Annotated in this window: 54 protein-coding genes and 1 tRNA gene (2 of these 55 only partly in view); 33 read left to right on the forward strand and 22 right to left on the reverse strand. The window is 68.7% G+C overall.

Annotated elements, in window-relative coordinates:
* From ABD289_RS04455 to ABD289_RS04475, 5 genes are all read right to left on the reverse strand, one after another.
* Window positions 1-152: the 5' end (the start) of a DUF190 domain-containing protein gene (locus tag ABD289_RS04455; RefSeq protein ID WP_344126791.1), read on the reverse strand. Its footprint begins 190 nt before the window's first position; the window shows 152 of its 342 coding nt (coding positions 1-152); its start codon is at window positions 150-152; its stop codon lies beyond the left edge, outside the window.
* Window positions 152-586, reverse strand: coding sequence for a fluoride efflux transporter FluC (locus ABD289_RS04460; protein ID WP_344126793.1), 435 nt, complete (start codon window positions 584-586; stop codon window positions 152-154). Before ABD289_RS04460 ends, ABD289_RS04455 begins: the two co-directional genes overlap by 1 nt.
* A 106-nt stretch (window positions 587-692) precedes the next feature.
* Window positions 693-1262, reverse strand: coding sequence for an OmpA family protein (locus tag ABD289_RS04465; RefSeq protein WP_344126795.1), 570 nt, complete (start codon window positions 1260-1262; stop codon window positions 693-695).
* A gap of 150 nt (window positions 1263-1412) precedes the next feature.
* Complete coding sequence (locus ABD289_RS04470; protein WP_344126797.1) at window positions 1413-2213, reverse strand: ABC transporter permease; 801 nt, start codon at window positions 2211-2213, stop codon at window positions 1413-1415.
* A complete protein-coding gene (locus tag ABD289_RS04475) occupies window positions 2213-3160 on the reverse strand; it encodes an ATP-binding cassette domain-containing protein (RefSeq protein WP_344126799.1) in 948 nt (315 codons plus the stop codon). Before ABD289_RS04475 ends, ABD289_RS04470 begins: the two co-directional genes overlap by 1 nt.
* Window positions 3161-3409: 249 nt before the next feature.
* On the opposite strand from ABD289_RS04475, the gene ABD289_RS04480 reads away from it, so the two are divergent.
* On the forward strand, window positions 3410-5254 hold the full coding sequence (locus ABD289_RS04480; protein WP_344126801.1) for an acyl-CoA dehydrogenase: 1845 nt from the start codon (window positions 3410-3412) through the stop codon (window positions 5252-5254).
* A 275-nt stretch (window positions 5255-5529) separates the two neighbouring features.
* Here ABD289_RS04480 and ABD289_RS04485 read toward each other — a convergent pair whose 3' ends face one another.
* Both ABD289_RS04485 and ABD289_RS04490 read right to left on the reverse strand, forming a co-directional pair.
* Window positions 5530-6831 (reverse strand): glycosyltransferase family 87 protein, encoded by a 1302-nt coding sequence (locus ABD289_RS04485; RefSeq protein ID WP_344126803.1) that lies wholly within the window; start codon window positions 6829-6831, stop codon window positions 5530-5532.
* A gap of 59 nt (window positions 6832-6890) precedes the next feature.
* Window positions 6891-7655 carry a deoxyribonuclease IV gene (locus ABD289_RS04490; protein ID WP_344126805.1) on the reverse strand — a complete coding sequence of 255 codons (765 nt, stop codon included), beginning with the start codon at window positions 7653-7655 and terminating at the stop codon, window positions 6891-6893.
* Window positions 7656-7824: 169 nt separating this feature from the next.
* Between ABD289_RS04490 and ABD289_RS04495 the strand changes: the two genes are divergently transcribed.
* From ABD289_RS04495 to dnaB, 6 genes are all read left to right on the forward strand, one after another.
* The gene (locus ABD289_RS04495; RefSeq protein ID WP_344126808.1) at window positions 7825-8760 is read left to right on the forward strand and encodes a hypothetical protein; all 936 of its coding nucleotides are present in this window, start codon (window positions 7825-7827) and stop codon (window positions 8758-8760) included.
* Window positions 8761-8941: 181 nt separating this feature from the next.
* Entirely contained in the window at window positions 8942-9307 is a 366-nt protein-coding gene (gene rpsF / locus ABD289_RS04500) for a 30S ribosomal protein S6 (RefSeq protein ID WP_344126811.1), read from the forward strand.
* A 47-nt stretch (window positions 9308-9354) separates the two neighbouring features.
* On the forward strand, window positions 9355-9849 hold the full coding sequence (locus ABD289_RS04505; RefSeq protein ID WP_344126813.1) for a single-stranded DNA-binding protein: 495 nt from the start codon (window positions 9355-9357) through the stop codon (window positions 9847-9849).
* 44 nt (window positions 9850-9893) lie between these two features.
* Window positions 9894-10130, forward strand: a complete 237-nt coding sequence (gene rpsR, locus ABD289_RS04510; RefSeq protein WP_093151213.1) for a 30S ribosomal protein S18 — start codon at window positions 9894-9896, stop codon at window positions 10128-10130.
* Window positions 10131-10149: 19 nt separating this feature from the next.
* Window positions 10150-10605: a 50S ribosomal protein L9 gene (gene rplI / locus ABD289_RS04515; protein ID WP_344126824.1), complete on the forward strand. Its 456-nt coding sequence runs from the start codon at window positions 10150-10152 to the stop codon at window positions 10603-10605.
* A 510-nt stretch (window positions 10606-11115) separates the two neighbouring features.
* Window positions 11116-13719 (forward strand): replicative DNA helicase, encoded by a 2604-nt coding sequence (dnaB, locus tag ABD289_RS04520; RefSeq protein WP_344127147.1) that lies wholly within the window; start codon window positions 11116-11118, stop codon window positions 13717-13719.
* Window positions 13720-13729: 10 nt separating this feature from the next.
* Here dnaB and ABD289_RS04525 read toward each other — a convergent pair whose 3' ends face one another.
* Window positions 13730-14299 (reverse strand): DinB family protein, encoded by a 570-nt coding sequence (locus tag ABD289_RS04525; RefSeq protein ID WP_344126826.1) that lies wholly within the window; start codon window positions 14297-14299, stop codon window positions 13730-13732.
* 203 nt (window positions 14300-14502) lie between these two features.
* Between ABD289_RS04525 and ABD289_RS04530 the strand changes: the two genes are divergently transcribed.
* Window positions 14503-14874: a mycothiol transferase gene (locus ABD289_RS04530; RefSeq protein ID WP_425564556.1), complete on the forward strand. Its 372-nt coding sequence runs from the start codon at window positions 14503-14505 to the stop codon at window positions 14872-14874.
* 338 nt (window positions 14875-15212) lie between these two features.
* Complete coding sequence (locus ABD289_RS04535; protein ID WP_344126828.1) at window positions 15213-15611, forward strand: SSI family serine proteinase inhibitor; 399 nt, start codon at window positions 15213-15215, stop codon at window positions 15609-15611.
* A gap of 9 nt (window positions 15612-15620) precedes the next feature.
* Here ABD289_RS04535 and ABD289_RS04540 read toward each other — a convergent pair whose 3' ends face one another.
* The 4 genes from ABD289_RS04540 to ABD289_RS04555 all read right to left on the reverse strand — a co-directional run bounded on the left by ABD289_RS04540 (window position 15621) and on the right by ABD289_RS04555 (window position 18544).
* A complete protein-coding gene (locus ABD289_RS04540; protein WP_344126830.1) occupies window positions 15621-16076 on the reverse strand; it encodes an SRPBCC family protein in 456 nt (151 codons plus the stop codon).
* Window positions 16077-16126: 50 nt separating this feature from the next.
* A complete protein-coding gene (locus tag ABD289_RS04545; protein WP_344126832.1) occupies window positions 16127-16747 on the reverse strand; it encodes a class I SAM-dependent DNA methyltransferase in 621 nt (206 codons plus the stop codon).
* Between the two features lie 174 nt (window positions 16748-16921).
* Window positions 16922-17728, reverse strand: coding sequence for a class I SAM-dependent methyltransferase (locus tag ABD289_RS04550; protein WP_344126834.1), 807 nt, complete (start codon window positions 17726-17728; stop codon window positions 16922-16924).
* Window positions 17729-17890: 162 nt separating this feature from the next.
* On the reverse strand, window positions 17891-18544 hold the full coding sequence (locus tag ABD289_RS04555; protein WP_344126836.1) for a class I SAM-dependent methyltransferase: 654 nt from the start codon (window positions 18542-18544) through the stop codon (window positions 17891-17893).
* 264 nt (window positions 18545-18808) lie between these two features.
* Here ABD289_RS04555 and ABD289_RS04560 point away from each other — a divergent pair, with 264 nt between their 5' ends.
* Window positions 18809-19639: an alpha/beta fold hydrolase gene (locus ABD289_RS04560; protein ID WP_344126838.1), complete on the forward strand. Its 831-nt coding sequence runs from the start codon at window positions 18809-18811 to the stop codon at window positions 19637-19639.
* Window positions 19640-19697: 58 nt separating this feature from the next.
* On the opposite strand, the gene ABD289_RS04565 is transcribed toward ABD289_RS04560, so the two are convergent.
* A complete protein-coding gene (locus ABD289_RS04565; protein WP_344126840.1) occupies window positions 19698-20861 on the reverse strand; it encodes a beta-ketoacyl synthase N-terminal-like domain-containing protein in 1164 nt (387 codons plus the stop codon).
* A 275-nt stretch (window positions 20862-21136) separates the two neighbouring features.
* Between ABD289_RS04565 and ABD289_RS04570 the strand changes: the two genes are divergently transcribed.
* Window positions 21137-23197, forward strand: coding sequence for a putative bifunctional diguanylate cyclase/phosphodiesterase (locus ABD289_RS04570; protein WP_344126842.1), 2061 nt, complete (start codon window positions 21137-21139; stop codon window positions 23195-23197).
* Window positions 23198-23769: 572 nt separating this feature from the next.
* On the opposite strand, the gene ABD289_RS04575 is transcribed toward ABD289_RS04570, so the two are convergent.
* Window positions 23770-23840: transfer RNA gene (locus ABD289_RS04575), tRNA-Gly, on the reverse strand.
* 87 nt (window positions 23841-23927) lie between these two features.
* On the opposite strand from ABD289_RS04575, the gene dcd reads away from it, so the two are divergent.
* Window positions 23928-24509 carry a dCTP deaminase gene (dcd, locus tag ABD289_RS04580; RefSeq protein WP_344126844.1) on the forward strand — a complete coding sequence of 194 codons (582 nt, stop codon included), beginning with the start codon at window positions 23928-23930 and terminating at the stop codon, window positions 24507-24509.
* A gap of 252 nt (window positions 24510-24761) precedes the next feature.
* The gene (locus ABD289_RS04585; protein WP_344126846.1) at window positions 24762-26168 is read left to right on the forward strand and encodes a sugar porter family MFS transporter; all 1407 of its coding nucleotides are present in this window, start codon (window positions 24762-24764) and stop codon (window positions 26166-26168) included.
* 542 nt (window positions 26169-26710) lie between these two features.
* On the opposite strand, the gene ABD289_RS04590 is transcribed toward ABD289_RS04585, so the two are convergent.
* Window positions 26711-28939: a (Fe-S)-binding protein gene (locus tag ABD289_RS04590; RefSeq protein WP_344126849.1), complete on the reverse strand. Its 2229-nt coding sequence runs from the start codon at window positions 28937-28939 to the stop codon at window positions 26711-26713.
* A 361-nt stretch (window positions 28940-29300) separates the two neighbouring features.
* Here ABD289_RS04590 and ABD289_RS04595 point away from each other — a divergent pair, with 361 nt between their 5' ends.
* From ABD289_RS04595 to ABD289_RS04630, 8 genes are all read left to right on the forward strand, one after another.
* Window positions 29301-29729 (forward strand): DUF1707 domain-containing protein, encoded by a 429-nt coding sequence (locus tag ABD289_RS04595; protein ID WP_344126851.1) that lies wholly within the window; start codon window positions 29301-29303, stop codon window positions 29727-29729.
* 75 nt (window positions 29730-29804) lie between these two features.
* Window positions 29805-30131, forward strand: coding sequence for a DMT family transporter (locus ABD289_RS04600; RefSeq protein WP_344127151.1), 327 nt, complete (start codon window positions 29805-29807; stop codon window positions 30129-30131).
* Window positions 30128-30724, forward strand: a complete 597-nt coding sequence (locus ABD289_RS04605; RefSeq protein ID WP_344126853.1) for a TetR/AcrR family transcriptional regulator — start codon at window positions 30128-30130, stop codon at window positions 30722-30724. Before ABD289_RS04600 ends, ABD289_RS04605 begins: the two co-directional genes overlap by 4 nt.
* A 124-nt stretch (window positions 30725-30848) precedes the next feature.
* A complete protein-coding gene (locus tag ABD289_RS04610) occupies window positions 30849-31679 on the forward strand; it encodes a DUF4097 family beta strand repeat-containing protein (protein ID WP_344126855.1) in 831 nt (276 codons plus the stop codon).
* 284 nt (window positions 31680-31963) lie between these two features.
* Window positions 31964-33856 (forward strand): molecular chaperone DnaK, encoded by a 1893-nt coding sequence (gene dnaK, locus ABD289_RS04615; protein WP_344126858.1) that lies wholly within the window; start codon window positions 31964-31966, stop codon window positions 33854-33856.
* Window positions 33853-34584: a nucleotide exchange factor GrpE gene (grpE, locus tag ABD289_RS04620; RefSeq protein ID WP_344126860.1), complete on the forward strand. Its 732-nt coding sequence runs from the start codon at window positions 33853-33855 to the stop codon at window positions 34582-34584. The genes dnaK and grpE overlap by 4 nt, the downstream gene beginning before the upstream one ends.
* Window positions 34585-34609: 25 nt before the next feature.
* Complete coding sequence (gene dnaJ, locus ABD289_RS04625) at window positions 34610-35797, forward strand: molecular chaperone DnaJ (RefSeq protein WP_344126862.1); 1188 nt, start codon at window positions 34610-34612, stop codon at window positions 35795-35797.
* Between the two features lie 29 nt (window positions 35798-35826).
* Window positions 35827-36255 carry a heat shock protein transcriptional repressor HspR gene (locus ABD289_RS04630; protein ID WP_344127153.1) on the forward strand — a complete coding sequence of 143 codons (429 nt, stop codon included), beginning with the start codon at window positions 35827-35829 and terminating at the stop codon, window positions 36253-36255.
* 92 nt (window positions 36256-36347) lie between these two features.
* Here the strand turns inward: ABD289_RS04630 and ABD289_RS04635 are convergent, their stop codons facing one another.
* Window positions 36348-37451: an FAD-binding oxidoreductase gene (locus ABD289_RS04635; protein WP_344127155.1), complete on the reverse strand. Its 1104-nt coding sequence runs from the start codon at window positions 37449-37451 to the stop codon at window positions 36348-36350.
* Window positions 37452-37803: 352 nt separating this feature from the next.
* On the opposite strand from ABD289_RS04635, the gene ABD289_RS04640 reads away from it, so the two are divergent.
* The 5 genes from ABD289_RS04640 to ABD289_RS04660 all read left to right on the forward strand — a co-directional run bounded on the left by ABD289_RS04640 (window position 37804) and on the right by ABD289_RS04660 (window position 43334).
* A complete protein-coding gene (locus ABD289_RS04640) occupies window positions 37804-38556 on the forward strand; it encodes a pyridoxamine 5'-phosphate oxidase family protein (protein WP_425564557.1) in 753 nt (250 codons plus the stop codon).
* 245 nt (window positions 38557-38801) lie between these two features.
* The gene (locus ABD289_RS04645) at window positions 38802-39281 is read left to right on the forward strand and encodes a MarR family winged helix-turn-helix transcriptional regulator (protein WP_344126866.1); all 480 of its coding nucleotides are present in this window, start codon (window positions 38802-38804) and stop codon (window positions 39279-39281) included.
* A 159-nt stretch (window positions 39282-39440) separates the two neighbouring features.
* The gene (locus ABD289_RS04650) at window positions 39441-39926 is read left to right on the forward strand and encodes a MarR family winged helix-turn-helix transcriptional regulator (RefSeq protein ID WP_344126868.1); all 486 of its coding nucleotides are present in this window, start codon (window positions 39441-39443) and stop codon (window positions 39924-39926) included.
* Between the two features lie 74 nt (window positions 39927-40000).
* Window positions 40001-42430, forward strand: coding sequence for a DHA2 family efflux MFS transporter permease subunit (locus ABD289_RS04655; RefSeq protein WP_344127157.1), 2430 nt, complete (start codon window positions 40001-40003; stop codon window positions 42428-42430).
* Window positions 42431-42497: 67 nt separating this feature from the next.
* Window positions 42498-43334, forward strand: coding sequence for a YceI family protein (locus ABD289_RS04660; protein WP_344126870.1), 837 nt, complete (start codon window positions 42498-42500; stop codon window positions 43332-43334).
* A gap of 161 nt (window positions 43335-43495) precedes the next feature.
* On the opposite strand, the gene ABD289_RS04665 is transcribed toward ABD289_RS04660, so the two are convergent.
* Window positions 43496-45064: an alanine/glycine:cation symporter family protein gene (locus ABD289_RS04665; protein ID WP_344126873.1), complete on the reverse strand. Its 1569-nt coding sequence runs from the start codon at window positions 45062-45064 to the stop codon at window positions 43496-43498.
* Window positions 45065-45290: 226 nt separating this feature from the next.
* On the opposite strand from ABD289_RS04665, the gene clpB reads away from it, so the two are divergent.
* Window positions 45291-47873 carry an ATP-dependent chaperone ClpB gene (gene clpB, locus ABD289_RS04670; RefSeq protein ID WP_344126875.1) on the forward strand — a complete coding sequence of 861 codons (2583 nt, stop codon included), beginning with the start codon at window positions 45291-45293 and terminating at the stop codon, window positions 47871-47873.
* A gap of 149 nt (window positions 47874-48022) precedes the next feature.
* Here the strand turns inward: clpB and ABD289_RS04675 are convergent, their stop codons facing one another.
* Window positions 48023-49234, reverse strand: a complete 1212-nt coding sequence (locus ABD289_RS04675; RefSeq protein ID WP_344126877.1) for an MFS transporter — start codon at window positions 49232-49234, stop codon at window positions 48023-48025.
* Window positions 49235-49478: 244 nt separating this feature from the next.
* On the opposite strand from ABD289_RS04675, the gene ABD289_RS04680 reads away from it, so the two are divergent.
* The 4 genes from ABD289_RS04680 (at window position 49479) to ABD289_RS04695 (ending at window position 52425) form a co-directional block, all read left to right on the forward strand.
* Complete coding sequence (locus tag ABD289_RS04680) at window positions 49479-50207, forward strand: type III secretion system chaperone family protein (RefSeq protein ID WP_344126879.1); 729 nt, start codon at window positions 49479-49481, stop codon at window positions 50205-50207.
* A 20-nt stretch (window positions 50208-50227) separates the two neighbouring features.
* Window positions 50228-51001 (forward strand): SDR family NAD(P)-dependent oxidoreductase, encoded by a 774-nt coding sequence (locus ABD289_RS04685; protein WP_344126881.1) that lies wholly within the window; start codon window positions 50228-50230, stop codon window positions 50999-51001.
* A 36-nt stretch (window positions 51002-51037) separates the two neighbouring features.
* Complete coding sequence (pyrE, locus tag ABD289_RS04690; protein WP_344126883.1) at window positions 51038-51577, forward strand: orotate phosphoribosyltransferase; 540 nt, start codon at window positions 51038-51040, stop codon at window positions 51575-51577.
* Window positions 51578-51753: 176 nt separating this feature from the next.
* The gene (locus ABD289_RS04695) at window positions 51754-52425 is read left to right on the forward strand and encodes a TrmH family RNA methyltransferase (RefSeq protein ID WP_344127159.1); all 672 of its coding nucleotides are present in this window, start codon (window positions 51754-51756) and stop codon (window positions 52423-52425) included.
* Window positions 52426-52546: 121 nt separating this feature from the next.
* On the opposite strand, the gene ABD289_RS04700 is transcribed toward ABD289_RS04695, so the two are convergent.
* The 4 genes from ABD289_RS04700 to ABD289_RS04715 form a co-directional block, all read right to left on the reverse strand.
* A complete protein-coding gene (locus ABD289_RS04700) occupies window positions 52547-53206 on the reverse strand; it encodes a DedA family protein (RefSeq protein WP_425564567.1) in 660 nt (219 codons plus the stop codon).
* 163 nt (window positions 53207-53369) lie between these two features.
* Complete coding sequence (locus tag ABD289_RS04705) at window positions 53370-53558, reverse strand: hypothetical protein (RefSeq protein ID WP_344126888.1); 189 nt, start codon at window positions 53556-53558, stop codon at window positions 53370-53372.
* A gap of 137 nt (window positions 53559-53695) precedes the next feature.
* Window positions 53696-54835: an N-acetylglucosamine-6-phosphate deacetylase gene (gene nagA, locus ABD289_RS04710; RefSeq protein ID WP_344126890.1), complete on the reverse strand. Its 1140-nt coding sequence runs from the start codon at window positions 54833-54835 to the stop codon at window positions 53696-53698.
* A gap of 111 nt (window positions 54836-54946) precedes the next feature.
* Complete coding sequence (locus tag ABD289_RS04715) at window positions 54947-55516, reverse strand: SigE family RNA polymerase sigma factor (RefSeq protein ID WP_344127162.1); 570 nt, start codon at window positions 55514-55516, stop codon at window positions 54947-54949.
* Between the two features lie 95 nt (window positions 55517-55611).
* Between ABD289_RS04715 and ABD289_RS04720 the strand changes: the two genes are divergently transcribed.
* Both ABD289_RS04720 and fbaA read left to right on the forward strand, forming a co-directional pair.
* The gene (locus ABD289_RS04720) at window positions 55612-55890 is read left to right on the forward strand and encodes a YciI family protein (RefSeq protein ID WP_344126892.1); all 279 of its coding nucleotides are present in this window, start codon (window positions 55612-55614) and stop codon (window positions 55888-55890) included.
* A 202-nt stretch (window positions 55891-56092) separates the two neighbouring features.
* Window positions 56093-56296, forward strand: the 5' end (the start) of a protein-coding gene (gene fbaA / locus ABD289_RS04725) for a class II fructose-bisphosphate aldolase (protein ID WP_344126894.1). Its footprint extends 825 nt past the window's final position; 204 of the gene's 1029 nt are visible here — the first part of the coding sequence; the start codon lies at window positions 56093-56095; its stop codon lies off the right edge, out of view.

Below are 56296 nucleotides of genomic sequence, written 5' to 3' on the forward strand. Positions count from 1 at the left end.
CCGAACCCCTCGATGCCGCGGAAGACCGACGCCCCCGCCAGCCCGGCCTGGCGCGCCCGCAGCACGATCTCGTGGTACAGCGGTCTGTGCTGGTAGGTGTCGTCCTCGCCGACGATCGCGGTGAGCCGAACGGCGTTGCCCTGCACACGCATCAGCGAACTCCCTTCAGCGCGCGGACGATCAGCCGGGTGGCCACCACCCCGGCGAACACCGCGAGCAGGCAGCTCACCGCGGTCCCGGCCAGGTAGGCCAGCGCGAGGGCCGGGTGCGCCTGCCGCGCGAGCTCGAACGCGTCGGTGACGTAGGTGGAGAACGTGGTGAACCCGCCGAGCAGTCCGACGCCGAGGAACGGGCGCAGCAGCCGGTGCGGGGTGACCACCTCGGTGATGGTGTACATCAGCACGCCGATACCCAGGCAGCCGAGCACGTTGACCAGCAACGTCGCGCCCGGTCCCGGCCAGGTCAGCGCCGCGCCGTGGCGCAGCAGCGACCCGATCGCGCCGCCCGCGGCGACCACCCCGAGCACGTCCAGCGGTGCGCGGACCGGGGGCTTGCGCGTCGCGCGCAGCTCGGGAGGAAACGCCATGCCTGCGCACGCTACTCGCTCGGAGCGCGCCGGCCGCGACAGGTCAGCGGCGCCCGACCGCCTGGCCGGACCGGCCGGTGGCGCCCCTGACCTGCGGTAGTTCCGGTCACATCACCGTGATCTCGGCCCGCCGCGCGGACTCCGGGTCCCCGCTGGCGTCGCCCTTGCCGGTGGTCTCCAGGCGATCGGCGGAGATGCCCGCCTGGGTGAGCTGATCGGCGACGGTCTGCGCCCGCTGCATGGACAGCTGCTGGCTGTCCATGCTGGACCCGCTGACCGAGGCCGTGTACCCGGCGATCTCGAAGCGCATGTCCTGCGGCGCCTGCTTGAGCATCTCGGCGGCCTGGCTGACGCTCTGGCTGCCCTGCTCGCTCAGCTCCGCGGAGTCGGGGTTGAAGGTGATCGGCGCGCTCTGCTGGAGTTCGTCGATCTTGCCCTGCAGCTCCGCCTTGGCGGCCTCGGCGTCGCCCGCCTGGCCCTGCCCCTCTTGGCCCTGGCCTTCCTGCCCCTGACCTTCCCCGCCTTGGCCGGTGCCCATGCCGCCCGGCGTGGTGGCTGGTGCCTGCGGGGCTCCCTGCCCCTGCTGATCGCCCTGTTCACCGGTACCGCAACCGGCGAGGAGCGCTGCGGCGCTGGCGATCACAACGACGGAGTACTTGATGCTGGTTCGGCGCATGGCCACCTCGCTGTGCGAATCGGCTGAGTTGGCCAGATGGTGCTCCCCGAACTGTCCACAACGGATGTTGGAACACGCGGGGCCATGCGAACGGGTGAGGTTTTAACGCCGATGGGGTGTGAATTCGATGAGCGAGGCTGCACGTCCCGGTCAGCGGCTGGCCACTCGGCGATATCGCGCCACGGCCAGCGGGATGAAGATCGCCAAGATGACCAGCGAAGCGCCGATCGAGTACAGCACCGCGTGCTGCGAGGGCCAGCTGTCCGGCGGTGGACCCGTCACCCGCAGCGGATTGCCGTAGAGCTCGCGCAGCGCGTCGGCGGTCACCGTGATCGGATTCCACTCCGCGAAGGCGCGCAGCGGACCCGGCATCGCCTCGGCGGGCACGAACGCCGAGGACACGAAGGTCACCGGGAACAACCACAGCAGCCCGGCGCTCTGGGCCACCTCGACGCTGCGCGCGACCAGCCCGATGAAGGCTCCCACCCAGGACATCGCGAAGGAGAACAGCAGCAGGATCGCGAAGGCCAGCAGCGCGTCGACCAGGCTGCCCCGGATCCGCCAGCCCACGATCAACCCGCACAACGACATGATCACCACGGTCAGCACGCTGACCGCCAGGTCCGACGAGGTGCGGCCGAGCAGCACCGCGACCCGCGACATCGGCAGCGATCGGAAGCGGTCGACCATTCCCTTGGTCTGGTCGCTGGCCAGGCCGATGACGGTGAACGCGCTGTTGAACGCCACGGTCTGCACGAAGATCCCACCGATCAGGAACTCCCGGTAGGCCTCGCCGCCCAGGCTGCCGCCGAAGACGTAGGCGAACATCAGCACGAACATGATCGGCTGCGCGGTGCTGGACAGCAGCAGGTCCGGGTTGCGCCGGATGTTCATCAGGTTGCGCCAGGCGACGACGCTGCTGTCGCGCAGGCTCGCGGTCAGCGCGGTCATCACTGCTCCTCCTCGGCGTGCCGTCCGGTCAACCCCAGGAACACGTCGTCCAGGCTGGGCCGGTGCAGCCCGACGTCCTGCACCGCGATGCTGTCGGCATCGAGCCTGCGCAGCGCCTCGATCAGGGCCTTCGGTCCGGTGTCGACCGAGACCGAGACCCGCCGGAGCTGCTCCTCGGTCTGCGGGGCGCCGACGCCGACCTCGCCGAGCACCCGGGCGACCACAGGGAGGTCGACGGCGTCCTGGGCGACCAGCTCCAGGCGTTCCCCGCCGACCTGGGCCTTGAGCTGGTCGGCGGTGCCGCCCGCGATCACCCGGCCGCGGTCGATCACCGCGATCGAGTCGGCCAGCTGATCGGCCTCCTCCAGGTACTGGGTGGTCAGCAGCACCGTGGTGCCGTCGGTGACCAGCTCGCCGATGACCTCCCAGGTGTCCATCCGGCCGCGCGGGTCCAGCCCGGTGGTGGGTTCGTCGAGCACCGCGACCGCGGGCCGGGCCACCAGCGCTCCGGCAAGGTCGAGCCTGCGGCGCATCCCGCCGGAGTAGCCCTTCGACGGGCGATTGGCGGCCTCCTCCAGCCGGAAGCGCTCGATCAGCTCGCGGGCCCGTTTCGCCGCGCTCTTGCGGGACATCCCGTAGAGCCTGCCGACCATGTGGAGGTTCTCGTAGCCGGTGAGGTGCTCGTCGACCGCCGCGTACTGCCCGGACAGCCCGATCACCCGGCGCGCGGCGTGCGGTTCGGCGAGCACGTCGTGACCGGCCACCCAGGCCCGCCCGGAGTCCGGGCGCAGCAGGGTGGTCAGGATGCGGACGGTGGTGGTCTTGCCCGCCCCGTTGGGGCCGAGCAGCCCCAGTACCTGCCCGGCGGGCACGTCCAGGTCCACCCCGTCCAGGGCGCGCGTGGAACCGAAGCTCTTGACCAGGGCCTCCGCCCGGATGGCACTCATCGAAGACCGCCCCCACCAGTGGAATGCACGATGTCCGGTCACTGTAGGAGCGGATGCCGACACTCCGCCTCCGAATTTTTCCGCCCGCGGAGGTTCTTGCGGACGGGAACGCAGGTCGGATGTGACGTGGCGCGGTGCGCAGCAAGGTCGACTCGACAGAAGTTACCACCAGGTAATACCCTCTTGTTACCGACGAGTAAGGGCCGAGCCGGGCCCGCCGCAGAGCAGCGCGCAAGAGGGAGCCTTCCGATGGGCCACTACAAGAGCAACGTCCGAGACCTCGAATTCAACCTGTTCGAGGTGCTCAACGTGCAGGATCGACTGGGCAAGGGCGCCTTCGAACAGTCCGACCAGGACACCGTCAGGGGCGTGCTTTCCGAACTCAACGACTTGGCCAACGGCCCCCTCGCAGACGGCTTCGTCACGGGTGACCGCAACCCGGCGCAGTTCGACCCGGCGACCCACTCGGTCACGCTGGACGAGACCTTCAAGAAGTCCTACAAGGCCGTGCAGGACGGCGAGTGGTGGCGCCTCGGGCTCCCGGACGAGCTCGGCGGCTACGGGATCCCGCCGACGGTCAACTGGGCCGCCGGCGAGCTGATCCTCGGTTCCAACCCGGCCGTGTACATGTACATGGCCGGCCCGAACTTCGCGACCATCCTCTGGAACAACGGCACCGAGGAGCAGCGCAAGTGGGCCGAGCTCATGATCGAGCGCGGCTGGGGCGCCACCATGGTCCTCACCGAGCCGGACGCCGGTTCCGACGTCGGCGCCGGTCGCACCAAGGCGGTCAAGCAGGAGGACGGCACCTGGCACCTGGACGGCGTCAAGCGCTTCATCACCTCCGGTGACCAGGACATGACCGAGAACATCATGCACCTGGTGCTGGCCCGCCCCGAGGGGCCGGACGTGGAGAGCAAGCCGGGCACCAAGGGCCTGAGCCTGTTCCTGGTCCCCAAGTTCCACTTCGACGGCCAGACCGGTGAGCCCGGCGAGCGCAACGGCGCCTTCGTCACCAACGTCGAGCACAAGATGGGCCTGAACGCCTCCGCCACCTGCGAGGTCACCTTCGGCCAGAACGGCACCCCGGCCAAGGGCTGGCTGCTCGGCGAGGTGCACGACGGCATCGCGCAGATGTTCCAGGTCATCGAGTACGCCCGGATGATGGTCGGCACCAAGGCCATCGCCACCATGTCCACCGGCTACCTCAACTCGCTGGAGTACGCCAAGGAGCGCGTGCAGGGCGCCGACCTGACCCGCGCCTCGGACAAGACCGCCCCGCGCGTGCCGATCACCCGCCACCCGGACGTGCGCCGCAGCCTGATGCTGCAGAAGGCCTACACCGAGGGCCTGCGCGCGATCTACCTCTACACCGCGGACTTCCAGGACCAGATCCAGCAGGGCAAGGCCGACGGCTCGGACGTCGAGCTCGCCGAGCAGATCAACGACCTGCTGCTGCCGATCGTCAAGGGCGTCGGCTCCGAGCGGGCCTACGAGATGCTGACCATCGCGCTGCAGACGCTGGGCGGTTCGGGTTACCTGCAGGACTACCCGGTCGAGCAGTACATCCGCGACGCCAAGATCGACAGCCTCTACGAGGGCACCACCGCGATCCAGGCGCAGGACTTCCTGTTCCGCAAGATCGTGCGCAACCAGGGCGTCGCCATCGGCCACGTCGCCGCCAAGATCCAGGAGACCCTGGAGGCCGCCGACGCCGACGACCGCCTCAAGGAGGAGCGCGCCGCGCTCGGCAAGGCGCTGCAGGACACCCAGGGCATGCTGGGCACCCTGTTCGAGTTCCTGACCGCCTCCCAGGAGGAGGTCACCAACATCTACAAGGTCGGCCAGCACGCCGTGTCGTTCCTGCTCAGCGTGGGTGACCTGCTCGTCGGCTGGAAGCTGCTGCAGCAGGCCGAGATCGCCCAGGTCGCGCTGGACGCCGGCGCCTCCGCCAAGGACGAGTCCTTCTACCAGGGCAAGGTCGCGGTGGCCCGATTCTTCGCCAAGAACGTGCTGCCCGAGCTCACCGGCCGCCGCAAGATCATCGAGGCGGCGGACCTCTCCCTGATGGAGCTGGACGAGAACGTCTTCTGATCCCAGCGATCAGCTGAAACGGCCCGCATCCCGCTCGGGGTGCGGGCCGTTTCAGCAGGGGCGGTGACAGTTTTGCCTAAAGTTGCAAGCCGTCGGTGCCGGAGAATGCCCGTGCAGTTCTAGGCAAAACTGTCACGCCATCCCACGCAAGGCCGATGAGCAGGTCGAGTACCTGAGCAGCGGATCCGCAGCCACGCGGCGCGTCAGGTTCCCCGCGCGATCACGTCGCGGAGCGCGACGGGTCGAGCTCCACCCGGCCCGGTGGTGCCGACCGGCTAGAGCGCCCCGGCCTCCCGCGGCACCGGGGACGGCGCGCGCGGTGGTGGATCCACCGCGGAGCGGGCGGACAGGAAGGCGATGAACAGGCCGACCAGCAGCGCGGCCCGGCCCCAGACGCCGATCATCAGCGCCTGGGCGGTGAAACCGTCGTAGATGCCGCTGGACTCACCGGAGGTGATCAGGTGCAGCCAGCGGAACACGCCCACGTACATCGCCGCGTCGGCCAGCAGGTACGCCACGATCCAGCCCCAGCGGACGTGCACCAGCGCGAAGAACGGCAGCAGCCACAGCGTGTACTGCGGCGAATGCACCTTGTGCAGCAGCAGGAACCCGCACAGCATCGCCGCCGAGACCTGCACCCACGGGAACGTGCCCGTTCTGGAGCGGAGCCACCAACCCGCCCAGCAGGCGATCGCGAACGACAGCAGCACCAGCGCCGGCGAGATGATGCCCATCGCGTCCTGGAACGAGTCCGAGCCCGCCCACTGCCGGAAGCCCCAGAACCAGATCGAGTTCGTGCTCAGATCGACCTGCCGCCGGGACTGGAACTCGAACGAGGCCAGCCAGCCCTCGAAGCCCGCGATCATGAACGGCACGTTCACCAGCACCGCCGTGCCCGCGGCGGCCCCCACGACCCGCGCGGCGCCGCGCCAGTCCCGGCCGGACCCGCTGGTCAGCACGTACAGCGCCAGCGGCAGCACGAAGATCGCCGGGTAGATCTTCACGGCGAACCCGAGCCCGAGCAGCACCCCCGCCCAGGTGGCCCGCCGCCGCAGCGCGGCCCGGTCCGGCGGCGGATCGTTCCTGTGCATCACGTAGACGGCGGCGACGGCGCAGGCCACGACCGGCAGGTCCCAGTTGTGGAACGCGTAGAAGACCAGCGGCGGGCCGAGCGCCCACAGCAGCGCTCGCCAGCGGCTGAGGCGGCCGAGCCACCAGGCGACCGCGAGCCCGAACGGGGCCATCAGCAGCGCCGAGGCCAGCAGGAATCCGGCATCGGTGTGCACGAAGAACGCGCCTAGCCAGATCAGCAGTCCGGTCAGCACCGGGTACTCGACCACGCCGCCGTAGAGCGACCCGTCCGAGTCGATGCCGCCGTGCACGTACGGGAAGACGTGCCGGTCGATGTCCCGGCCGATCCACAGGTTCTGGATGTCGGAGTAGCAGACGTCGGCGTAGGACCGCTCCTGGTAGTTCGGCCCCGACCGGCCCCACTCGTCGAACGAAGGGCCGGTGCACCGCGCCTTGTTCAGGTAGCCCAGCAGCAGCGTGCCCGCCGCGAGCAGGCACAGCACCACGAGTGCGGAGGTGGCCAGCCCGCGCTTGGCCCCAGTTCCCCAGATGCCGGGCTCCCTTCTCAGAGCCTGCTGCGCAGGAACTCGATGTCCGCGGCCTGCCCGTCGCCCGGGGTCTCCACCACCACCGGCGCCTCCGCTGCGCGCACCACGGCGGCCAGCGCCTCCGGATCGATGTTGCCCTCGCCGATGTTGGCGTGCCGGTCCCGAGAGGAGCCGAACTCGTCGCGCGAGTCGTTGAGGTGCACCAGGTCGATCCGCCCGGTGATGGCCTTGACCCGCTCGGCCAGGTCCGCCAGGTCCTCGCCCGCCGCGTGCGCGTGGCAGGTGTCCAGGCAGAAACCCGCCCCGAACTCGCCGACCGCGTCCCACAGCCGCGCCAGCGCGTCGAAGTTCCGGGCCATCGCGTTCGTGCCGCCCGCGGTGTTCTCGATCAGGATCGGCACCTCGAAGCCGCCCTCGGCGGCCTGCCGCTCGAAAAGCTTGCGCCAGTTCGCCACGCCCTCGGCGGGGTCGTCGTCCTTGGTCACGTGCCCGCCGTGCACGATCAGCCCGCGCGCGCCCACCTCGGACGCCGCCGCGGACTGCTGCAGCACCGACTTGCGCGAGGGGATCCGGATCCGGTTGTTCAACGACGCCACGTTGATCACGTACGGCGCGTGGATGAACACCTCGATCTCGGAGGCGCGGAGCTGCTCGGCCTGCGGGTGCGGCTGCGGCTTCTTCCAGCCCTGCGGGTCCGAGAGGAAGAACTGCACGACCTCGGCGCCTCGCTCCTCGGCAGCGGTCAACGGGTCGTCGTCGCGAACATGAGCGCCGATACGCATGGGCAGCAGTCTATGCGGACTCCGGGACCGGCTCACCGGGTGGCGCGCTCGGCCGCGGTGGAACTTTTCCGCCGATTTTTCGATCTTGCGCAACCAACGGAGGTACTTGCGCGTTAAGCACAATGCAACACTGGTGTCGATCAGTAGCCTGTTCGCGGGGAGGCGAGCCATGGGTATGCGGGGCAAGGCCAACCCCTTGTTCAAACCGAGCGCGCTTCGCCGCACGGCCACCACCGGCTTCGCCGGGCTGGCCCTCGCGCTGCTGAGCGCGCCGCCGGCGAGCGCCGCCGACCCGCTGGTGGTGAGCACCTCGCTGGCCATCGTGGAAGCCGAGCCCGGCCAGCCGGTCGCCGTCGAGACCAAGACCATGGACCTCAAGCTCCGCGAGGCGGCGCTGCTGGCGATGCCGCTGCACCTGGGGACCGCCAACGAGGCGGTCGAGCGGTTCGAGCAGCAGAGCCCGATCCAGCTGGGCACCGTCGACGTCGGCAGCACCACCTTCTCCGGCGGGGACATCGCCGAGGCGGCCGCGCCGCGCTTGGAGCGCATCGGCTTGCCCGCGGACAAGGTCGACGACGTCCGGTTCCACTTCAACAACCTGGTGAGCCTGGGCAACTCGGTGACGGTCAACGTGCCCGAGCCCGAGCCCGCCGAGCCGCCCGCGGAGGAGCAGCCCGCCCCGCCGCCGGAGGAGTCCTCGCCACCGCCGCCCGAGAGCACGAGCGCACAGCCCGCGCCCGCGCCGGACGCCGGGGCCCCGCCGACCCACGCGCCCGCGCCGGCGCTGCCGCCGAGCGCGCGCAGCGCTCCGCGGGCGATGAGCGTGCTGCCGCCGAGCCTGCGCAGCGCATCCGAGCTGCCCTGGGCCAACTCCAGCTACGGTCAGATCCCCGGTTCCGCGCCCAGCGTCGGCGACCTGGCGAAGCAGGCCGAGCAGCAGCAGCGCGAGCAGGACCGCCAGGAGGAGATCCGGGCGGCGGGAAGCGCCGAGGCGATGCCCGGCGAGACCTCCGAGAAGGTCGCGCTGCCCGTGCTGCTGGCCGCGATCTCACTCGCCGTGGTCACTGCCGCGCTGGTTCGCTCCTGGGTGCTGCGCAGGCAGTAATCGCAGCGCAAGCGGCGTGAACCGGATCCGCTGAAGCGCCCGGCGGCCCGCTGCGGAAGCCGCCCGGGCCGATGTCAGCACTGTCGGTGAGGCTTGCTAGCCTTGACCGGTTCGTCAACGCGACGACCCTCCTGCCGCGGAAAGTCCGTGGCCGTGAGTCCACAGGAGGTGAGTGGTCTTCATGCGTCATTACGAGCTCATGGTCATCCTCGACCCGAGCCAGGACGAGCGCACCGTCGCTCAGTCCCTCGAGAACAACTTCCTCAACGTCATCCGCAACGACGGCGGCACTGTCGAGAAGGTTGATGTCTGGGGCCGCCGCCGGCTGTCCTACGAGATCAACAAGCAGGCCGAGGGCATCTACGTGGTCATCGACATCAACGCCGAGCCGGCCACCATCAAGGAGCTGGACCGCCAGCTCAACCTCAACGAGTCGATCCTGCGGACCAAGGTCCAGCGCAAGATCGTTGAGCCCCGCAAGGTCGCCCGTGCCGCCGCGGCTCGCGCCAAGGCCGCCAAGGCCTCCGCGGCCAAGGCCTCTGTCTGAGTTCCAGACAGCGAACCCGCTAACGACCAGACTGGAGTCCCCAGGTCATGGCTGGTGAAACGGTAATCACGGTGGTCGGCAACCTGACCGCCGACCCGGAGCTGCGCTTCACCCCGTCCGGTGCGGCGGTCGCGAACTTCACGATCGCCTCCACCCCGCGGACCTTCGACCGCCAGAGCGGCGAGTGGAAGGACGGCGAGGCGCTGTTCCTGCGCTGCAACATCTGGCGTCAGGCCGCGGAGAACGTGGCCGAGACGCTGACCCGCGGCATGCGGGTTGTCGCGCAGGGGCGACTGCGCCAGCGGTCCTTCGAGACCAAGGAAGGCGAGAAGCGCACGGTCGTCGAGCTCGAGGTAGACGAGATCGGCCCTTCGCTGCGCTACGCCACCGCCAAGGTCAACAAGGTCAGCAGGGGCGGCAGCGGCTTCGGTGGTGGCGGCGGCGGTGCTTCCAGCCCGGCCGGTCCGCCCGCCGACGACCCGTGGGGTTCGGCTCCGCCTGCCGGCTCCGGTGGCGGGTTCAGCGACGAGCCGCCGTTCTAAGACGGCGCAGCTAATGCTTTAGGAAGTTTCGAGGAGGAAGACCGATGGCCAAGGCGCCCGTGCGCAAGCCGAAGAAGAAGGTCTGCGTGTTCTGCAAGGACAAGGCTGCGCAGATCGATTACAAGGACACGACGCTGCTGCGGAAGTACATCTCCGACCGCGGCAAGATCCGTGCCCGTCGGGTGACCGGCAACTGCAGCCAGCACCAGCGCGACGTCGCCATCGCGGTCAAGAACGCCCGCGAGATGGCGCTGCTGCCCTACACCTCGACCGCTCGCTGATCAGGAAAGGAGTCGAGTCGTGAAGATCATTCTCACCGCTGACGTCTCCGGTCTCGGCGAGTCGGGCGACATCGTCGAGGTTCGGGACGGTTACGCGCGCAACTACCTGCTGCCGCAGAACCTGGCGATCGTGGCAACCAAGGGTGCGCAGAAGCAGATCGAGACGATCCGCCGCGTCCAGGAGAACCGCCGCGTGCGGAACCTGGAGCACGCCCAGGAGCTCAAGCAGCAGCTGCAGAACCTGGGTTCGGTCACGCTGACCGCCAAGGTGTCCAAGCAGGGCAAGCTGTTCGGTTCGATCACCAACGGCGACGTCGCGAACGCGGTTCGCAAGGCCGGCGGCCCGAACCTCGACAAGCGTTCGGTCTCGCTGCGCGGTCACATCAAGTCGCTGGGCAAGCACGTCGTCGACGTGCGTCTGCACCCGGACGTGACGGCCAACGTCAGCGTCCAGGTCACCGGCGAGGAGCAGTGACCCGGTAGCACCGGTTCATTAGCACGGCATCGTCCACTCCTGCATTCGTGTGAGGAGTGGACGATGCCGTGTCCTGGCCGCCCACTGGCGGTCACTGGGGTCGGGTGCTCGTGACCCTCGGGTGTTGATGACGACACGCCGAAGAGCACGACACGCCGAAGTTTTTCCACGGGATTTTTCCACAGCTAGTACCAAGCTCATGAGCTGGGGTTTTGCGTGAATCTCCACGGCTTCTCCCCAAGTTATCCCCAGCTGTCCGGAAGGCTGCTGGAACTTATCCCCACCTCGTCACAACCTATCCACAGGTTGTCCCGAGTTCTGTCCACAACTTGAGTTGCCTGCTCCAAGCAGGCGATCTAGCTTCGCGCGCGTGCCTTGGCCACCACGGCCCGTTCGCGAGTCGTGCGGGGCAACACGTCCCGAGATCGCCGCTGGACGCGGGCGATCGCTTGCTGCCCTTGGAGGTGACGGGGTCAGGTGACTGTGCCCGACGAGCGGGAAGACCCGTACATCACTGACGGCGGCGGCGCAGGCGGCGGCGCGACGACCTTCGAGAGGCAGCCCCCGCAGGACCTGGCCGCCGAGCAATCCGTGCTCGGCGGGATGATGCTGAGCAAGGACGCCATCGCCGATGCCGTCGAGGTGCTCAGCCCCACCGACTTCTACCGACCCGCGCACCAGGCCATCTACGACGTCGTCCTGGACCTCTACGGCCGCGGCGAACCCGCCGACGCCATCACGGTCTCGGCCGAGCTGGAACGCCGCCAGGAGCTGCTCAAGGTCGGCGGCGCCCCGTACCTGCACACGCTGATCGCCACGGTCCCGACGGCGGCCAACGCCGGCTACTACGCCGAGATCGTCTCGGAGAAGGCGATCTTGCGCCGCCTGGTCGAGGCGGGCACCCGCATCGTGCAGCTGGGCTACAACGGTTCGGAGGGCTCGGCGATCGAGGAGGTCGTCGACCGCGCCCAGGCCTCGATCTACGACGTCACCGAACGCCGCGCCAGCGAGGACTTCCACGCGCTGGAGGACCTCCTCCAGCCGACGATGGACGAGATCGACGCCATCGCCTCCCGCGGTGGCGAGTCCCAGGGCATCCCCACCGGCTTCGCCGACCTGGACCACCTCACCAACGGCCTGCACGCGGGCCAGATGATCATCGTCGCGGCCCGCCCCGGTGTGGGTAAGGCCCTAGCCCTGGATACCCCGCTGCCCACGCCCGACGGCTGGACGACCATGGGCGAGGTCGAGGTCGGAGACCACCTCATTGGCGCAGACGGCAAGCCCACCGAGGTCGTCGCTGCGACCGAGGTGATGCACGACCGCCCTTGCTACGAGGTCGAGTTCTCCGACGGCACCACGGTCATCGCCGACGCGAACCACCAGTGGTTGACCGACACGCGAGCGTCGCGGAAATCTGCCCAAGCGGCCGCCACCGGGTACAACAGGATGCGCAATCAGCGCACCTCCGGGGAGGTGCGCACCACGGAGGAGATCGCGGCGACGCTGCGGTGCGACACCGCGGACGGCCGTTTGAACCATTCCGTCAACGCCTCACGACCGATCGAACTTCCGGAGCAAGAACTGCCGCTGTCGCCGTACGTCTTGGGCGTGTGGCTTGGTGACGGTACGTCGGCATCTGCTGCGTTTACCAGCGCTGATCCGGAAATAGCCGCCTATGTAGAGGGCGAGGGCTATCACGCTCCCGAGGTTCGGCATCAGTACTACGGCATTCAGTTCCCTCTTCCGGGACCGGTTGCCGAGCGTGAGTGCGTCGTCTGCGGCGAGTCCTTTGTGCCTAGGGCCAGTCAGGTTCGGACTTGCGGCAGAAGCTGCGGCGGTAGGGCTCGTTTCATCTCGGCACCGGTATCGCAGCCCACCTGCCCGGATTGCGGCGAACCGACGAGCGGTCTTCGGCAGTGTCAGGAATGTCGGAACGAGCGCGGAACCGTCCAGGCGGTTCTGCGCACGGTGGGCGTGCTTGGGAACAAGCACGTCCCGGCGCAGTTCCTGCGGGCTTCGGAGAGTCAGCGTCGTGCCTTGCTCGCCGGTTTGCTGGACACCGACGGGACTGTCCTGCCGAGTGGCTCGGTGCAGTTCAGCGTTACCAGTGAGCATTTGGCACGCGGCGTTTACGAGTTGATCGTCAGTCTCGGCTACCGCTGTTCATCGACGACCAGGCGGGTCCGTGGGCGCCGTGAGGAAACGTCGACGGCATTCCAGCTCACGTTCTGCACGCAGGACGATGTGTTCCGCCTTGAGCGCAAGAAGCGCGTTCACAAGGAGCGCAACGCGCGTACGCCGCGGATGGTCGGGATGCGCTACATCACCGCCGTTCGGCCGGTGGACAGCGTCCCGGTCCGGTGTGTCGAGGTGGATGCGGACGATCATCTTTACTTGGCGACTCGGTCGATGATCCCGACGCACAACTCCACCCTGGGGCTGGACTTCGCCCGCGCGGCCTCGATCAAGCAGGGACTCGGCAGCGTCATCTTCTCGCTGGAGATGGGCCGCACCGAGATCGTGATGCGCATGCTCTCCGCGGAGGCGCGGATCCGCCTGGGCGACATGCGCGGCGGGCGGATGACCGACGACGACTGGACGCGGCTCGCCCGCCGGATGAGCGAGATCAGCGAAGCGCCGCTGTTCGTCGACGACTCGCCGAACCTGACCATGATGGAGATCCGCGCGAAGGCCCGGCGGCTCAAGCAGCGCCACGACATTCAGCTGATCGTGGTGGACTACATGCAGCTGATGACCTCGGGCAAGAAGGTCGAGTCCCGTCAGCAGGAGGTCTCGGAGTTCTCCCGAAACCTCAAGCTGCTGGCCAAGGAGCTCGAAGTCCCGGTCGTGGCGATCTCCCAGCTCAACCGCGGTCCGGAACAGCGGAACGACAAGAAGCCGCAGCTGTCGGATCTTCGTGAGAGTGGTTCGCTCGAACAGGACGCCGACATGGTGATCCTGATCCACCGGCCCGACGCCTTCGAGCGCGACGACCCCCGGATGGGCGAGGCCGACCTGATGCTGGCCAAGCACCGCGCCGGTCCCACCTCCACGGTCACGGTCGCCCACCAGCTGCACTACAGCCGCTTCGTGGACATGGCCCAGGAGTAGACGCCTCCGGTCATTCCTCCAGCGCGTGCGCGTAGAGGTCGCGCAGCAGGCTGATCTCCGCCAGGTGGTGGATCAGCTCGCGGTGGATGTGCAGGACGAGGTCGGCCATCGCGAGTTCCGGGAAGGGCTCCTTGTCGCCGACGGGTTCGCGGAGCTGGGCCTCGGTGAGGCCCTGGACGCCGACGAGCCAGGTGTCCAGCTGGGTCTCGAGCTGGTCGAGCGCCGTGTCCGCGTCCCCGGCGTACGTCCAGGAGTCGTAGGAGGCCTCCGGCGCGCCGAAGTGCGCCGCGTTGCGCATCGCCAGCACGCCGACGATCACGTGGGCGAGCCGCCAGGCGATCGTGGTGAACGGCGCGGGGTCCGGTGCCGGGTAGCCGTAGTCCACTGTGAAGTCCCCGGATCCGGCCTGGATCTGCGCCGTGGAGGTCCCGCGCGGCCGCACGCTCCACGCGTCCGGGACCGGGGCCCAGAAGTACTCGTCGTCGGTCAGGCCCTCCAGGCGGGCGCGGAGCTGGTTGTTCCAGTGGAAGATGATCTGCTGGCACAGCGAGTTGTTCCAGTCGAAGTCCTTCGCATCCATGCGGCAACCGTGTCACCGATGCCCGACAGGAGCACCCCGACTCACCTGCCGACACCCTCCCGGCCAGCGGCGGACACCGGGAGCGCTCAGCCGACTGGTGGCTCGGCGTTCAACCGCGCGGCAGACTTCGGGGATGGATTTTCCGGGAAAGGCTTCTCGAGAAGGTCGCCGATCTGCCGGAGGCGGAACTGCGCACCAGCCGCTTGCCGTCTGGCTGGACTCCCCTGGAACTGGTCAAGCACCTGACCTTCGTGGAATTCCGCTGGATCGAGTGGGGATTCGAAGGTGAGCTGGTCGCGGACCCGTGGGGTGACCAGCGAGCGGGGCGCTGGTTCGTCGACCCGGGTGAATCCACCGCAGCGCTGTTCGCCGCGTGCCGGACGCAGGGCGCGCACACCAGTCGTGTCGTTGGATCGAGGGATCTCGCGGAAACCGGCCGACCTGGCCCCCGCTGGGCGGGGCAGTCCCCGGCGACGTTGGAGCGAATCCTTTTCCACCTGCTCCAGGAGTACGCCCGGCACCTCGGCCAGCTCGACATCGTCGTCGAGCTCGCCGGTGGGCCGACCGGGGAGTGAATCGCCGCAGGCTGCGATTCAGCCGGGTCGCGAGGGCTCGGTCCACGGGCGCCCGGCGGGGGGCTTCGCTCGGCGTGCGAATTCTCCGGCCATGCACGAGGCTTTATGTAACCCGCTCGGAATCGCGGAGGTGTTCATTAGCTCGGTTGGGCTAGTTCATCCTACTGCCTGTGACGCATTACGGTATTGATCAACTGCTTCGGCGGGAGAACCGAGTGGTTCCCGGTCGAGCTGCTCGAGCTTCCGCGGATTCCATTGCGTGCGCACGAAAATAAGTGCTGACGAAGGGTTTCCGCTCCGCCATGTCGAATCCTTGCCTCTCGAAAGGATTGAGGAACGTGTTCGCTCGATTCACCGGTCGTGCTCTGCTCTCCTCCGCGCTCGTCGTCGGAAGCCTGCTCGCAGGTGGTTCCGCGGTCGGCGCGGCACCGCAGGAGCCCAGCGTCCTGCACCTGTCGACCGAAACCGGAAACCTGAAGAAGCACAAGCAGACGGTGCTGAACTGCCACCCGGCTGGCGGTCCGCACAAGAACGCCGCGCGTGCCTGCGCCGACCTGGAGAAGGCCAACGGCAACATCCAGGCGGTCAGCGCGCCGATGCGCGCCTGCACGATGGAATACCGCCCGGTGAAGGCCACGATGCACGGTTCCTGGAAGGGCCGGAAGGTGGAGTTCACCCAGACCTACGAGAACCCCTGCGTGCTCGAGACGCAGACCGGAGCCGTCTTCGACTTCTGAGGTCGGGGCCTACCGCCCGGACTCGGCGATTTCGGCGAGGCGGTCGAGGGAGGACCGCAGGTTGCCCGGTGTCATGGCGCGGGCGATCGGCAACCGGTTGTCGTCGGTGAGCTGCGACCAGTCGTAGGTGTGCGTGACCAGGGTGCGGGTCTCGCCGACCGGTTCCAGCTCCCATCGCCACAGGTGTCCGGGTTGTGGGTTACCGGGTTCGGAGGGGCGCCAGGCGATTCGGCGCCCCTCCTCGAACTCGACGACGTGGTTCTCGCGCGGGCTGCCGGAGTTCAGCTCCATCACGAAGACCTCCCCGGCGGCGCGCACCCGCTGATCGCGCGTGGCCCGCCCGAGGTTGTCGTTGCCGTCCCATCGCGGTTGCTCCGCGGGATCGGCGATCAGCTCGAAGATCCGCGAGCACGCGGCGGCGATCTCCCGCTGTGCCGTCACGACCATCCGCGCGTTCTCGTCCACAGCGGTGATTCAAGCACGCGAGCGCATTCGGTGCCCGGGTTTCCGTTCGGTCAGCCCGGTTTGCGCGCGAGGAGATGCGCGTGCGGGGTGCGCTCCTCGGGATCCGGCGCGCGTTCCAGCGCTGCCGTGACGGGGATTCCGGATTCGGCGAGCAGTGCCGCGATCTCCTGCGGGGTGTGGCGGTGGAAGGTGAGGTCGATCGAGTGCCCGAACCCTTCCGCGAGGTGCAGCGGTTGCGCACCGACCTGGAAGGCCAGCAGCAGCTGCCCGCCGGGGCGCAGCAGGCGGTGGAACTCCGCGAACACCTCCGGGAGATCGCCGGGTTCGATGTGGATGATCGAGTATCCGGCGAGGATGCCGCCGAGGGATTCCTCCGCGAGCTCCAGCGCGGTCATCGACCCCTGCTCGAAGCGCAGCTCGGGATGCAGCCTCCGCGCGGTCTCGACCATCCCGGCGGAGACGTCGACGCCGAAGACGTCCACCCCGCGTTCGTGGAGGAACCGCGTGGCGTGCCCGGTCCCGCACCCGAGATCGGCGACCGGCCCCGAGCCGGTCTCGGCGAACACTCCGAGCATCGCCCGCCAATGCGGCTTCGCCGCGAGTTCCCCAGCGAAGTGCTCGGCGTAATCAGCCGCGAGCGCGTCGTACGACGCAGCAGTACGGTTCCCCATGCCGCGCGAGCTTAGAGACCCTCGTTCCCCGCGGCTGCTGGGCGGTGCCGGCGACCGCGACAGTTTTGCCTAAAACTGTCCGGACATTTCGGGCGTCGTGGCCATACAGTTTTAGGCAAAACTGTCACGAGCCCGGCCCGCACCGAGGCGGTGGTGCCGCCGCGGCCCAGCCGGTCACACCGTTGACCAGGCGCTGACCAGGGGCGGAAGCATCACGATCGCCTCGCCCGCGGCGGCGCGCATGCGCCGCGGGAGGGCGTCCAGGTCGGTGAGGCCGGTGACGTCGAGCCCGAGGCGCTGCGCCACGGGCAACATGGTGCGCCAGACGCCGGCGAGGAACTCGGTCATGTCCGGGTCGGTCGCGGGGCCGATGCACCCGCTCATGGTCATCCGCGGCGCGGCCAGCCCGGCGTCGCGGAACACGCGGTGCAGCGAGCTGCCCATCTCGGTGCTGGCACCGGCAGCGCGGAAGCTCCGCCGGACGAGCTCGGAGACCTGGTCGATCAGCGTCACCGCCGGGACGGTGCGCGCGGCGCTGATCTCGAAGTCCTGGAAGGTCACCACACCGCCGGGCCGGACGAGCCCGGACAGGTGGCGCACGGCAGCCACCGGGTCGGCTAGGTGCATCAGGATCAACCTGCCGATCACCGCGTCGTAGGGCTGCTCGGCGGTGAGCGAGAAGATGTCGGCGCTGTGGAACCGCGCGTTCGCGAAACCCCGCTCGGCGGCCCGCCGGGTGGCGAGGTCGAGGATGCGCTGCTGCGCGTCCACACCGGTGACCGAACCGTCGGGCCCGACGATCCGCGCCGCGGCCATCGACACGTCACCCGGCCCGCAACCCACGTCGAGCACCCGCATCCCCGGCGCGAGCCCGGCCAGCCGCAGGGCGTGCTCGGTGTGGTCGCCGTAGAGCCTGCCCTGCAGCAGCAGCCGCTGAACCTCCGGGTCGTCGTGGCCGAGCGAGTACTCGGTACCTGCCATGCTCGCTCCCCTCATCGTCGCCGGTCGCGGTCCCATGATGACCGGGAGTCGGCGGGGCACGCTTCTCGCGGCCTCCCCGATCAGCGCGCGTCGGTGCGCCGGAGGCAGTGATCGAGCGCGCCCGCGCGGTGATACGCGCGAGAAGCGGGGCGCAGCGGTGTTCTAGCGCGTGAAGCTCGCGCGCCAGGAGAGCAGTTCGGGGTCGTTCGGCAGCGGTAGTCGTTCGATCCGCTTCGGGCGCAGGCCGCCGGTGGCGAAGGCGTCGATCTCGCTGGGGCTCAACGGCCAGGGCGGGCCGTCGATTTCCGCGCCCTCGGCGCGAATTCCCGAGATGACCAGCAGCTCACCGCCGGGCGCGACCATCGCCGCGACCTGCTCGGTCGCCTCGGTGCGCAGCGAGAGCGGCATCGACTGCACGGTGATCGATTCCAGGACGAGGTCGAAGCCACCGACCCACTCGGCGGGCGGGTCCAGCAGATCAGCGATCACGTACTCCACGTCGGAATCCGGGTGGCGCTGACGGGCGTCGCGAATCGCGGTCTCGGAGATGTCGAAAGCGGTGGTCCGGAAGCCGAGCGAGTCGATGAACTCGGCGTCCCGCCCGTATCCGCAGCCGATCACCAGCGCGGACCGGCCGGAACCGTCGACGCCCTGCGCCCATTCGGGCAGCAGCGCGTGCGGCACTTCCAGGTCCCAGGGAACGATGGCCGCACCAGCGGTGGCCGCGGCGTAGAGCGGCTCGAACCACCCGGTCGGCTCCCCCTTCGCAAGCGCCTCGCCCGCGAAGCGGTCGGCGTCGGCGTCCCTCGGATTCACAGGTCCCCCAGTCGGTTCGAGATCGACAACCGCTACATCTTCGCAGCGGCGTCCACCGATTTCCGGGACCTGGTGGGACCGCATCCCGCCCTCGCCCTGCCCGGCCGATGGGTTCGGTGGCGGTTGGGTGACTTATTGCCCTGGGGCGGTGGTCGGGAGGTGGGGAGCATTGAGCGGTGTTGAACCCATCTCGAGGGCGTGCGTGGCGTGCTGCGTCAACCGGCTGATTCCGCCGTGTCGTCCCGCGTTGACGGAAGGATCCGCATGGGCACCATCGCCACAACGGACGGTACGGAGATCTACTACAAGGACTGGGGTTCGGGTCAGCCGATCGTGTTCAGCCATGGCTGGCCGCTCTCGGCTGACGACTGGGACGCCCAGATGTTGTTCTTCCTGCGACACGGTTACCGGGTCATCGCCCATGACCGGCGGGGACACGGACGATCCAGCCAGACGAGCGACGGCCACGACATGAACCACTATGCCGACGACCTCGGGGAGCTGACAGCGCATCTGAGGTTGCAGGACGCCATCCACGTGGGTCATTCGACCGGCGGCGGTGAAGTGGTGCGCTACCTGTCCAGGCATGGTGAAGCACGAGTGGCCAAAGCCGCCATCATCAACGCGGTTCCACCTCTGATGGTCAAGACCGAGGACAATCCCGGCGGTCTTCCCAAGAGCGTCTTCGACGGATTCCAGGAACAACTTGCGGCCAACCGCTCGCGGTTCTATCGCGACATAGCGGCGGGGCCCTTCTACGGGTTCAACCGGCCGGGCGTGGAAGCCTCGGAGGCACTCATCCAGAACTGGTGGCGTCAAGGAATGATGGGCGGCGCGAAGGCACACCACGACGGCATCGTCGCCTTCTCCCAAACGGATTTCACCGAGGACCTGAAGAAGATCTCCGTGCCGGTCCTGGTGATGCACAGCGAAGACGATCAGATCGTGCCCTATCGGGATTCGGGTCCCTTGTCGGCGAAGCTGCTGCAGAACGCGACGCTGAACACCTACGAGGACTTCCCGCACGGAATGCCCACGACGCAGGCCGAGACGATCAACGCCGATCTGCTGTCGTTCCTGGCCGAGACGTCGTGAGCGGCGATCGCGCGGGGCGCTCGGGAATGCGCGGGTGACGTGTTCCGCGCAGTGCCCCTCACCGGTTCGGCGGACGGAGGACGACGGCGGAGTTGTGCCCGCCCATGCCGATGGAGGACTTGACGGTCAGGCCTTCATCAGGCGCCGTGGGTCCGGCCAGCAGGCGCGGATGTCCCGCTGCGACGTTGAACGGTGCTGGGAGCAGGTCGTGGTCGTATCCCAGGGCCGTGGCGCTGATCTCCACGGCCGAAGCCGCACCCTGGCAATGCCCGGCCAGTGGCTTGACCGAGTACAGCTCGGCCGTGGTGGGGAAGAGAGCATCGAACACGGCAGCCTCGGCCGTGTCGCACTGACGGGTTCCGGGCCCGTGGGCGTTGAGGTAGCGCACCTGGTCGGGGGTCGCTCCGGCGTTTTCCAGGGCTTCGTTGAAGCAGCGGGTGATGTCGGTCAGTTCGGGATCGATCGAAGTCACGTGATGGGCATCATGGGACATGGCTCCGCCGAGCACGTGCAGATAAGGGTTGGGGATGCCCTGGGAGAGGACCATGGCGACCGAGCCTTCGCCCATGATGAAGCCCCGGCTGCCTTCCTGGAACGGGCGGCAGGCCTGCAACGGGTCGCTGTCCGCGACGGCGACGCCCAAGTCGACGAAATGCCTCAGGTTCTCGGGGGTCACCGAAATGTCGGTGGCAACGAAGATCACGTCGTCGACGATCCCGGTGTCGATCCAGGACTTCGCGGTGAGCAGCCCGGCGTTTCCCGAGGCGCACATGGCGCCGACGTTCATCGCCGGTCCGTGGAAGTCGTATTCCCGCATCAGGGTCGAGATCGGTGTGGACGGCATGAGCGCGAGGTAGTCCCGGACGGATACGCGACCTCCGTGCGTGATGTGGAAGTCCTTCCACAGGTCGACTTCGCCGAGTACGACGGCGTGCAGCAATCCGACCCGTCGGCCGGGTTGCCAGCCTCGTGTCTTCGCATCGGTGATGGCTTCGCGAGCTGCGAACCGCATGGCCCGCTGGAACCGGCTCGGTCCGTCCGAAGCATCGCCTCCCCCGGGCACGAGCGCGGCCCAGGGTGCCGCCCATCCGTCGGTCTGGTAGCCGGGCTGCTGGACGGCGGCGGATTTGCCCGCTGCGAGGCCTTGCCAGAGCTCCTCCCGGCCCCAGCCGTAGCCGGTAACCGTGCCCAGCCCGGCTATGTCCAAGTGCGGTAAACCCATGCTGGTCTCCTAGATCGTGTGCGCGGCCGTTCGCCGATTGAAGCGAGGCCGTATCTGTCGCCTCACCCGATAGTGCCGACCTCTCCGACGGAGTGCTACTTAGCGTGCCTGCAGTTGAGAATATTTAACTCTTATGGGTTACGTATTCCAGATTTCGCTTGATCTCTAATGCCACGCATCGTGGTTCCCGGGTCGTGTTCTGCAGCAGAAGGAACTGCATTCCCGGCGGAAGGAGGAGAGAGTTGTCGCACGCCTGGATCTAGCGGGGAGGTGACATGCCGCCGGAGGACGAAGGGGATGACCGAGGCGCCTTCGCGTCGGGCTCGCAGATGGACCGAGCGATGCTGGACCTGACGCTCGCGGTTCATGGGGCGGTGTTGTGGCGCTATCGGTTCGCTGGAGACGAGCTCACGTGGTCCACCGCCGGACTGGAGCGGCTCTTGGCCATGCCCAACGCCGGTGCGGAGGAACTGCGGGCCCGACTGCGGGAGTTGCTGGAGCCGTTGATCGTTTCCGCGTCCGTGGCACCTGTCTGGCAGGACCTCGAACTGGAACTGCCGTTCGAAGACGCCGATGGCGTGACCCATTGGCTCCGCGTCCGGGCTCGCCAAGAGGGGCACCCGAGCGCACTCGTGGGTATCGCCACTGACGCACGTCCGGGCGGAGAAGATGCCCGTCAACTGGCCATCCTGGCGGATCGGTACCGCCTGCTGGTCGAGCTCAGCCCGGATGCGATCTGCGTGCACCAAGACGGCTTGCTCACCTACGTCAACCCCGCGGCGGTGCGGTTGATGCGGGCCGAGTCGGACGAGCAGCTGCTCGGTCGCCCCATCAGCGATTTCGTCGCTGAACCGGCCCTGCGCGACCTGCGCAAGCGGGTGGCCAGCTTGACCGAACCGGGCATGGCGTCGGAACCGACCGAGGTTCGGCTGACGTGCGTGGACGGTGACAGCGTGCTCATCGAATCGGTCTCGGTGCGCACCACGTGGGACGACAGCGCGGCCTACCAGGTGCTGATGCACGACATCACCGCTCAGCGGAGAGCCGAGCAGGCCCTTCACGAGCAGGCCACCCACGACGAGTTGACCGGACTGCTCAACCGGCGTGGGATGAACGAGATCCTCGCCTGGCTGACCTCGGGCGAGCCGCGTCAGCTCGGGCTCGTGTTCTGCGACATCGACAACTTCAAGCGCATCAACGATTCGCTCGGCCACGAAGCCGGGGACGAGCTCCTGGTCGCGCTGGCGCGTCAGCTGACCGCGGCCGTGCCACCGGAATGCACGGTCGCGCGGTTGTCCGGTGACGAGTTCCTAGTGATCACAGCGGATCTCGACGCGGTCGGGGGTCTGCAGGCGCTGACCCAGCAAATCTCCGAAGCGCTGCGCACCATGGTGCCGATCGGTGATCAACTGGTCAACGTCTCGGTGTCCACGGGCGGGGCTCTGTTGACCGGTTCAATGTCCAGCCAAGACCTGTTGCGCTATGCCGATGTGGCCATGTTCCACGCGAAAAGCCGTGGCCCTGGACGTATTTCGCTGGCGGATCGCGAACTGATCACCGCGACGGAGAGCCAACTGCACCTCGAGGGCGAACTTCGCCAAGCCATTCGCACGGACGCCCTGACCTTGCACTATCAGCCCGTCGTCGATCGCGATGGCACGATCGTGGCCGCTGAAGCCTTGCTTCGCTGGCCGCATCCCGGCCGTGGTCTGCTCACTCCCGGCGTGATCCTCGCGGCCGCGGAACAAGGGGATCTGACCGGCGAGCTGGACCAGTGGGTATTGCGGACCGCTCTGGCCGAAGCCGCCGGGTGGCCGGCGATCCAGGGCACAGCGCCGACCGTCTCGATCAACCTCAGCGGGCTCCTTCCCGGTGACCCCGACTTCGTCGGCACGGTGACCGAGCTCATCACGAACTCCGGCCTGCCGTTCGATCGTGTCGTGCTCGAAGTCGTCGAGACGGCTCTGGTGGATCTCAGCCCGCAAGCGCACAACGCCATGACCGAGCTCGCCGACCGCGGGGTGCGCTTCGCCCTCGACGACTTCGGCACCGGCTATTCCACACTTGCCCGCCTCAGGAACCTCCCGGTGCACATCCTCAAACTCGACCGCACCTTCGTCACGGCGATCGACAGCGATCCGGTCGATCACGCGATCGCCCGCGCGATCGTCACGATGACCCACGCGATGGATCGCACCTGCGTCGCCGAAGGGGTCGAAACCCCGGAGCAACTCCACACGCTGCAGGGCCTCAACGTCGACCGCTTTCAGGGCCATCTCATCGCCCACCCGCAACCCGTCGCGGCATTCCACGACTACTTCCTCGCGCGGAGGTAGTCCGGAAACACTCGAGTCGTCCGCGTCTATCGGCTGCGGCCGGTGCGCTCCCCGGCGAGTTCGGGCCGCTCGCCGCGCGGTTCGCCTTCGACCCCGACAACGCGGCTGCGCATCCGCCTGGGCGAGCCACGCAGGCGGAGGTTCCGATTCGACGTTGGAGTGCCATCAGCCGCTTCGGATCCCACGCCAGGTCTGCTATCTCCGAATCTAGCTCTGCCGCTCGCGCAGGTAGCGGAGCCGAGGACGAGAACGGGTGCGGTTTCCCCGCCCCGTTCTGGCGAGCGCTCGCGGCTCACCGCCGACCAGGATTCGGGGGCAGTCGCGTGTGGCGCAGCCCGCTTCGCGGTCCGTGGCTGTCCTGGAAGGAGAGATTGAGCAGGAAACCGCCCCGATCCGCGAGGAACTGTCCGCGATCGGTGACGGACGACGGCCCGGAGAGCGGTTCGGAACGCTGGAGGGCGAGGGATGAGCACCCCATTTGTCGAGATGTTGTTGGCCCCGCTGAGCACCCCGGACACGACGAAGGCCCAGGCGGAGCGAATCAAGCTCCTGACCTGGGCCTTCGTGTTCTGAGCGGATGACGGGAATCGAACCCGCGTTCTCAGCTTGGGAAGCTGATGTTCTACCATTGAACTACATCCGCAGCGCATCGACCTTCGGTCGATCGACGCCGGTAGCTTAGCACGGTGGGCGACGAAGATCGGCGGGCCCCTCCGGATACCCTTGTCCTGTGCTGCTTAGTGATCGGGACCTGCGTAAAGAGCTGGATGAAGGACGTCTCGAACTGGATCCGTTCGACGCGTCGATGATCCAGCCGTCGAGCATCGATGTGCGGTTGGACCGCTTCTTCCGGGTCTTCGACAACACCCGGTACACCCACATCGACCCGTCGAAGCAGCAGGACGAGCTGACCTCCTTGATCGAATCACCCGAGGACGAGCCGTTCGTGCTGCACCCGGGCGAGTTCGTGCTGGGTTCGACCTACGAGGCCGTGAAGCTGCCCGATGACCTGGCGGGCCGACTCGAGGGCAAGTCCTCGCTGGGCAGGCTCGGGTTGCTGACGCACTCGACCGCCGGGTTCATCGACCCGGGCTTCAGCGGGCACATCACGCTCGAGCTGTCCAACGTGGCCAACCTGCCGATCACGCTGTGGCCCGGGATGAAGATCGGCCAGCTGTGCCTGTTCCGCCTCTCCAGCCCGGCGGACTTCCCGTACGGGTCCAAGGAGGCGGGCTCCCGCTACCAGGGGCAGCGCGGTCCGACGCCTTCGCGCGCGCACCTGAACTTCAAGGTCACCGACACCCGGCGCTGAGGGGCTCCCGCGGGCGTCGGCGGCTGTACTGTTCAGATGCGTTGCGGGGCATGGCGATAACCCTCCGAGTTCCCGTCTCCTGTGACGTTTTACCAGGTGAACGGCACTGCCTGGGATTTCGCGGAGTCGTGAGGTAGTTCACCCTGAATCGAATAAGCAAGTAGCGGGTTCAGAAACTACGATCCCTGCGCCCGGCGCTCTGGAACGATCCCGCAACGTGGCGGATCGGCGCGCGGGCAGCGGGAGAATTCGATGTCCGCATTGCAGTCGCGTGCTTCGGGTGCACCCACCCAGCACCTCTGGCACGTGGTGATGATCGCCGGGGCTGCGGCTCTGGGCGGTTTCTTGTTCGGCTACGACACCTCCGTGATCAACGGTGGTGTCGACGCGATCCAGCAGCACTTCGGGGTCGGTCCGGCGCTGATCGGGTTCACCGTCTCCTCGGCTCTGCTGGGCTCGGCGGTCGGTGCCGGCATCGCGGGCTGGCTGGCCGACCGGGTCGGCCGCATCCGGGTGATGCAGCTGGCGGCCGTGCTGTTCATCATCAGCGCCATCGCCTCGGCCCTGCCCTTCGCGATCTGGGACCTGGCGATCTGGCGCGTGGTCGGCGGTATCGCGGTCGGTATCGCTTCGGTGATCGCACCCGCTTACATCGCCGAGGTGGCGCCTGCGGCCTATCGCGGCAGGCTCGCGTCCTTGCAGCAGTTGGCGATCGTGCTCGGCATCGCCGTTTCGCAGCTGGTCAATTACGGCCTGGCGCAGGGTGCCGGCGGCAGTGCCACCGGGATGCTGGGGCCGATTCAGGCCTGGCAGTGGATGCTCGGCGTCGCGGCCATCCCGGCCGTCGTCTACCTGGTGGTGGCCTCGAGCATTCCGGAATCTCCGCGCTACCTGGTGGCCGCGGGCAAGCTGGAGCGGGCGCGCGAAATCCTCGCGCAGGTCGACTCGGGTGACCCGGACACCAGGATCGCCGAGATCAAGGAGGCCCTGGGCGAGCGCAAGCCGCAGTTGAGCGATCTGCGCGGCAAGTTCGGCTTCTTGCCGATCGTGTGGGTCGGCATGGCCATCGCGGCGCTGCAGCAGTTCGTCGGGATCAACGTGATCTTCTACTACTCCTCGTCGCTGTGGCACTCGGTGGGCGTCGACGAGAGCGGCTCGCTGCTGCTGAGCCTGTTCACCTCCATCGTGAACATCATCGGCACCTTGGTGGCCATCGCGCTGGTGGACAAGATCGGCCGCAAGCCGCTGCTGGTGATCGGTTCGGTCGGCATGACGGTGTCGCTTGCGACGACCGGCTGGGCGTTCAGCTTCGCCAAGGTCGTCGGCGAGGACGCGCAGCTGCCCTACCAGTGGGGCGTTGTCGCGCTGATCTCCGCGAGCGCGTTCGTGCTGTTCTTCGCCGCCTCCTGGGGCGTGGTGATGTGGGTGCTGCTGGGCGAGATGTTCCCGGCGCGCATCCGCGCGGCCGCGCTGGCCGTGGGCACCGCGACCAACTGGGTGGCCAACTGGCTGGTCACGGTGAGCTTCCCGAGCATGCGGGACTGGAACCTGCCGGTCACGTACTTCATCTACGCCGCGTTCGCCGCCCTCTCGGTGGTGTTCGTGGTGAAGTACCTCAAGGAGACCAACGGCCGTTCCCTGGAGGAGATGGGCAGCTGACCCGCTCCCCGAAAGTCGAGGGCGTCCCCGAGGGGGCGCCCTCGACGCATTTCACGCCCCAGGCCAACCCGGACCGCCCAGAGCGGCCGCACCCGACTCGCCACACCCGCCCGCGCTCCACGCCACCGCACCCGAGCGGACGCACGCGACACGACCACCCCATCCGCGCGACCCGAACCCCGCACCCGATCCACAAGACCCGATCCGCAGCACGCGAGCTAAGCGACCTGAACGGCAAGACGCGAGCTACGCGACCTGCGGGACCGGATCCGCAAGACGCGACCTGCGGGACCGGATCCGCAAGACGCGACCTGCAAGACGCGGACCCCGACCTGCGGACCCCGACCTGCGGGACTCGTCGCGAGGCCGACACGCCGCATCGCGGTCGCCCGACCAGGTGGGATCGCGGAAAACCCTCGAAAACGGGACCCCGAATTCCAGGGAATTCCGCACCCCGATTTGCCTGGAATTCGGGGTGTGGAAGAGAAAGCGGGCGCCTTCCCGGGTGGGAAGGCGCCCGCTGGTTGTCGGTGCGGAGCGGGTCAGGCCGGGGCGGACTCCTCGGTCTCGGCCTTCTTGTCGTCTCCGTCGCCGCGCTTGACCGCGTTGAGCAGCAGCTGGGCGACGTCGACGACCTCGACGTCCTCGTTGGCGGCCTTCTCGCTCTTCCGGGTCGTCACACCGTCGGAGAGCATCACCTTGCAGAACGGGCAGCCCGTGGCGATCTTGGACGGGGCCGTGCCGAGGGCCTCGTCGGTGCGATCCAGGTTGACCCGCTTGCCGGTCTGCTCCTCCATCCACATCCGGGCGCCACCGGCACCGCAGCACATGGCGCGGTCGGCGTGCCGCGGCATCTCGCGGAAGGTCGCGCCCGCGGCGCCGACCAGGTCGCGCGGCGGCGTGTAGACCTTGTTGTGGCGGCCCAGGTAGCAGGGGTCGTGGTAGGTGACGTCCTCGGCGACCGGGGCGACCGGGGTCAGGCGCTTCTCGCGGACCAGCTTGTTCAGCAGCTGGGTGTGGTGCACGACCTCGTAGTCCCCGCCGAGCTCGGAGTACTCGTTGGCGAGGCTGTTGAAGCAGTGCGCGCACGTCGCGACGATCTTGCGCTTGCCCGGCTCGCGGCCCTCGAAAACGCCGTTGAGGACCTCGACGTTCTGCTGGGCCATCATCTGGAAGATGAACTCGTTGCCCGCGCGGCGAGCGGGGTCGCCGGTGCAGTTCTCCTCCGGGCCGAGCACCTTGTACTTCACGCCCGCGATGTGCAGCAGTTCGGCGACCGCCTGGGTGGTCTTCTTCGCGCGGTCCTCGAAGGCGCCGGCGCAGCCGACCCAGAACAGGTACTCGTCGTCGGCCTCGAGCTCACCGTCGAAGACCGGGACCTCGAAGTCCAGGTCCTGGGTCCAGGCCAGCCGGTCCTTGGCGTTCTGGCCCCACGGGTTGCCCTTGTTCTCCAGGTTCTTGAACATCCCGCCCAGCTCGGTCGGGAAGTTCGACTCGATCATCACCTGGTAGCGGCGCATGTCGACGATGTGGTCGACGTGCTCGATGTCCACCGGGCACTGCTCGACGCAGGCACCGCAGGAGGTGCAGGCCCACAGGACCTCGGGGTCGATGACGCCCATCTCCTCGGGGCCGCCGACCAGCGGCCGCTCGGCCTCGGCCAGCGCGAGCGCGTCGATGCCCGCGAGCTTCTCCTCGGCGCCGTCGCCGGTGATGCCGACCTCGTCACCGGCCATGTCCTTCTGGCCGCCGGCCAGCAGGTACGGGGCCTTGGCGTAGGCGTGGTCGCGCAGCTGGGTGATCATCAGCTTCGGCGACAGCGGCTTGCCGGTGTTCCAGGCCGGGCACTGCGACTGGCACCGGCCGCACTCGGTGCAGGTGGTGAAGTCCAGCCAGCCCTTCCAGGAGAAGTCCTCGACCTTGCCCGCGCCGAAGACGTCCTCGTCCGGGTCGGCCTCCTCGAAGTCCAGCGGCTTGCCGCCGGACATCATCGGCTTGACCGCGCCGAGGGCGACGTCGCCGTCGTCCTCGCGCTTGAAGTAGATGTTGAAGAACGCGCTGAAGCGGTGCCAGGCGACGCCCATGGTCATGGTGCGCGCGACGACGATCAGCCAGACGGTGGCGCTCATCAGCTTGATGAAGGCGAACACCGAGACCAGGTTCTCGCTGGCCGGCAGCAGGGCGCCGAGCGGCGCGGAGGCGAACTCGGCCCACAGCGGCATGTCGTGCACGCCCAGCGCGGCCTTGCCGGCGCGGACGCCGATGATGCCGATGCCCTCGATGAGCACCACGAGCTCGATGAAGTAGGCCCAGCCCATGTTGGAGCCCTGGAACCGGGAGACCCGGCCGGCCTTGCGCGGGTGGTTGGCCTGGCGGATCGCCATCAGCACCAGGATGCCGACGACCGTGCCGACGCCCAGGATCTCCATCAGCAGGTGGTAGATCGCCAGGTGGTCGAGGATCGGCCAGCCCCAGGTCGGGACGAACACCTCGCCGTAGGCCTCGAACAGGGCCAGCGAGCCGAGCAGGAAGCCCCACATCACCAGCCAATGCCACACCCCGACGTGGCGGAACTTGTTCATGCGGGTGTGCGCGGCGAACTCCTTGACCAGCGTGGCGAGCCGGTCCAGCACCGGGCCGTTCCGGGTGCCGTCCGGTTGCCCCAGGCGGATGATCCGCACGAATTGGGCGATGGTCTTGGCGAACATGCCCCACGCGACGACGCCCAGCACGACCGAGATCGTGCCGAGCGTGATCTGTACAGCACCCATGCTCGCGGCCTCCTGTTTCGGGTGTTGTCCGTTTGGGGAGCGTACGCCCTGTTACCCACTGGTAACCATGGGGGCCGGGGCGTTTCGGGAACAGTCGGTGATTCTGCGAGACCGCTGGACGAAAAACTAGTTGGGCAAATGTCCATGTTTTGGGTACGCTCGGGGGTGTGCCGGGCGGGAAGCCCGCGGCCTCGGAGGCGGTGGTCGTCCGGATCGTCGCTGCTGAAGCCGTGGGCGATTCGGTGGAAATGCTGTCGCCGGGGCGTCGGGCGGGGCAGACTGGCGAGTAGCTGTGCGATTTTCGCCACTTCGGTGGCGGGGGCGTGCATCATCCGGTCTATCCGCGCATGGGGAGTGGGCAATGGCCGAGCCGAACGACGAGACGATGCGGGCGTCGGATCACGATCGCGAGCAGGTCGCCGAGCGGTTGCGGGGCGCCCTGGAGGAAGGGCGGCTCAACCTCGGCGAGTACGACGAGCGGCTGCGGCAGGCCTACGCGGCCGCGACGCTGGGCGAGCTCGCGCAGCTGACCTCCGACCTGCCCGTTCCCCGATCCGCGGCCGAGGTCGCCGAGCGCGACGAGAAGAAGGCGGCTCGGCGGGAGAAGCAGCTCAAGGAGTGGCGTTCGTGGGCGAGCGTGTCGTTCATCCTGGTGGCGATCTGGTTGGTCACCTCCATCGCCAGCGGTGAGCCGATCTTCTTCTGGCCGGCCATCCCGATGGGCATCTGGGCGGCGATCAACGTGGCGGACATGATCTCCGGCTCCGGGGATTGCGGGCGAGCGGACTAACCGGGCCCTGCTCCTGGCTGCCCTCGTGCTCGTGCGAGCAACAAGTAGGGCGAATGTTCAACTTCTAAGGAGGTCCTGGTGGCGTTCCTGCTGCTGGCGTTGGCGATCTGCAGCGAGGTGCTCGGCACTGTTTCGCTGAAGCTCTCCGAAGGTTTCAGCAAGACGATCCCGTCGGTGCTCGTCGTGCTCGGCTACGGCTCGGCCTTCGTCGCGCTGTCCGCGGTGCTCAAGCTCGGGCTGCCGGTCGGCGTGGTCTACGCGATGTGGTCCGGGGCCGGGGTGGCGCTGGTGGCCATCATCGGGGCTGTTTTCCTGGGCGAGTCCTTCAGCGTCGTGCAGGTGCTGGGCTTGTTCCTGATCATCGGCGGCGTCGTGGCGCTGGAACTCGGGAGTGCGCATTGACCGCTTCGGAAGAGATCACCGACGGCCGTCGCCTCAAGGGCGAGCGTCGCCGCCGGGCGATCCTCGACGCCACGCTGCGGGTGGTCGCCCGGGACGGCGTGGGGGCGGTCAGCCACCGCAACATCGCTCGGGAGGCCGAGGTGCCGCCCGCGTCGATCGCCTACTACTTCAACGGCATCGATGACCTGCTGGTCGCCAGCCTGCTGGGCAGCTGCGAGCTGCTGGTCGCGCAGCTGGAGGAGACCCGCGAACGGGTTCAGGAGAGTTCGCAGTGGCCGCGCGCGGTCGCCGAGCTGGTGGCCGAGACCATCCGGGACCACCGCGAGCGAACCCTCGCCGAGTACGAGCTCTACCTCCTCGCCGCCCGCAGGCCCGCGCTGCGCCCCGCCGCCCGCCGCTGGCTCGAGGTGCTGCGCGGGAACATCAACGAGGGCCGGGGCGGTGACGACCCGGTCATCCGCGCCTTCCTGGCCGGCCTGGACGGCTTGCTGCTGCAGGCGCTGATCGCCGACGAGCCGCCGCAGGCCGACGATCTGGAGCCGGTGTTCAGGTTCCTCATGCAGCCCCACGACTACCTCGGCGCCGAGGGCTGAACCCGCCTCCCGCACTCCCGGCCAGGGGTGATTCCGGGGCTCGTCCGGGTTCTCCCCGATGAGGCAACGGTCACATCGGGCGTAGGTTCCTGGGTGCTGTTGGCGGACTTGTTTGGGGGCAGCGATGAGTCGGGTGGCTTTGGCGGTCACCGGGGCGGCCTTGGTGCTGTTCGGGGGCGTGGTGCTGACCTGGGGGACGGTGCAGCCGGGCGGGGAGCGGTCGACCCAGGTGGGCGCCGTCGAGCGGGTGCGGATCGACGGGCGCTCGGGGGACGTGCGGATCCGGTACGCACCGGATGGCGACGGCGCGGTCGAGCAGCGGGTGCATCGCTGGGCGGTGTTCGGCAGCGAGGAACCCAACCACACCGTGGAAGGCGGGACGCTGGTGCTCAACGGCGACTGCGGCTGGTGGTGCAGCGTCGAGTACGACGTGGTGCTGCCCGCGGCCGTTCCGGTCGAGGGCCGCGTCGACGCGGGTGACGTGCGGGTGTCGGGCATGCGCTCGGTCGACATCGAGGTCGGTTCCGGCGGGGTCGACCTCACCGGCATCGAGCGCTGGGTCCAGGCGCGCACCGGGTCGGGCTCGGTCGCGGTGCGGGACACCAGCGGTCCGGTCGAGGCCCGCAGCGGTTCCGGCGTGATCGAGCTGGAGGCGATCGACGGCCGTCTTCGGGCGCACACCGGCAGCGGCCGGATCCGGGGCGAGGACATCGCCTCCGAGCAGGTCTACGCGCGGAGCAGCTCGGGCGGTGTCCGGCTGGACCTGACCGGCCCGCGGGAGGCGGAGCTGTCCACCGGTTCCGGCGAGATCGACGTGTCGGTGCCGCGGGACAGCTACCGCGTCGACTCGCGCAGCGGTAGCGGCAACGTGTCCATCGATGTGCGCCGGGACCCCGACGCGGACAGGCGGCTCGAGCTCACCACCGGAAGCGGCAACATCAACGTGGATTCATGACCGACCGCCGCCCGTTCGGCGCAGCGCCGCGGGCGGCAGGTCCCGGGACCCGGGAGGGCGCGAGGGGTGCGGCCAGGCGGTCGCACCCCTCTTCTCTTTTGTCTCGCGCACCACAGGCGGGAACGTTCCGCCCTGGTCAGACGTTGGACTGGCAGAAAGATTGAGTGGCACTGGCTCAAGTCAATTTGACGGTGCTTGGGCCCGGTGGGTAAAACTTGAGTGAGCAAGGCTCAATCGCCCGAACCGGCGTTGAGTGGATGGATCAAGTACTGGAGGAATCACCAATGGCGCGAGCGGTCGGTATCGACCTGGGGACGACCAACTCTGTCGTTTCCGTCCTGGAGGGCGGTGAGTCGACGGTGATCGCCAACTCCGAGGGCTCGCGGACCACGCCGTCCATCGTCGCCTTCGCGAAGAACGGCGAGATCCTCACCGGTCAGCCTGCCAAGAACCAGGCGGTCACCAACGTCGACCGCACCATCCGGTCGGTCAAGCGGCACATGGGCACCGACTGGACCGTCGGCATCGACGAGAAGGACTACACGCCGCAGGAGATCTCCGCGCGAGTCCTGATGAAGCTCAAGCGCGACGCCGAGTCCTACCTGGGCGAGGAGGTCACCGACGCGGTCATCACCGTGCCGGCCTACTTCGAGGACGCGCAGCGGCAGGCCACCAAGGAAGCCGGTCAGATCGCGGGTCTCGACGTGCTGCGCATCGTCAACGAGCCGACCGCGGCCGCGCTGGCCTACGGCCTGGACAAGGGCGAGAAGGAACAGACCATCCTGGTCTTCGACCTCGGTGGCGGCACCTTCGACGTCTCGCTGCTGGAGATCGGCGAGGGCGTCGTCGAGGTCCGCGCCACGTCCGGTGACAACCGCCTCGGCGGTGACGACTGGGACGAGCGCATCGTCGAATGGCTGGTCGAGAAGTTCAAGGGCACGTCGGGCATCGACCTGACCAAGGACCGCATGGCCATGCAGCGGATCAAGGAAGCCGCGGAGAAGGCCAAGATCGAGCTGTCCTCCTCCTCGCAGGCCAACATCAACCTGCCCTACATCACCGTGGACGCGGACAAGAACCCGCTGTTCCTCGACGAGACCCTCTCCCGCGCGGAGTTCGAGCGCATCACCTCGGACCTGCTCGATCGCTGCAAGAAGCCGTTCGAGGCGGTCGTCCGCGACGCGGGCATCAAGGTCTCCGAGATCGACCACGTCGTGATGGTCGGCGGTTCCACCCGGATGCCCGCCGTGTCCGATCTGGTCAAGGACCTCACCGGCGGCAAGGAGCCGAACAAGGGCGTCAACCCGGACGAGGTCGTCGCCGTCGGCGCCTCGCTGCAGGCCGGTGTGCTGCGCGGTGAGGTCAAGGACGTCCTGCTGCTCGACGTCACGCCGCTGTCCCTGGGCATCGAGACCAAGGGCGGCATCATGACCAAGCTGATCGAGCGCAACACCACGATCCCGACCAAGCGCTCGGAGACCTTCACCACCGCCGACGACAACCAGCCGTCGGTGCAGATCCAGGTCTTCCAGGGCGAGCGCGAGATCGCCGCGCACAACAAGAAGCTCGGCATGTTCGAGCTGACCGGGCTGCCGCCCGCGCCGCGCGGGGTGCCGCAGATCGAGGTCACCTTCGACATCGACGCCAACGGCATCGTGCACGTCAACGCCAAGGACCAGGGCACCGGCAAGGAGCAGTCGATGACCATCACCGGCGGCTCCGCGCTGCCGAAGGAGGACATCGACCGGATGGTCTCCGACGCCGAGGCGCACGCCGAGGAGGACCAGAAGCGTCGCGAGGAGGCCGAGGCCCGCAACCAGGCCGAGTCGCTGGTCTACCAGACCGAGAAGGTCCTCAAGGAGAACGACGAGCAGCTGCCGCAGGAGACCAAGGACAAGGTCCAGGCCGCGATCGACGAGGTCAACGAGTCGCTCAAGGGCGAGGACGTCTCCGCCATCTCCGCTTCGGTGGAGAAGCTGGCCACCGAGTCCCAGGCGCTGGGCCAGGCCATCTACGGCGATGCCGCCGCCGCTGCCGGTGGTGCTGACGGCGCCGCGGGTGCTGCCGGTGCCGCCGGTGCCGCCGGTGCGGCCGGTGCCGCTGGCTCCGGCGAGTCCAAGGACGACGACGTGGTCGACGCCGAGATCGTCGACGACGAGGACGAGAAGAAGCAGTGACCGCGGGCGGGCCCGAGATGTCGCGCAACGAAGGCGAGCAGCAGGAAGAACCGGTGGTCGTCCGGGATCGGCGTCGCATCGACCCCGAGACCGGCGAACCCCGGACTCCTGCTCCGAACGGAGATGAGGCGCAGGTGGCCGAAAGCATGTCCGGCACCCTCGACGACGAGAACGTCGTCGAGCAGGCCGAGCAGCTGGAACAGCCGGAACAGCCCCCCGAGGGCGATGAGCCGACCGGTCTGCAGAAGCAGGTCGACGACCTCACCGCCGACCTCAAGCGGGTCACCGCGGAGTACGCGAACTACCGCAAGCGGGTGGAACGCGACCGGGACTCGGCGATCGCTTCGGCGAAGGCGTCGGTCGCCGGTGACCTGCTGACCGTGCTCGACGACATCGAACGCGCCGAGTCCCACGGGGATCTCACCGGGGCGTTCAAGGCCGTGGCCGACAAGCTCGTCGGTGCGCTGAACTCGGCCGGGCTGGAGCACTTCGGTGCCGAGGGCGACGAGTTCGACCCGTCGGTGCACGAGGCGGTCCAGCACGACACCTCTCCGGACGTCTCCGGGCCGACGGTGACCACCGTGCTGCGCCGCGGCTACAAGTTCGGCGAGCGGGTGCTGCGTCCGGCGATGGTCGCGGTGACCGACCACGAGCCCGCGGGCGAGGCCCCGTCCGGCGAGGCCCCGTCCGGCGAGTCCGCGTCCGGCGAGTCCACCGAACAAGAGTGATCGAGAGCGGGAGGAGGAACGCCCGGTGAGTGCCAGGGAATGGCTTGACAAGGATTTCTACGCCGAACTGGGCGTTTCCTCCGATGCTTCGAGCGACGAGATCAAGAAGGCCTACCGGAAGCTGGCCCGGGAGAACCACCCCGACGCCAACCCCGGTGACTCCAAGGCCGAGGCCAAGTTCAAGGCGGTCTCCGAGGCCTACGGCGTGCTGTCGGACCCGGACAAGCGCAAGCAGTACGACGAAGCTCGCAGGCTGTTCGGCTCCGGTGGGTTCAGCGGCCAGGGCGGCTTCGGCGGCGGCGGTGGCTTCGGCTCCCCCGGGACCGGCGGCTTCGACATCGGTGATCTCTTCGGCGGTGGGCAGCAGCCCGGCGGAGCCGGTGGCATCGGCGACCTGTTCGGCGGGTTGTTCGGCAATCGGCGTCCGGGCGGTGGCGCGGGCAGCACGGCCAACCGGCCGCGGCGCGGCGCCGATGTGGAGACCGAGGTGCGCATCGACTTCACCGAAGCGGTGCGCGGGGCCACGGTGCCGCTGCGGCTGTCCAGCCCGGCGACCTGCCAGACCTGTCACGGGTCGGGCGCCAAGCCGGGCACCCGGCCGCGCAGCTGCACCACCTGCGGTGGCGGTGGTCTGGTCACCCGCAATCAGGGCGCGTTCGCGTTCAGCGAGCCGTGCCCGGACTGCCGGGGCAGCGGCCAGCTCATCGACACCCCGTGCCGCGACTGCGCGGGCGAGGGCGTGGCCACCCGCAGCCGGACGCTGACCGTGCGCGTGCCAACCGGGGTCGAGGACGGTCAGCGGATCAGGCTGGCCGGGCAGGGCGAGCCCGGCAAGAACGGGGCGCCCGCCGGTGACCTGTTCGTGGTGGTGCACGTCAACCCGCACCAGGTGTTCGGACGATCCGGTGATGATCTGACGATCACGGTCCCGGTGACCTTCCCCGAACTCACGCTGGGAACTACGTTGACGGTGCCGACCCTGGACGGGAAGGTCTCGCTGAAGGTGCCTGCCGGGACCGCGAGCGGACGGACCTTCCGGGTGCGTGGCAAAGGCGTGGGCAAGAAGAACGGCACCGGTGATCTTCGGGTCACGGTGCAGGTTTCGGTGCCGTCCAAGCTGGATGACCGGGCGACCGAGGCCCTCGAGGCCTACCGGGAGGCCACGGCCGACCACGATCCGCGCCGCGAGCTCAACGAGCTGCTCGGGAGGTAGGCATGGCTCGCCGCATGGCCGATGCCGGGATGGGATTCACGTTCCCGCCCGGTGCCGACGAGGAAACGCCGATGTTCGTGATCTCGGTGGCGGCACAGCTGTCCGGGCTGCACGCGCAGACGCTGCGCAGCTACGACCGGCTCGGGCTGGTCTCGCCCGGACGCACCCAGGCCGGCGGCAGGCGCTACTCGCTGCGGGACATCGCCCTGCTTCGCGAGGTCCAGCGGCTCTCCCAGGAAGAAGGCGTCAACCTGGCGGGGATCAAGCGCATCATCGATCTGGAGAACCAGGTCGATGCGCTGCGCGGCAAGGTCCAGGAGCTCACCGAGGAACTGGCCGCCGCGCACGCCGCCGCCGAGGCGGCCGCGGCGCAGGTCCACGCCTCCTACCGCCGGGACCTCGTTCCGGTCCGCCAGGAAACGGCGCTCGTCGTCTGGAAGCCGAACCGCAGGCGCTGAGCGACGATGCGGAGCGCGGCGCTCTCCCCCGGTGGGAGGGCGCCGCGCTTGGCGTTCTCAGGAGTTCTCGTTTCGCGCGCTGAATCGACCCGCTAGTCCAGGGTGAAGGGGTCGTAGCGGATCCGGTCCAGGGAGGTCCCGGCCACCAGCATCTTGCTGACCGTTCCCCGGATCATGTCCGGGGAACCGGAGATCAGCACGTCCCAGTCCTCCCAGGCGCCGTAGCGGGAGACGACGTCGGCGAGGGTGCCGTGCTCGACCCCGTCGAACTCCGGATCGTCGTCGAGCACCGGAGTGATCGTCAGCCACGGGTTGTGCATCGCGACCTGCTGGAGCTTCTCCAGGTCGTAGAGGTCATCGCGGGTCCGGCCGCCGTAGAAGAGCTGCACGCGCGGGTTGTCGCCGTACTGGGCGAGCTCGTCGATGATGGCGTGCATCGGGCTCACCCCGGTGCCGCCGGCGATCATGAGCACGTCCGGGGAGTTCTCCCGGTCCACCGTCAGCCTGCCCATCGGAGCACCGATGCGCCACTGGTCGCCGGGCCGGACGTGGCCGACCATCGCGCGGCTGACCCAGCCGCCTTCGACGGCGCGGACGTGGAACTCCATGTACCCGTCCTCGTTCGGCGCGTTCGCCGGGGACAGGTAGCGCCACAGCCGCGGTCGCTGCGGCACCTCGACGCTGACGTACTGACCCGCCTCGTAGGGGACCGGGTGATCGGTCTGCACCCGCACGACCGCGACGTCCCAGCTGAGCCGCTCGTGGTGGATGACCTCTGCGGTGTACCAGGCGGGGCCGTCGTCGGCCGCCGCCGCTTCGGTCATCGCCGAGGCCATGACCGTGTAGCACTCCGCCCAGGCGCGCTCGACCTGATCGGTCCAGGCGTCCCCGGCGTACTTCTTGATCGCCGCGAGCAGTGCGGTGCCGACCGCCTCGTAGTGCTGGTTGACCACGCCGAACTTGCGGTGGTCACGGCCGAGCTGGTGCAGGAACGGCAGCAACTCGTCGGGCTTGTCGACCATCTGAATGACGTGCACGAGTGCGCGCAGCAGGCGGCTGCGCTGCACTTCCATGTTCGCCGCGAACAGGTCGCGCGTCTGCGGCGCGATGCTGAACAGCGTGCCGTAGAAGAACTTCGCGACCTCGTCGGAGTGCGGCTCCACCACGGCGAAGCTCTCGCGGATCAGGCGAACCATCTTGCTCACGCCGTCGTCGTCGGCGGCGGCGGAACCGGAGTCGTTCGGTTCGTTCGGGGGCGGGCCGGGGCTCAATACGGCGTTCGTCATGTCGGGCGCAGTCTTCTCCACGTTGGCGGACGCACTTCGGATGTGGTGCACCGCTACCTGCAAACGTCCCCCGACACAGGGTGGACCCTAACCCGAGTTCAACGGGACGTCTGCCTTGATGGCACGTTTGAGTGTTTTCTAACTACCTCGCGTAGATCTTCCATCAGTCTCTCGGGGGAACCTAGTACCTGATGCTGTTACGACAGATGGCGACATGACACCGTGTTCCGCCGTGACCCCCGATCACACACCCCCGACAGGCGTGGCACCCCCTGCCATGCTCGACCTGGAAATGGCCGAACCGTCGGAATCGCCGAAGGCGATCAGCCCGTTACGGAACGGCACCACCGCCGGCGCCCCCGACACGCCGCACGACCCGTTCGCCGGACGCGAGCCCGCCCTACCCGGGTCGGCCGGCGAACACCTGCTGCAGACCGCTTACGGCACCGAGAAGCGCGCCCGGCGCTTCTACGACGACCAGGTGCTCGACCGCCTCAACACCGAGATGCAGGAGTTCGTCGCCCGCATGGAGATGGCCTTCATCGCCACCTCCGACAAGCACGGCGAATGCGACTCGAGCCTGCGCGCGGGACCACCGGGCTTCATCGAGGTCCTCGACGACCAGCACCTGTGCTATCCCGAGTACCGGGGCAACGGCGTGCTGGCCAGCCTCGGCAACATCAGCGAGAACCCGCACGTCGGGATCCTGATGGTCGACTTCGTCACCGACCTGATCGGCCTGCACGTCAACGGCAAGGCCCGCATCGTCGAGGACGGCGACCTCCGGCAGATCTACCCGGCGCTGCCCTCCGAGTTCGATCGTGGCCGGACCCCCGAGCGGTGGGTGGTGGTGCAGGTCGAGGAGGCCTACATCCACTGCCGCAAGCACATCCCCCGGATGGTCCCGGTGCTGCGCCAGCGCAACTGGGGCAGCGACGACGTCAAGCGCAAGGGCGGCGACTACTTCGGAGCCAAGGGGCAGCCCCGCCCCTGGCACGAGTCCGTGGGCTCCTAGCCCCGGTGCCCGGCCCGCTCGCCAACCTCACCTAAGTGGGCGGGGGCGACAGTTTTGCCTAAAACTGCGAGGCCCTAGTGCCCGAAATGTCCGGACAGTTTTAGGCAAAACTGTCACTTCCCCTGCTCGGGTGCCGCTGCCGCCTTCGCCGTTGCCGGTCGGGTGGGTGGTGGCCGCCTGGTGGTCCGGGGGTTGGTGTTGCTCCCTAGAGTGGGGGTGAAACGGACCGGGGTGGCGGAGAGACTTTGATCGAGCAGGACAACACGGCGGGCGGCCCCTTCGATTCCGGTGATCCGGAACGTCGGGAGGCAGCCGAGCGGGTCGAACACGAGCTGGTGATGATGTTCCGCAACGCGCGGAACCTGTCCACCCAGGTCGCGGCGCTGGTGCACCCGGACCTCGATCCGGCCTCCTACAGCCTGCTGCTGATGGTGGCCGCCGACGGCCCGCTGCGCGGCATGGACCTCGCCGACCGCACCGGGCTGGACAAGTCCACCGTGTCGCGGCAGATCGCGACCTTGGTCGACCTCGCGCTGCTCGAACGCGTCGCGGACCCGGACGACGGCCGCGCCCGCCTCATCCAGCTCTCCGAGCTGGGCGCCGAACGCCTCCAGCAGGTCCGCGGCGAACGCCGCAAGCACCTCAGCGGCCAGTTCGCCACCTGGAACACCCAGGATCTGGCGGACCTCGCCCGGCTGCTCAACAAGCTCAACACCCTCAGCTGACAGTTTTGCCTATAACTGTCCGGACAAAGCGGACATGATCATGTGACGGTTTTGGGCAAAACTGCCGTGGGCCTGTGCGGGTGGTCACGCTCCAATAAGTTGCGTGCTACAACCAAACGGCGATAAGGTTGCGTTCAGCAACTAAAGGAATGGGCTCACATGGGACCGACCGCAGAGACCTGTGCTGAGTTGCTCCAGCCGCTGCGCGCACTGCTGGGGCTCAAGCAGGTCGCACTCCAGAAGCGACTCGAAGCCGAGAACGTGCCCTACGCGGCTTCCGGTCTGCTCACCGAACTCGTCCATCGCGGCGAATGCCGGGCTTCAGATCTCGCGCACCACCGCGTCGTTGATGCCTCCGTGGTGAGCCGCCAGGTGGGGCAGCTCGAATCCGCCGGGTTGATCAGCCGACGTCCGGACCCCGCGGACAAGCGCGTCTCGCTGCTGCGCGCCACCACCGACGGTGAGCGAGCGGTCAGCGCCCTGGAGGCGCGCAAGGCCGAGTGGATCGGTGAGGCGCTCCGGGACTGGGACGACGCCGAGGTGCACGAGCTCGCCCGGTTGCTCGACAGCGCGATGCGCGACATCCGCCGTCACACGATCCAGGACGGGGACTGCGACCCCGTGAACAGGGAAGGAAACCGATGACCAGCTCGACTGAGACGATGCCGCAGGCGTCGGCTCGCCCGAGCGCGCCGCACGAATCGGCCGCAGAGCCGAAGATGTCGCATCGACAGGTCCTCGAGGCGATGTCCGGCCTGATGTTGGCGCTGTTGGTGGCCATCCTCAGCTCCACCATCGTGTCCAACGCGCTCCCGCGCATCATCGCCGACCTGCACGGTTCCCAGGGGCAGTACACCTGGGTCGTCACGGCGATGCTGCTGACCTCCACGGCGACCACGCCGCTGTGGGGCAAGCTCGCCGACCTGTTCAGCAAGAAGCTGCTCTACCAGCTTGCGATCACCATCTTCACCATCGGCTCGGTGCTGGGCGGCTTCGCGCAGTCGATGGAGGCCCTGATCGGCTTCCGCGCGCTGCAGGGCATCGGCATGGGCGGTCTGCAGGCGCTGATCCAGGTCGTGATCGCGGCGATGGTCTCGCCGCGCGAACGCGGCCGCTACAGCGGCTACATCGGTGCCACGTTCGCGGTGGCCACGGTTTCCGGGCCGCTGGTCGGCGGCCTCATCGTGGACACCCCGTGGCTGGGGTGGCGCTGGTGCTTCTGGGTGACCGCGCCGATCGCGGTGATCGCCTTCATCGTGCTCGGCCGGGTGCTCAAACTGCCGGTGATCAAGCGCAAGGTCAAGATCGACTGGTTCGGCGCGCTGTTCCTGGTCGGCGGCGTCAGCCTGCTGCTGATCTGGGTCTCGCTGGCCGGCAAGAGCTTCGACTGGCTCTCGCCCGAGACCGGCATGTTCGTCGGTGGCGGGCTGCTCGCGCTGATCATCGCGGTGATCATCGAGTCCAAGCACAGCGAACCGATCGTTCCGCTGAAGATGTTCAAGAACCCCACGGTCACGCTGGCCACCATCGGGACGGTCTCGGTCGGCACCGCGATGTTCGGCGGCGCGGTGTTCCTGGGGCAGTACTTCCAGATCGCGCGCGGCTTCACGCCGACGCACGCGGGCCTGATGACGTTGCCGATGGTCATCGGTCTGTTCCTCTCCTCGACCATCTCCGGCCAGGTGATCTCCAAGGTCACCGGCAAGATCAAGCCGTTCCTGATCGGCGGCTCGGTCACGATGCTGGTCGGGATGGGCCTGCTGAGCACCATCGATCACGACACGGACCTGGTGCTGGTCGGGATCTACCTGTTCCTGATGGGCAGCGGCGTCGGCATGCTCATGCAGAACCTCGTGCTCGCGGTGCAGAACGCCTCCGCGGCCAAGAACATGGGCGCGACCACCTCGGTGGTCACCTTCTTCCGCACCCTCGGCGGCTCGTCCGGCGTGTCGGTGCTGGGCGCGGTGCTGGCCGTGCGGGTCGAGGAGTACGTGCGCGACGGCCTGTCCGCGATCCCCGGCGCCGCGCAGGCGATGGCCGGCGGTGGCGGCACGAGCGACCTGGACGTTGGTGCCCTGCCCGGGCCGATTCAGACGATCGTGCGCTCGGCCTACGGCGACGCGATCGGTGACATCTTCCTCATCTCGGCCTGCGTCGCCGTGGTCACCCTGATCACCACGCTGTTCATCCGGGAGAAGCCACTGCGTACAACTGTGGAGAGCGACGAGGAGCTGGAGGAGGTTCGCGTGACCGCGTCCGACGAATCCGTGGACGCCCCGGTGGGCGAGAATGCGCAGGTCAACGGCGCGCCGGTGGCGGTTCCGCGGTCCGAGCAGGTCCGCCCGGACTCGGTCAACGGCCGGATCGTGGGTGATCTGGCCGAGCTCGCCGGCGGTCGCGTGGTGCACGGCTTCGTGCAGGACTCCGTCGGCAACCCGGTGCCGGGCGTGGTGCTGACCCTGACCGATGCTCGCGGGCGCCAGGTCGAGCGGGCTCGCACCGACTCCGACGGTTCCTACCGGCTCGACGTCGCCGATGGCGGCAGCTACGTGCTCATCGCCTCCGGTGGCAGCTACCAGCCGACCGCCTCGATGGTCGCGGTCGGCGACGGGCCGGTGCGGCACGACGTGCAGCTGCTCGGCGCGGGCCAGCTGGCCGGCCGCGTGCACAGCGGAGAGGCCGCCGTCGCGGGCGCGATGGTGGTGCTCACCGACGTCCGCGGCGAGGTCGTGGCCACCGACACCACGCAATCCGACGGTGACTACGCCTTCGCCGACCTGGTCGGCGGCTCCTACGCGCTGACCGTCAACGCCGAGGGGTACCGGCCGGTGGCCACCCCGGTGACCGTCACCGACGGCGAGCAGGTCGAGCTGGACGTGGCGTTGCAGACCGGTGCCGAGCTCTCCGGCGTGATCCGCTCGGCCAACCTCGGGGCACCGGTTCCCGACGCGCGGGTGACCCTGCTGGACACCACGGGCGCGGTCGTCAGCGCGGCCACGACCGACATCGACGGCCGGTACCACTTCACCGACCTGCCCGACGGCGAGTTCACGGTGATCGCGACCGGGTACCCGCCGGTGGCGACCTCGTTGCGCCTCGAGGGCCAGGAGAACACCCACGACGTCGAACTGGGCTACCCCGAGGCGTGAGCGCAAGACCTGTCCGGCGAACCGGTGGCCCGGGCTCGCCGGACAGGCACCGACAAGGAGTTTCCAGATGGATCCACAGGCCGCAGGCCTGCAGACCGGTACGGGTGCGGTGACCGCCGCGGTGCGCGGTGCCGACGGCTGGCCGGTGACCGAGGCGGTGCTGACGCTGATCGACGGCACCGGCGCGCAGGCGGCCCGCTGCCAGGGCGACGCGCGGGGCTCGATCGTGGCCTCCGGGCTCGCGCCCGGTGCCTACACCGCCATCATCACCGCCGTCGGCCACGAGCCGCTGGCCAGGAGCACCGTGGTGCACGACGGCGCCTCGACCGCCCTCGGCGAGGTCGAGCTGCGGCGCGTCGGCGGGGCGGACCTGCCCGCGCCGGGGTTGTGGCGAATCGACCCGGTGCACTCCTCGATCCAGGTCACCGCCAAGCATCTGGGCATCAGCAGCATCCACGGCCGGTTCAACGACTTCGCGGGCGAGATCACGGTCGCCAACCCGGTGGAGTCGTCCGCGGTGGCCGCCCGGATCGTGGCGGCCAGCATCGACACGGGCAACGACATGCGCGACGAGCACCTGCGCAACGCGGACTTCCTGAACACCGAGCAGCACCCGGAGATCGCGTTCCGCTCCACCGGCCTGACCCGCCGGGGCGGCGACCGCTGGGACCTGTCCGGCGAGCTCACGCTGTGCGGGATGACCAGGCAGGTCGTGCTGGACACGCAGTTCGCCGGCGTCGGCCCGGACCCGTGGGGCGGCACCCGCGCTTCGGCCACTGCGACCACGCAGCTCAGCCGGGACGACTTCGCCATGACCTTCAACCAGGCGCTGCAGACCGGCATCGCCGCGGTCGGCACCACGCTGAAGGTCCAGATCGACGTCCAGGCCGTTCGCGAGGACTGAAGGCGCGAGGACTGAAGGAGAGACCCGGTTCGGGTTTTGCGCGGCGGTGCGAGGGCCCCTGAAGTCGCCTCGCGCCGCCTGGGCAACGAGAAGCCGTGCGCACCGTCGGGGGTGCGCACGGCTTCTCGTTCTTCGCTCGGTCCGCGAGCGGAGCGGGAGGACTACTTGGTCTTCGTGATCTCCCCGCTGCGCAGCTTGGCCTTGTACTTGGCCAGCTCGCGCTTGACGACCGGCAGCATGATGTAGAGGCCGATCAGGTTGAACAGGGCGAGCGTGAACATCACCGCGTCGGTGAAGTCGAACACCGCGTCCATGGTCAGCACCGAGCCGACGATCACGAAGCCGCAGAAGACCAGGTTGTAGATCTGGAAGCTGGCCTTGCTGTTGCCGAACAGGAACAGCCAGGCCCGCTGGCCGTAGTAGCCCCAGGTGATGATCGTGGAGATGGCGAAGAGCACGACGGCCACGGTCAGCACGTAGGGGAACCAGGGCAGGAAGGTCGCGAACGCGTCGGAGGTGACGGTCACGCCGTCCGGGGCCTCGCCACCGTTGATCACGGTCTGCTGGCCCTGCAGCCAGATCTGGGGCTGCGCGATGACGATCGTCAGCGCGGTCATGGTGCAGATGACGACGGTGTCGATGAACGGCTCGAGCAGGGCGACCAGACCCTCGGTGGCCGGGTTGTCGGTCTTGACCGCGGAGTGCGCGATCGGCGCCGAGCCCAGACCGGCCTCGTTGGAGAAGACCGCGCGCTGGAAGCCGACGATGAGCACGCCGATCAGACCACCGAAACCGGCCTCCGGGGTGAAGGCGCCGCTGACGATCTCGGTGACCGCGAGCGGGACGGTGTCGAGGTTCATGATGATCACGAGCAGGCAGGCGCCGATGTAGATGGCGGCCATCGCCGGCACCAGGCGGCTGGTGACCTTGCCGATCACCTTGATGCCGCCGAAGACCACCGCACCGACGATGGTGGCCAGCAGGATGCCGAAGATCAGCGCGGCGCCGTCGTTGCCGAGGAAGCCGTTGTCACCACCGGTGACGTCGCGCAGCTGGGCGAAGGTCTGGTTGGCCTGCAGCATGTTGCCGCCGCCGATGCCGAACAGCAGGATCGCGATCGCCGAGAGCACGGCCAGGGTCTTGCCCAGCCCGCGGCCGAAGGCGTTCGGGATGACCTCGGCGATGCCCTTGCGCAGGTAGCGCATCGGGCCACCGTGCACGACGCCATCCTCGTCGATGTCCCGGTACTTCACGCCCAGGGTGCACTCGACGAACTTGGTGGCCATGCCGAGCAGGCCGCACAGGATCATCCAGAACGTCGCACCGGCGCCGCCCATGGTCACCGCGACACCGACACCGGCGATGTTGCCCATGCCCACGGTGCCGGACAACGCCGAGGCCAGCGCTTGGAAGTGGTTGATCTCGCCGGCCTCGTTGGGGTCGGTGTACTTGCCGCGCACCAGGTCGACGGACAGCTTGAAGTTCCGGAACTGGATGAAGCCGAAGAAGACGGTGAACACGGTCGCGGCGACGACCAGCCACGCCACGATCCACGGGAAGGACACACCGGCGATCGAGATTTCGGCGAAGACGAAGTTGGAAAGGGCGGTGGCGACCGGATCGAAGACCGTGTTGATGGAGTTCTCGATGTTTCCGAGAACTCCACCTTCCGCCGCGAGGACGATTTGCCCGTCCGGCGGGGAGGCGCTGTTGAAGATGGCGGTGTTCATAGCGCAATAGCTAAAACGAGTGGTCGCGGTAAGCACAAGGAGTACACGTAACAATTGGTAAAACCGCCACACGATTCGTTACATCGAGTATTGGTCCCGTGTGAATACGGTGACACCCGCAGCCGGTAACTTGAGCGGAACAAGCTCAAGTTTCCTAACGTTGAGCGTGTAGGAAGCGGTGCTCTGGGAGAGGATCAGGCGGCACCGCCCACGGCAGAGGTGAGGAATGGACGCGTTCAACCCGACCACGAAGACCCAACAGGCGATCTCGTCCGCGGTGCAGGCCGCGACGATGGCAGGCAACCCCGATGTCGGCCCCGCGCACGTGCTGGGCGCGCTGCTGGCCCAGGGCGACGGGCTGACCGCCCCGCTGCTCGGAGCCGTCGGCGCCGAGCCCGCCGAGGTGCGGCGCGAGCTGGAACAGCTGGCCAACGCGCTACCGGCGGCCACCGGCTCCACCGTGGGCGCTCCGCAGCTCTCGCGCGACGCGGTGCGGTCGCTCACGCACGCCCAGCAGCTGGCCACCGAGATGGGCGATGAGTACGTCTCCACCGAGCACCTGCTGGTCGGGCTGGCCGCCGAGGGCGGCCGGGTCGCCGACCTGCTGCGCAAGCACGGAGCCACGCCGGAGGCGCTGCAGGAGGCGTTCGCGCAGGTGCGCGGCTCGGCGCGGGTGTCCAGCCCGGATCCGGAGGGCACCTACCAAGCGCTGGAGAAGTACGGCCAGGACCTCACCGCGCGGGCCCGCGCGGGCGAGCTGGACCCGGTGATCGGGCGGGACACCGAGATCCGCCGGGTGGTGCAGGTGCTGTCCCGGCGGACCAAGAACAACCCGGTGCTCATCGGTGAACCCGGCGTCGGCAAGACCGCCATCGTCGAAGGCCTCGCGCAGCGCGTAGTCGCAGGTGATGTCCCCGATTCGCTGCGCGGCAAGCGCGTGATCGCGCTGGACCTCGGCTCGATGGTGGCCGGGGCGAAGTACCGCGGTGAGTTCGAGGAGCGGCTCAAGGCGGTGCTCAAGGAGATCACCGACTCCGAGGGCGAGGTCATCACCTTCATCGACGAGCTGCACACCATCGTCGGAGCCGGGGCGACCGGCGAGGGCGCGATGGACGCGGGCAACATGATCAAGCCGATGCTCGCCCGCGGTGAGCTGCGCATGGTCGGCGCCACCACGCTCGACGAGTACCGCGAGCACATCGAGACCGACGCCGCGCTGGAGCGCCGCTTCCAGCAGGTGCTGGTCGGCGAACCCTCGCCGGAGGACGCGGTGGCCATCCTGCGCGGTCTCAAGGAGCGCTACGAGGTGCACCACGGCGTGCGCATCACCGACGGCGCCCTGGTGGCCGCGGCGACGCTCTCGGACCGCTACATCACCGCCCGGTTCCTGCCGGACAAGGCCATCGACCTGGTCGACGAGGCGGCGTCCCGGTTGCGCATGGAGATCGACTCCCGGCCGGTGGAGATCGACGAGGTCGAGCGGGCCGTGCGGCGCTTGGAGATCGAGGAGATGGCGCTGGCCAAGGAGTCCGACGCGGCATCGGCCGACCGGCTGGCCGCGCTGCGCGCCGAGCTCGCCGACCGCCGCGAGAAGCTCTCCGAGCTCACCGCGCGCTGGCAGCAGGAGAAGACCTCCATCGATGCCGTCCGCGACCTGAAGACCCAGCTCGAGCAGCTGCGCGGGGAGTCCGAGCGGGCCGAGCGCGACGGCGAGCTGGGCAAGGCCGCCGAGCTGCGCTACGGCCGCATCCCGGAGCTGGAGAAGGAGCTGGAGACGGCCACCGAGGCCCAGGCCGAGCGCAAGGCGATGCTGCAGGAGGAGGTCACCGCCGACGACGTCGCCGACGTGGTCAGCTCCTGGACCGGCATCCCCGCGGGCAGGCTGCTGGCCGGCGAGACCGAGAAGCTGCTGCGCATGGAGGACGAACTGGGTGCTCGGGTGGTCGGCCAGGACAAGGCCGTCCGCTCGGTCGCGGACGCCGTGCGGCGCGCCCGCGCGGGTGTGGCAGACCCCGACCGGCCGACCGGCTCGTTCCTGTTCCTGGGCCCGACCGGTGTCGGCAAGACCGAGCTGGCCAAGGCGTTGGCCGGGTTCCTGTTCGACGACGAGCGGGCCATGATCCGCATCGACATGAGCGAGTACGCCGAGAAGCACTCGGTGGCCCGGCTGGTCGGCGCGCCGCCCGGCTACGTCGGCCACGACCAGGGCGGACAGCTCACCGAGTCGGTTCGCAGGCGCCCCTACTCGGTCGTGCTGTTCGACGAGGTGGAGAAGGCGCACAGCGACGTCTTCGACGTGCTGCTGCAGGTCCTCGACGACGGCAGGCTCACCGACGGGCAGGGCCGCACGGTGGACTTCCGCAACACCATCCTGGTGCTGACCTCCAACCTCGGGTCGCAGGCCATGGCCGATCCGCAGCTGGGCGAGCAGGAGCGCGAGCAGGCCGTGATGTCGGTCGTGCGCGGGCACTTCAAGCCCGAGTTCCTCAACCGGCTGGACGACGTCGTGGTCTTCGGGCAGCTCAGCACCGAGGAGCTCACGTCGATCGTGGACATCCAGGTCGAGCGGCTCGCGGAACGCCTGGCGCAGCGGCGCCTGACCCTCGACGTGCAGCCCGCCGCCCGCGACTGGCTCGCGCTCAACGGCTTCGACCCCGTCTACGGGGCGCGGCCGCTGCGCCGGTTGGTCCAGTCGGCGATCGGTGACCAACTGGCTCGGAAACTGCTGGCCGGGGAGATCCGGGACGGCGACAAGGTGATCGTCGACATCACCGACGAAAACGACGCGCTCACCGTCTCCGGCGGCTGAGTCGTTCTATTTATGGAATGGTGCGACGGGCATCGTGGCGCGAGATGCCCGCCGCGCGGAAAAATACGTTTCAAAACGATATCTTGAACTGGAAAGAATCAATCCGTCCGGTAGTGGAATCCGCGGCCGGAAACCGGCGGGTTCGGTTCCTATCGGGTCTTGAACGTGGCCAGGCCGGCGATCGCGGCGAACAGCGCCGCGGCCGCCGCGAAGGTCACCGTGGCCACGGTGAGGTTGGTGGCCGTGCTGAGGTAGCCGAGCACGATCGCTGGCACCGTCGCCGAAAGGTAGGCGACCACGTAGATCATCGCCGCGGTGCCCGCGCGCTGGTGCGGGGCGGCCAGGGCGGTGAGCATCCGGAAGCCGCCCATGAACATCAGGCCCCAGCCCAGGCCGAGCACCACCGACGAGCCGAAGAACAGGACCGCGCTGTCCTGCAGCACGGACGTCGCGACGCCGGTCAGCGAGGCGATCATGAGCACCGAGGCGACCCGGACCGCCAGTCGTCCCGGCCAGCCGGCGAGCAGCCCCTGCGCGATGCCGCCGACTCCGGCCACGATCGCGATCGGCAGCCCGCCGACGAGGTTCGGCATCGCCGAGACCATGCCGCGAGCCACCGACGGCGCCAGCGACATGAACATCCCGCCGACCGTCCAGGAAGCGGTCAGCGTCGTGGCCAGCAGCGCGAACCGCAGCCCGTGCCCGGCGGGCACCACCGGCCGCCGCGGGCGCAGCGCCTCGCGCAGCGGGCGGATGTCGCCGACCGGCTCGGGCATCGTCACGATCAGCGGGACCGCCACCACGAACGCGGCCGCCAGCAGCAAGTAGCTGGTCACCGTCGGGCCGGGCGCGAACTGGACCAGGAACCCGGCCAGCAGCGAACCGCCGGAGAGGCCGAGCGAGGCGGCCATGCCGTTGACCAGCGAACCCAGCGTCGAACCCGGTCGCTGGAAGTCCAGCAGCGCGCCGCTGAACGCACCGGTGGCGGCCCCGGTGGCCACGCCCTGCAATGCCCGGCCCAGGAACAACCAGCCGGTGCCGGGCGCGAAGGCCAGCACCAGCACCGCGGCCAGCTGCACCAGCAGCGAGATCAGCAGCACCGGGCGCCGCCCGATGTGGTCGGACAGCGAGCCGACCAGCAGCAGCGCGCCGAGGATCGCCACCGAGTAGATCGCGAAGACCTCGGTGAGCACGGTGTTGGAGAAGCCCCAGCGCTGCTGGTAGAGCGAGTACATCGGCGACGGCGCGGTGGAGGCCATCAGGAACAGGGCGTAGAGGCCGCCGATGAACCAGAACGACGTCGTCCGGGACAGGCCTCGCGAGCGCGACGGGGTTTGGGGGCGAGCCAGTTCGGTGGTCATGCACGTCCTCAAGCCTCGGAATGCGGGTCTACCTCGTCGAACCGCTTAGCAATACGAACCATTCCGGGGGTGCGCCCGCAGTGGCCGGGCTCACCTCTCGACGCGGACAGGTGACGTTCCGCGCCGACGCCCTGGGCTCGCGCGGGTGGCCACGCGGCGTTTCCAGCGGGCCGGTCCAAGGTCAACCGATTGAGATCGGTGGCCGATCTTCGAAGACGGCGATCTTCGGACTACCCTGCGCGGTGTGGGCATACCTGCGTGGCTCTGGTTCCTTGTCGCGGTCGTCGCCATCGGCGCGGGCGTGGCGCTGCTAATCGTCGACAGGTCGCGACGCGCCTCCAGCAACCGGGAGCGGCGGCGATGGGCGTCGCTGCGCGGTTGGCAGTTCGCCGACCTCGACCGCGTTCTGCCGACGCGCTGGGAGCGCGGCGTGCTGGCCCAGTACGGCAGCGTCACCGCGACCGACGTGGTCGCGGGCTCGACCTTCACCGCCGACGGGCGCCGCCAGGTCTACGTGCTCGACCTCGACGTCGCGGGCAAGTCGACCGCGGTGCTGGCGGGCATCCGCTGCCGCCGCAGCACCCCCGCCACGGTCGAGCTGTGGCTGCCGGACGTGCCGGTCCCGCAGGACTCCGAGCTGGACCTGCTCGGCCCGGTCGGTTCCCGCTACGCGTTCGTCACCGAGGTCGCGTCCGCGCGCCCGCTGGTGACCCCGGACCTGATCGAGGCCGTCGAGGAGATCGGTGACGACATCACCGTGGTGTGGCTGGAGAACGACTGGGTTCTCGCGGCGCTGCACCCGGCCGACGCCGACCCGGCGCGGCTGGAGCGGCTGCTGCGCGACCTCGGCGACCTCGCCGATCTGATCGACCCCTTCGACACCGATCCGAACGAGCCGCTCGACGAGGGCGAGGCGCCGCAGCAGATCGAGGCGGGCGCCGAACCGGAGCACTCCTCCGAGCGGCTGGGCTGAGTCCAGGTAGGTTCGGAACCATGCCTACCGCACTCGTAACCGGCGCCACGGCGGGCATCGGCCGCGCCTTCGCTCGTCGTCTCGCCGCCGAGGGTCACGACATGATCCTGGTGGCCCGCGACTCCGAGCGGCTCGCCGAGCTCGCCGACCGGCTGCAGACCCGGCACAACGTGCGGGCCGAGACGCTCGCCGCCGACCTGGCCGTCCCGGAGCAGCGGTCCCAGGTCGAGCAGCGGCTCGCCGACGCGGGCAACCCGGTCGACGTGCTGGTCAACAACGCGGGCTTCGGCACCAGCGACGCCTTCTGGGAGCTGCCGCTCGAGGACCTGCAGAAGCAGCTCAACGTCAACGCCGCCGCAGTGCTGGGGCTGACCCGCGCGGCGGTGGGCGTGATGCGCGAGCGCGGACGCGGCGATGTGATCAACGTGTCCAGCGTGGCGGGCTTCTTCTCCGTGTCCGGGTCCACCTACTCGGCGACCAAGGCGTACGTGACCACGTTGTCCGAGGGCCTCAACACCACGCTGCACGGCACCGGGGTGCGGGTCATGGCGCTGTGCCCGGGCTTCACCCAGACCGAGTTCCACCAGCGCGCCGGGCTGGAGATGGGCAGGCTGCCGCGCGCGTTCTGGTTGCAGGCGGACCAGGTCGTGCACGAATCGCTCGCCGATCTGCGCGCGGGCAAGGCGGTGTCGATCCCCGGCCTGCAGTACAAGGCGCTGGTCGCGCTCGGCAAGCTGATCCCGAAGCCGGTGCAGCGCGCGATCGTCACCCGGACCGTGCCGGGCCGCACCTGACCGGTCGCGTTCGCCGGGGAAGTATCCTTCGGTCCCGTGGATGAACAGCAGCGCTCCAAGCTCGCCGCCCTGGTGACCGACTTGGCCGTGGTGCACGGTCGCGTCACCCTGTCCTCCGGCAAGGAGGCCGACTACTACGTCGACCTGCGCCGGGCGACCCTGCACCACGAGGCCGCGCCGCTGATCGGAACACTGCTGCGGCAGCTGACCGCCGACTGGGACTACGCGGCCGTCGGCGGGCTGACCCTGGGCGCGGACCCGGTCGCCGCCGCGATGCTGCACGCCGGAGGTCCCGCGCTGGACAACTTCGTGGTGCGCAAGTCGGTCAAGACGCACGGCATGCAGCGCCAGATCGAGGGGCCGGACGTCACCGGGCGCCGGGTGCTCGCCGTGGAGGACACCTCGACCACCGGCGGGAGCGTGCTCACCGCGGTCGAGGCGCTGCGCGCGGGCGGCGCCGAGGTCGTCGGAGTTGCCACCGTCGTCGACCGGGACACCGGGGCGCGCGAGGTCATCGAAGCCGAAGGGCTTCCCTACCGCTCGCTGCTCGGCCTGTCCGACCTCGGCCTGGCGTGACCGAGCACATCGAACCCACCACGACCGACCGCGCGGCTCAGGTCGTGAGCGACGGCGCGGACGCGGCGTCCGGCACCGGCGAGGACCTGGGGCCGGTGGTGCGCGAAGGCGCTGATCCGGTCGCGAGCGGCGACACCGGTCCGGACGTGGGCGCAGGCGTGGCCGCGAGCGGCGACGTGGGTCGGACCGCGGGCGCGGGCACCGCCGGTGAGGACGTCGGTCCGACCGAGTGGGGCACCACGGTCGGGGTCGGTCCGTGGGAGGGCGCCTGGCCGAGCGATGACCGCTACGACCCGGAGCTGCTCGAGCACGGCGACCGGCGCAACGTCGTCGACCACTACCGGTACTGGCGGCGCGAGGCGGTCGTGGCCGACCTGGACGCCCGGCGGCACGACTTCCACGTCGCCATCGAGAACTTCCAGCACGACCACAACATCGGGACCGTGGTGCGCACGGCGAACGCCTTCGCGGCCAAGGCGGTGCACATCGTGGGCCGTCGCCGGTGGAACCGGCGCGGCGCCATGGTCACCGATCGCTACCAGCACGTGCACCACCACCCGGACGTCGAATCCCTGGTGGACTGGGCCCACGCGCAGGACCTCGCCGTCGTCGCGGTGGACAACACCCCGGGCGCCGAACCCGTCGAACGGGCCGCCCTGCCACCCCGCTGCGTCCTGCTCTTCGGCCAGGAGGGCCCGGGCATCAGCGACGACTCCCGCGGCGGCGCCGACCAGGTCGTCTCCATCTCCCAGTTCGGCTCCACCCGCAGCATCAACGCAGGCGTGGCTGCGGGCATCGTCATGCACACCTGGATCCAGCAACACGCCGACCTCACCCAGGCCTGGTGACAGTTTTGCCTAGAACTGCCACATGATCATGTCCGTTTTTCCGGACAGTTTTAGGCAAAACTGTCACCAGACATGACGAAGGCCTGCACCCCCGGGGAGTGCAGACCTTCGAAAGCGGAGGTCAGGCCGCTTCGCGGGCCTTCTCGCGGCGACCCTTGATGTACTCGACGGCGATCGGGACCACCGAGATGATCACGATGATGATCGCCATCGCCTCGATGTTGTTCTTGATCCACGGGATGTTGCCGAGGAAGAAGCCCATCAGCGTCATGCTGCAGATCCACAGCACACCGCCGATCGCGGAGAAGCTGAAGAACTTCCGCTGATCCATCTGCCCGACACCGGCGACGGCGGTGATGAAGGTGCGCACGATCGGCACGAAGCGGGCCAGGATGACCGCCCGGGCGCCGTACTTCTCGAAGAACTCGTGGGTCTTGTCCACGTGCTCCTTCTTGAACAGCTTCGAGTCCGGCTTGTTGAACAGTGCCGGTCCGGCCTTGCGGCCGATCCAGTAGCCGGTCACGTTGCCGACGAAGGCGCAGATCGTGAGGATCAGGCAGGCCGCCCAGACCGGGGTGCTGATGGCGCCGGAGGCGATCATCAGGCCGGTCACGAACAGCAGCGAGTCACCCGGCAGGAAGAAGCCGATGAGCAGGCCGCACTCCGCGAAGATGATCAGGCTGACGCCGATCATCGCGAAGGGGCCCAGGGAGGTAACGATGTGCTCCGGGTCCAGCCACTTGGGCAGCAGAGCGAGCGCAGGGGCCGCGGTGTTCGCCATCGCGGTCAGTTGGGTCGTCACGGTTGCCAACGGTACCGAAGCCGAGTGCGTCCCGACCTCCGGGCGACCACCTGGGTGAACGCGCAGCGCAGCGGTATCGACACCCAGCGATCAACCCGGTGTGCTCGCTCGGCGTCGAAAACCACCCGATCCCGCGGGAAGCTCACCCCAACGGGTAGAGCACCGTGACGCTCGCCGCAACAACTCCGGCCAGCAGTCCGAGCAGCGCCGCGAACAGCAATCCCCAGGTCACCTCGGGTCCACGCCCAGGGGCGAAGCGCGCGGTGCCCGAGCGCCCACCCGCCCGCGCCCGCAGGGCCGCGGACAGCACCGCCTCGGGGTCGCGCTCCATTCCCCGAGCTTAACGAGCGGTAACCCGCCACCGGTCCCAATTCACCCCAACGGGTCGATAACCACAGCGCAGCCACCTTCACCCGTCCGAGAACTCTCGAAAACGCGACCCGGAATTCCAGGGAATTTCGGGCACCGTCAGCGGGTGCTGGTGCCTGCGCGGAGGACTGTTCGCAGGGTGAGGTTCTGGTCGAGGACGACCAGGTCGGCGGTGGCGCCAGGGCTGATGGAACCGACGCGCCCGGACAGACCGAGCAGGCGGGCCGGGTTGGTCGCGGTGGCGGCGACCGCGGCCGGCACCGACAGGCCGCAGCTGCGGACCAGGTTGGCGAAGGCGACGTCCATGGTGAGCGTGCTGCCCGCCAGCGAGCCGTCCGACAGCCGCGGCTCGCCGTCGCTGACCGTGACCGGCAGCGCGCCGAGCTCGTAGGTGCCGTCCCCCGCACCCGTGGCGCTGATGGCGTCGGTGACCAGCAGCGTCCGATCGATGCCCGCGTGCTCGGCCGCCAGCCGGGCCACCGTCGGATGCAGGTGCACCAGGTCGCAGATCAGCTCGACGCTGACCCGCTCGTCGTCGAGCAGCTCGCCGACCGGGCCGGGTTCGCGGTGGTGCAGCCCGCGCATCCCGTTGAACAGGTGCGTCGCCACCGTGGCCCCCGCCTCGACCGCCGCCGACACCTGGTCGGCGACCGCGTCGGTGTGCCCGACGGCGGCGATCACCCCGGCCTCGGTCAGCTGCCGCACCGCGTCCCGGGACCCCGGGAGCTCCGGAGCGAGGGTGAGCATCCGGATCGCGCCCCGGCCCGCCTCGATGAGCTGCCCGATCGACTCCGGATCCGGCGAGCGCAGCGCGTCCGGGTCGTGCGCGCCGCAGCGCGCGTGCGACAGGAACGGTCCCTCGAGGTGGATGCCGGCGAGCAGCCCCTCGCCGACCAGATCGGCCAGGGCGCCCACCTGCTTGACCAGTTCCGGTAGCGGCGCGCTGACCAGGCTGGCCAGCATCGTCGTCGTGCCGTGCGCGCGGTGGAAGTCCGCGGCGGCGCGGGCCTGGGCGGGCTCCAGCGCGGTGAACGAGCCGCCGCCCCCGCCGTGGCAGTGGATGTCCACGAAACCCGGCACCAGCCAGTGCCCGTCGAGGTCCCGCGCCGGGCCGGCGGGCGGTGTGCCAACGCCCACCTCGGCGATCTCGTCGCCGGTCACCCGGACCCAGCCGGGGTCCAGCACGCCTCGGGTCGTGACTACGCGCGCGCCGGTGAGGATCAGTTCGGCAGTGTTCACACCCGCGATCCTCCGCTACCGAGTGCTCAGTGGTCTACACCAAAAGCGCGTGTTTTCCGGCTCAACTCGCCACCGAGGTCACACCATCCCGGACGTGCTGCGCAATCCGGATCAATTCCCCATGATCTTCTGCAGCGCCGAGAGCGCGCGGCTGGCCGTGGACTTGACCGTGCCCTTCGACAAGCCCGTCGCCTCGGCGATCTCGGCTTCGGAGAGGTTGCCGTAGTAGCGCAGCACCAGCACCTCGCGTTGCCGCCGCGGTAGCTGCCCCAACGCGTCGACCACCGCCTGGTGCTCGGCGGTGAGCATGGCCAGCGACTCCGCCGAACGCGCGTTGGCCTGGTGCGGGGGTTCGTACGCGCGGGCGGTCTTGCGCCGTCGCAGCACCGAGCGGCTGCCGTTGACCACCGCGGTGCGCAGGTACCCGATCGCCGCGTTGGCGTCGCGCAGCCCGGACCAGTTGCGGTAGAGGCCGGTGAAGGCCTCCTGCACGACGTCCTCGGCGGTGGTCGGCTCGTCCACCAGCAGGATGGCCAGCCGGATCATCCGCATCCGCTGCTGCTTGTAGATGTCCTCGAGGGTCAGCGGCTGCGGAGCGGTTCGACTCGCGCCATCGAGCTTGCGCAGCGTCCCCAGTGTCTTCTCTACGCTGCGCTCGATTCCTTCCGGATCATCGCCCATGATCTGCAACTTACCGGCTGCGGGCACCCGCGCGGCGTTCGGCCGGGTAGCGTCGGTGGTCACCAGTGATCGAGTTCGCGGAGGAAGATCGACCCATGCCCAGGTTCGTTTTCGACATGGTCTACGGCGACGACGAGGACAAGCGGCTGGCCGTGCGCCCCGAGCACCGGGAGTACGCCAAGGGGCTTGCCGAGCGGGGCAAGCTGCTCGCGGGCGGGCCGTTCGCCGACGGCAAGGGAGCGCAGATCGTCTACGAGGCCGCCGACGAGGCGGAGCTCGACGAGCTCATCGCCAACGATCCGTACACCAAGGCGGGCGTGCTCGCGTCGACGTCCGTCCGGCAGTGGGAGGTCGTCACCGGTGCTTGGCTGTAGTCCCTCGGCCTTCGGCGTGTGAGGCTGTGCACAGGATCGATTACTGAATCCTTTCGCGAGCTTGTTCGCGCCACCCCGCTGCGGCAGTGTGACGCGAAAGAGTGGTGCCCGCCGAAAATCCCGCTGTCGAGGGGAATCGGGCACCTAGGATGCTGCGCGACTCGCGTCAACGAAGACCGACTCCATCCAAGGAGGATGATCGATGCCCATCGCGACCCCCGAGGTCTACGCGGAGATGCTGGACCGGGCGAAGACGGGTGAATTCGCCTATCCGGCAATCAATGTGACCTCGTCGGAGACGCTCAACGCGGCGCTGCGCGGGTTCGCCGAGGCCGAGAGCGACGGCATCATCCAGGTCTCGACCGGTGGTTCCGAGTTCGCCTCGGGCACCAAGGTCAAGGACATG

It is taken from the genome of Saccharopolyspora halophila (assembly GCF_039531955.1).
Taxonomy (GTDB): domain Bacteria; phylum Actinomycetota; class Actinomycetes; order Mycobacteriales; family Pseudonocardiaceae; genus Saccharopolyspora; species Saccharopolyspora halophila.

Excerpts from the sequence above, each read along its gene's own strand:
- dnaK (WP_344126858.1), top strand. The coding sequence starts at position 31,964 with ATGGCGCGAGCGGTCGGTATCGACCTGGGGACGACCAACTCTGTCGTT.
- ABD289_RS04685 (WP_344126881.1), top strand. The coding sequence starts at position 50,228 with ATGCCTACCGCACTCGTAACCGGCGCCACGGCGGGCATCGGCCGCGCC.
- ABD289_RS04475 (WP_344126799.1), bottom strand. The coding sequence starts at position 3,160 with ATGAGTGCCATCCGGGCGGAGGCCCTGGTCAAGAGCTTCGGTTCCACG.
- ABD289_RS04650 (WP_344126868.1), top strand. The coding sequence starts at position 39,441 with ATGGGACCGACCGCAGAGACCTGTGCTGAGTTGCTCCAGCCGCTGCGC.
- ABD289_RS04660 (WP_344126870.1), top strand. The coding sequence starts at position 42,498 with ATGGATCCACAGGCCGCAGGCCTGCAGACCGGTACGGGTGCGGTGACC.
- ABD289_RS04525 (WP_344126826.1), bottom strand. The coding sequence starts at position 14,299 with ATGGATGCGAAGGACTTCGACTGGAACAACTCGCTGTGCCAGCAGATC.
- ABD289_RS04505 (WP_344126813.1), top strand. The coding sequence starts at position 9,355 with ATGGCTGGTGAAACGGTAATCACGGTGGTCGGCAACCTGACCGCCGAC.
- ABD289_RS04480 (WP_344126801.1), top strand. The coding sequence starts at position 3,410 with ATGGGCCACTACAAGAGCAACGTCCGAGACCTCGAATTCAACCTGTTC.
- ABD289_RS04665 (WP_344126873.1), bottom strand. The coding sequence starts at position 45,064 with ATGAACACCGCCATCTTCAACAGCGCCTCCCCGCCGGACGGGCAAATC.
- ABD289_RS04655 (WP_344127157.1), top strand. The coding sequence starts at position 40,001 with ATGTCGCATCGACAGGTCCTCGAGGCGATGTCCGGCCTGATGTTGGCG.
- rpsF (WP_344126811.1), top strand. The coding sequence starts at position 8,942 with ATGCGTCATTACGAGCTCATGGTCATCCTCGACCCGAGCCAGGACGAG.
- ABD289_RS04675 (WP_344126877.1), bottom strand. The coding sequence starts at position 49,234 with ATGACCACCGAACTGGCTCGCCCCCAAACCCCGTCGCGCTCGCGAGGC.
- ABD289_RS04545 (WP_344126832.1), bottom strand. The coding sequence starts at position 16,747 with ATGGGGAACCGTACTGCTGCGTCGTACGACGCGCTCGCGGCTGATTAC.
- ABD289_RS04635 (WP_344127155.1), bottom strand. The coding sequence starts at position 37,451 with ATGGTTCGCCTGATCCGCGAGAGCTTCGCCGTGGTGGAGCCGCACTCC.
- ABD289_RS04570 (WP_344126842.1), top strand. The coding sequence starts at position 21,137 with ATGCCGCCGGAGGACGAAGGGGATGACCGAGGCGCCTTCGCGTCGGGC.
- rpsR (WP_093151213.1), top strand. The coding sequence starts at position 9,894 with ATGGCCAAGGCGCCCGTGCGCAAGCCGAAGAAGAAGGTCTGCGTGTTC.
- ABD289_RS04715 (WP_344127162.1), bottom strand. The coding sequence starts at position 55,516 with ATGGGCGATGATCCGGAAGGAATCGAGCGCAGCGTAGAGAAGACACTG.
- clpB (WP_344126875.1), top strand. The coding sequence starts at position 45,291 with ATGGACGCGTTCAACCCGACCACGAAGACCCAACAGGCGATCTCGTCC.
- ABD289_RS04550 (WP_344126834.1), bottom strand. The coding sequence starts at position 17,728 with ATGGCAGGTACCGAGTACTCGCTCGGCCACGACGACCCGGAGGTTCAG.
- ABD289_RS04465 (WP_344126795.1), bottom strand. The coding sequence starts at position 1,262 with ATGCGCCGAACCAGCATCAAGTACTCCGTCGTTGTGATCGCCAGCGCC.
- ABD289_RS04470 (WP_344126797.1), bottom strand. The coding sequence starts at position 2,213 with ATGACCGCGCTGACCGCGAGCCTGCGCGACAGCAGCGTCGTCGCCTGG.
- ABD289_RS04700 (WP_425564567.1), bottom strand. The coding sequence starts at position 53,206 with ATGGCGAACACCGCGGCCCCTGCGCTCGCTCTGCTGCCCAAGTGGCTG.
- ABD289_RS04495 (WP_344126808.1), top strand. The coding sequence starts at position 7,825 with ATGGGTATGCGGGGCAAGGCCAACCCCTTGTTCAAACCGAGCGCGCTT.
- ABD289_RS04585 (WP_344126846.1), top strand. The coding sequence starts at position 24,762 with ATGTCCGCATTGCAGTCGCGTGCTTCGGGTGCACCCACCCAGCACCTC.
- ABD289_RS04490 (WP_344126805.1), bottom strand. The coding sequence starts at position 7,655 with ATGCGTATCGGCGCTCATGTTCGCGACGACGACCCGTTGACCGCTGCC.
- ABD289_RS04595 (WP_344126851.1), top strand. The coding sequence starts at position 29,301 with ATGGCCGAGCCGAACGACGAGACGATGCGGGCGTCGGATCACGATCGC.
- ABD289_RS04560 (WP_344126838.1), top strand. The coding sequence starts at position 18,809 with ATGGGCACCATCGCCACAACGGACGGTACGGAGATCTACTACAAGGAC.
- ABD289_RS04565 (WP_344126840.1), bottom strand. The coding sequence starts at position 20,861 with ATGGGTTTACCGCACTTGGACATAGCCGGGCTGGGCACGGTTACCGGC.
- ABD289_RS04610 (WP_344126855.1), top strand. The coding sequence starts at position 30,849 with ATGAGTCGGGTGGCTTTGGCGGTCACCGGGGCGGCCTTGGTGCTGTTC.
- ABD289_RS04705 (WP_344126888.1), bottom strand. The coding sequence starts at position 53,558 with ATGGAGCGCGACCCCGAGGCGGTGCTGTCCGCGGCCCTGCGGGCGCGG.
- ABD289_RS04590 (WP_344126849.1), bottom strand. The coding sequence starts at position 28,939 with ATGGGTGCTGTACAGATCACGCTCGGCACGATCTCGGTCGTGCTGGGC.
- ABD289_RS04630 (WP_344127153.1), top strand. The coding sequence starts at position 35,827 with ATGGGATTCACGTTCCCGCCCGGTGCCGACGAGGAAACGCCGATGTTC.
- ABD289_RS04720 (WP_344126892.1), top strand. The coding sequence starts at position 55,612 with ATGCCCAGGTTCGTTTTCGACATGGTCTACGGCGACGACGAGGACAAG.
- ABD289_RS04460 (WP_344126793.1), bottom strand. The coding sequence starts at position 586 with ATGGCGTTTCCTCCCGAGCTGCGCGCGACGCGCAAGCCCCCGGTCCGC.